Origin of the sequence: Pseudomonas sp. MM211 (genome assembly GCF_020386635.1) — a bacterium.
Taxonomy (GTDB): Bacteria; Pseudomonadota; Gammaproteobacteria; order Pseudomonadales; family Pseudomonadaceae; genus Aquipseudomonas.
In genome coordinates this window covers 2695998-2753668 of record NZ_CP081942.1, presented here as the reverse complement: position 1 = coordinate 2753668, position 57671 = coordinate 2695998, and the positions used below count along the sequence as shown (strand labels likewise).

Here is a 57671-nt window from a genome sequence, read left to right as displayed (position 1 = left end):
AGTCGGCGGATCTCGGCACCTGGGACTGGCACATCCCCAGCAATACCATGTTCGCCTCGGCACGGGCGGCGACCTTGCACGGCCTGCCGGCCGAACCGTTCCATGGGGCCTTCCTGGATTTTTTCGCCCATGTCCCCCTGCTTGAGCGTCAGACCATGCGCCAGGCCTACAGGGACTTGCTGCCGAACAGCGGGCAGGATTATCAGGTGACCTATCGCACCGTAGACCCGGACGGGCAGACGCATTATCTGGAGAGCACCGCCAAGCTGCATTGGGACGCCCAGGGCCAGCCCATGCGCATGACCGGCATCCTCATCGACATCAGCGAACGCACCCTGCGCGAGCAACGCCTACAGGCCTCCGAGCACAAATTCGCCACGGTATTCCAGGCCAGCCCGGATCCCATCTGCGTAACGACACTGCCGGAAGGTCGCATTCTGGAGATCAACCCAGCCTTTACCCAAGCATTCGGGTGGCTCTCCGCAGAAATCACCGGGCGCAACATTTTCAAGCTCAAGCCCTGGCAAGCATTGCCCAAGACGTCAGGCCTGCGACAGAAAATCATCAACGGCACGGATCTCACCGACGAGCGCATCGACCTGATCGACCCACAGGGTCGCACCATGACCTGCGTGGTGTCGTGCCGGCGCCTGGAGCTCAGCGGGCAACCCTGCGTACTGAGCAAATTTCGCGACATCACCGAGCAGCAGCGCGCCGAGGCAGCGCTCAAGGCCAGCCAGGAGAAGTTCTCCAAGGCCTTTCACTCCAGCCCGGACGCCATCACCATCACCACCCGTGACAGCGGACGCTATATCGAGGTTAATGACGGTTTCACCCGCCTGACGGGCTACAGCGCAGACGAGGTGATTGGCCAGACGTCTGCGCAAGTGAACATCTGGGCGGACGCCGAACAACGTCGACGCATGCTCGATACGCTGCGCAGTGAAGGGCATATCCAGCGCATGGAAATGCGCGCCCGGGATCGCGACGGCAACGTTGTGGAAGTGGAGGTATCGGTCGAGCAGATCGAACTGGATGGGCAGCCCTGCCTGCTGGTCACCGCTCGCGACATCGGCGAACTCAAGGCTGCCCAGGCGCAGATCCAGCACCTGGCCTACCACGACTCGCTGACCAACCTGCCCAATCGTGCCCTGCTGATGGATCGCCTGACCCAGCAGATCGCCCTGCTGCAACGCCACAGACTACGTGGCGCCCTGCTGTTTCTCGACCTCGATCACTTCAAGCACATCAACGACTCGCTCGGCCACCCGGTTGGCGATGCGGTACTCAAGCTGATCACCGCACGCCTGGAAGCCAGCGTGCGCGAGGAAGACACCGTGGCGCGCCTCGGCGGTGACGAATTCGTGGTACTGCTGACAGGTATCGAAGGCAAGCTCAATCAGGTCATCAGCCATGCCCGTAGCGCTGCCGACAAACTGCGCCAACTGCTGAGCGAACCGATGCTGGTTGACGGCCACCGCCTGCAAGTCACCCCAAGCATCGGCATCGCACTGATCCCGGATCATGGTCAGACCCCAGCCGACCTGCTCAAGCGCGCAGACATCGCCCTGTATCGCGCCAAGGACTCCGGCCGCAATGCCATCCAGCTGTTCCACAGCACCATGCAGCACGCCGCCAGCGAGCGCTTGCGCCTCGAGAACGAGCTGCGCATGGCCCTGGCCCGCGGTGAATTCGAGCTCTATTTCCAACCCCAGGTGGACGCGCGAAAAGACCAGATCATTGGTGCCGAAGCACTGCTGCGCTGGGCGCATCCGACGCTTGGGGAGCAATCACCGGCACTGTTCATCCATGTGCTGGAAGAAAGCGGGCTGATTCTCGAGGTCGGCGCCTGGGTAATGCTCGAGGCCTGCCACGTCTGCGCCCAGTTGCTGGAAGAGCAGATCATCGACGAGAACTTCAGCCTCTGCGTGAACATCAGCACCCGGCAGTTCCGCCAGAACGACTTCGTCGAACGGGTCGAGCATTGCCTGCGCAAGAACAAGCTGCCGCTGGGCATGCTCAAGCTGGAGATCACCGAGGGCATCGTCATTCAGGACATCGACGACACCATCGCCAAGATGAATCGCCTGCGCAAACTGGGCGTAAGCTTCGCCATGGATGATTTCGGCACTGGCTACTCGTCACTCACCTACCTCAAGCGCCTGCCGGTGGACGTGCTGAAGATCGACCAATCGTTCGTGCGCGACGCCACCAGCAACCCCAGCGACGCAGAAATTATCCGTGCCGTGGTGGCGCTTGGCCTGAGCCTGGGCCTGGAGGTCATCGCCGAGGGTGTGGAGCAACAAAGCCAGCTGGACTTTCTGCAAAGCCAGGGCTGCCACTGCTACCAGGGTTACCTGTTCAGCCGGCCGCAGCCACTGAGCGAGTTCCGCGCCCTGCTGGCTCACAGCATGCTGCGCCCGCATTTCGACTGAACTAGAAAAGGCGCCACATGGGCGCCTTTTCTTTCATTGCTGCCGAGCCGACAGATCAGCTTTCCAGCGCTGGGCGCACGGCCCCGATCGGGATGCGCTTGGCTTTGGCCTCCTCCGGAACCAGGCGCTCCAACTCGATATTGAGCAGGCCGTTGACCAAATTGGCGCCTTTGACTTCGATATGGTCAGCCAAGCGGAACGACAGCTTGAAGGAACGCTGGGCAATGCCCTGGTACAGGTAGGTGACGTTCTCACCATTACCCGCGCGCTTGCCCCCGGTTACGGTCAGCACACCGCGCTCGACCTGCAGATCCAGATCTTCATCCTGGAAACCGGCCGCTGCGATGACGATACGGTACTGGTCATCAGCATGCTTTTCGACGTTGTAGGGCGGGTAGCTGCTACCCGTCTCGTTGCGCATCGCCGACTCGAACAGGTCGTTGAAACGGTCGAAGCCAATGGACTGACGAAACAGCGGGGTCATGGAAAATGCGGTGCTCATGTTGAATCTCCTGATTGTTCAGCGAGTGATAAGGTGCGAGACCCGACTTCGGCATCCCGCAGTACTGAAAATGTGGATGGCCGGAAAAATTTCAAGGGCTGAAAAACGGAGTTTTTCGATGAGCAAGGTGATCCTGATTACCGGCGCCAGCCGAGGCATTGGCGCGGCAACCGCTCGGTTGGCCGTGCAGCACGGCTATACGGTGGCGATCAACTATCGCCAACAGGCCAGCGCGGCCGAGGCGCTGGTCGCCGAAATTGCCAGTACTGGCGGCAGAGCCCTGGCGCTACAGGCAGACGTGGCGGATGAAGCGCAGGTGAAACGACTCTTCGCCGAGATCGATGAGCGCCTGGGGCGTCTCGACGTGCTGGTCAACAATGCCGGCATCCTGGAGCAGCAGATGCGCCTGGAAGCGATGAGCCTGGAACGCTGGCAACGGGTCTTCGCCACCAACGTGTTCGGCAGTTTTCTGTGCAACCGCGAGGCGGTGAAGCGCATGTCCACGCGCCAGGGCAGTCGCGGCGGCGCCATCGTCAATGTTTCATCGATCGCCGCCCGCCTGGGCGCCCCGGAGGAATATGTCGATTACGCGGCCGCCAAAGGCGCCGTCGACAGCATGACGATTGGCCTGGCCAAGGAGCTTGCCGCCGATGGCATCCGTGTCAACGCGGTACGTCCCGGCGTGATCGACACCGAGATCCACGCCAGTGGCGGCGAGCCGGAACGTGTCGCCCGCGTTGCCAGGAGCATTCCCCTGGCGCGCGGCGGGCTTGCAGAAGAAGTGGCCGAGGCCATCCTGTGGCTGGCCAGTGAACAGGCCTCCTATACCACCGGCTCTCTGCTCGACGTCAGCGGCGGCCGTTGAACAGCCTGACTAAATCGCCTGGCGCTCCGGCTCGCGCAGCGCAAAGGCGACGCCGAGCAGCGCATCGATGTGCTCGCAGCTGGTTTCACGGCGCAACTGGGCGAACAGCTCCACGGCTTGCGGATAGCTGCGCGTGAGCATGGCCAGCCACTGCTTCAGCCGCCCCGGCGCGTAGCGTGGCGACATCTTGCGCCGCGCTTGCAGCCAGAAGTCGGCCAACAGCGGCTGCAACTCCTCCCAGGTCATCACCCCAGCGTCCTGCCCTGCTCGAGCGGCAGCGATCTGCCGCGCCAGGTCGGGCCGCGCCACCACACCGCGACCAAGCATGATGTCTTCGACGCCGCTCACCTCGCGGCAGCGCCGCCAGTCTTCCAGCGACCAGATATCACCGTTGGCATAAACCGGAACCGCTACCGCCTCCTGGACGCGCGCCACCCACTCCCAGTGGGCCGGAGGCTTATAACCCTCGACCTTGGTACGCGCATGCACGACGATCTGCGACGCGCCGCCTTCGGCGAGTGCCTGGGCACAATCGACGGCCCAGTCCTTGTGATCAAAACCCAAGCGCATCTTGGCCGTGACGGGAATGGCGGCCGGCACGCTGCGGCGTACTTCGCAAAGGATCGCGTGCAGCAGCTCCGGCTCCTTGAGCAGCACCGCCCCGCCCCGCGATTTGTTCACAGTCTTGGCCGGGCAGCCGAAGTTGAGGTCGATCACCGGCGCGCCGAGCTTGCAGGCGTAGGCGGCGTTGTCGCCGAGGCATTGCGGATCGGAGCCAAGCAACTGCACGCGCAGCGGAGTGCCCGCAGCAGTCCTGGCACCCTTGAACAGCTCGGGAGCCAGCTTGCGGTAGGCAGACTTCGGGAGCACGCGGTCATTGACGCGGATGAATTCAGTCACACACCAGTCGATGCCGCCCACCTGAGTCAGCACATCGCGAAGGATTTCATCGACCAATCCTTCCATGGGCGCCAGGGCGATCTGCATAGTGATTCTCTCGAAAAATGACTGAAGCCTGGCAAGCAGAGGCTGTCCGTGACGCCCCGTAAAAACGGCGCGTAGTGTAACGGTGCCCGACCAAGCAGCACAGCCACCGGCGAGCTGAACGTACGCCTGTCGCGCGCAGTCCATTGCAGTACCGATGTATCGCCTGGAGCGACCATGAGCCGACTTCTGCTGACCGGCAGCCTGCTTGCACTGCTATTGCCCGCTGCGCCTGCCGCCTTTGCTGCAACCCCAATCTTCGAGGGCGCGCCGCTTGATCCGGCAACCAGCGCCAAACTTATCGTCAGCCGCGACCGTAACGCCCCCAATGCCTGCGATTTGCAATTGCGCGTGGACGAGCAACTGCTGGTGCCAATACCGGCAGGCGAAAGCGTGACCCTGGATGTACCTAGCGGCGAGCGCAGCATCGTGCTCACGCCTTCGCGGGAGGGCTTCTGCGCAGAGATCGACCTGGTCAGCAGTCAATCAATCCTCCTGCAGCCTGGCGAAGTGCGCCGCTACCAGGCGATCTATGAAGAGCAGAAGCTGTTTCTGGCGCCGCAGCAGTAGCACCTAGAGCGGTAGCAACGCCTTGCCGTAGCCTTCGATGAACTCGGCAGGCATGCGTTTTGGCCTGCCAGTGGACAGTTCGATACAGACGAAAGTGGTTTTTGCGCGTAGCAGCGTAGCGCCGTCGTGCGGGCGAACCAGCTGAAAGCAGCGATCCATCTTCAAGCGTTGGTCGGACTCGACGATCCAGGTGCCTATCAGCAACTCCTGCCCCTCATAGGCAGCGCTCAGGTAATCGATCTCGTGGCGCACTACCGCCATGGCGCGATCGAGGCGTCGGTACTCGACCAGATCCAGCCCGAGCGACTGCGAGTGGCGCCAGGCGCAACGCTCCAGCCAGGTCACATAGACGGCATTGTTGGCGTGCCCGAGACCGTCGATGTCCTCACTGCCGACCAGCAGCTCTAGGGTGAAGGGGTTGGGGCGATCCCAGTTCACGAGCAACGCACCTTGTTGCAGGCCCGTTCGCGCGCCAGTCGTTCCACGGCATCCATTGTCAGTTTCATGCAACGCTCCTCTATCGACCAGACCCTATTCAGATCCAGACATTAGGGGCTTTGCTTGCCACCACGCAAGCCGCATCGAGTGTCATGCCTCTGATCGCCACGGTTTTTCGAACGCACAAAAACAAAAGGGCCACTTCGTGAGAAGTGACCCTTAAAAATCCCGCAGAGCGGGCAAACTGGCGTCCCCTAGGGGACTCGAACCCCTGTTACCGCCGTGAAAGGGCGGTGTCCTAGGCCACTAGACGAAGGGGACGAAACCTTCGAAGAACAAGGCCAGCACTAGGCTGGCCTGTCGTGGATTGGTGGAGCTAGACGGGATCGAACCGTCGACCTCTTGCATGCCATGCAAGCGCTCTCCCAGCTGAGCTATAGCCCCAGAACCTTTCGGTCTGGCTGCAATGCCGAGGCACTGCAGCTGGAAATAATGGCGTCCCCTAGGGGACTCGAACCCCTGTTACCGCCGTGAAAGGGCGGTGTCCTAGGCCACTAGACGAAGGGGACGCAAAGCCCTTCTTTACAACCAACCTGCTCATAAGAAAGAACCGGTTGTGGCTATCGAGATTGGTGGAGCTAGACGGGATCGAACCGTCGACCTCTTGCATGCCATGCAAGCGCTCTCCCAGCTGAGCTATAGCCCCATCTCGAGGACGGGGCGCATGTTAAGTGCGCCCCTGCACCCTGTCAACAAAATTCTAGCCGGTGGTGCGTTTTTTTTCGCTGACATAACAAACACTTACCGAACAACCCAGGCGCCTCCAAGACAGAGGCGACCGGCGGCCAGGCATTAGGCGATGCTTGCCAGGAGTTTTTCCCATTCTTTGTTCTCTTTCTTCGACACACCACCGAGTAGCTCGATGGCCTGACGGAGACGGAAACGAGTGAGATCCGGGCCAAGAATTTCCATGGCGTCGAGCACCGACACCGAACTGGCCTGTCCGGTCACGGCAGCGAACATCAGCGGCATGGCATCGCGCAGTTTCAGTTCCAGGTGCTCGACCACTGCCTGAATGCAGCCAGTGATGCGCTCCTTCTCCCACTGACGCAGCGCTTCGAGCTTCCACAGGATCAGTTGCATGAGCTGGCGCACCTGATCGTCAGAGAGCTTCTTGTGAGCGAACAGCGCCTTGTCCGGCTGCACGCCGCCGGCGAAGAAGAAGCCCGCCAGCGGGGCGATCTGACTGAAGGTTTCTACCCTGCCCTGCACATGCGGGGCGATCTGCATCAGGTAGTCGCTGTTGAAGGCCCACTTCTGCGCGCCAGCAGCGAACTCTTCGACGCTCAGCTCACGCATCCACTGGCCATTGAGCCAGGACAGCTTCTCCAGATCGAAGATCGGCCCACCCAGGGAAACACGCTGCACGTCGAAGTTGGCAATCATCTCGTCCAGGGTGAATTTTTCGCGCTCGTCGGGCATCGACCAGCCCATACGCCCCAGGTAATTGAGCATCGCCTGCGGCAGGAAACCCATGCGTTCGTAGAAGGTGATCGAGGTCGGGTTCTTGCGCTTGGAGAGCTTGCTCTTGTCCGGATTACGCAGCAGGGGCATGTAGCACAGCTGCGGTTTTTCCCAGCCAAAATACTCGTACAGCAGGATCAGCTTGGGCGCCGACGGCAGCCACTCTTCGCCGCGCAGCACATGGGTGATCTTCATCAGGTGGTCGTCGACCACGTTGGCGAGGAAGTAGGTCGGCAGGCCATCGGTCTTCATCAATACCTGCATGTCCATGCGATCCCATGGGATCTCGACGTCGCCACGCAGCATGTCCGGCACCACGCAGATGCCCTCGCTCGGCACCTTCATGCGGATCACATGGGGCTCACCGGCCGCCAGGCGACGCTGCACCTCCTCTTGGGACAGCAGCAGGCCACGGCCATCGTAGCGCGGCGTCTCGCCACGGGCGGTCTGCTCGGCACGCATCTGGTCGAGTTCTTCCGGGGTGCAGAAGCAGTAGAAGGCATGGCCTTTCTCGACCAGCTCCAACGCGTACTTGCGGTAGATCTCACCGCGCTCGCTCTGCCGATATGGGCCATAAGGGCCGCCAACGTCCGGACCTTCGTTCCACTCGATGCCCAACCAGCGCAGGGCGTCATAGATCTGCTGTTCCGACTCGCGGGTCGAACGCACCTGATCGGTATCCTCGATGCGCAGGATGAACTCGCCACCGTGCTGCTTGGCAAAGCACAGATTGAACAGGGCGATGTAGGCGGTGCCAACATGGGGATCGCCAGTAGGCGACGGTGCGATACGAGTACGGACGGTGGTCATGGAAAATCCCGATACAAAGGGGCGAAAACCACCATCAGGCAGAACCAGAGAGGCTTTCGCGGAAAGTGCGAATAGTAGCAGGGCCAACAGGGTCGGCTCCAGCAAACGCAACGGTCAGACCGCAGTCTCGATACGGCTAAAGCTGCGCCGTCTTACTGCTCAGGCAACACGCGCTGCAGATACCGGCTTAACGCCAACACTGCTTCCTCGGCACTGGCACTACAGCCCGCCCAGGAACAGGCGATCATCAGGTTGCGCGGCAAGCCGAAATCCTCGATCAAGAAACCCTGCGCATCGTGCCCCTGATCGTTGCCTGGCAGCCAGTCACGCATGGCGCCCTGCGGCTGGAAATAGGCCCAGACCGGCTTGCCCAGCGCCACCGCGGCGCCAATTTCGAAGGCGGTGCCCGAGTCAGGTTCGAAGCCCCTGAACAGGTTCAGGTTGGCCAGTACGGCGTCCGCCTCACGGATCATCGCCAGGTTCAGCCGACATATCTGCATCGCACAGTCGGCAGGCGAGAGCCCGGGCGCCACTTCATTATCGAACGGATAAAGGCCTTCCAGCCCCTGCTCGCGGCACAGTGCTTTCAGGTACTCGCCGCGCTCGACGGCGTCGGTTCTGAATACATCGAATCCGGCCAGATAGATCCGCGGCGCGCGACTCGTGCTCATAACGCCAATAACCGTTCACGCATCTTCTGGATTTCGTCGCGCATTTGCGCGGCGGCCTCGAACTCCAGATCACGCGCCAGTTGATACATCTTCTCTTCCAGCTGACGAATACGCTTGGTGATTTCCGAGGGCGAACGCAGCTCGGCTTCGTAACGGGCGCTCTCCTCGGCAGCCTTGGCCATGCCCTTGCGCTTTTTGCTGCGGGCACCGGGCACTACCGCACCTTCGAGAATGTCCTTAACGTCCTTGAATACCCCCTTGGGCACGATGCCATTCGCTTCGTTGAAGGCAATCTGCTTATCCCGGCGACGCTCGGTCTCGCCGATGGCGCGCTCCATGGAGCCGGTCATGCGATCCGCATAGAGGATGGCGCGACCATTGAGGTTACGGGCGGCACGACCGATGGTCTGAATCAACGAACGCTCGGAACGCAGGAAACCCTCCTTATCCGCATCGAGGATCGCCACCAGCGACACCTCGGGCATATCCAGGCCTTCGCGCAGCAGGTTGATGCCCACCAGCACGTCAAAAGTACCAATGCGCAGATCACGAATGATCTCGACGCGCTCCACCGTGTCGATATCCGAGTGCAAATAACGCACCCGAACCCCGTGATCACCCAGGTAGTCGGTCAGATCTTCGGCCATGCGCTTGGTCAATGTGGTCACCAGTACGCGCTCTTCCAGGGCAACACGCTTGCCGATTTCGGACAACAGATCATCGACCTGGGTGCGTGCCGGACGCACCTCGATCTGCGGATCGACCAGCCCCGTAGGCCGCACCACCTGCTCAATCACTCGCCCCGCATGGTCGGCCTCGTAAGGGCCTGGGGTCGCAGAAACGAAGATGGTCTGCGGGCTGGCCGCTTCCCACTCCTCAAAACGCATCGGCCGGTTATCCAACGCGGAAGGCAGGCGGAAGCCGTACTCGACCAAGGTTTCCTTACGCGAGCGGTCGCCTTTGTACATGGCGCCGACCTGCGGCACGCTGACGTGGGATTCGTCGATCACCAGCAGGGCTTCGGCAGGCAAATAGTCATAGAGCGTCGGTGGCGGCGCGCCCGAATCGCGTCCGGAGAGATAGCGGGAGTAGTTTTCAATGCCGTTGCAGTAACCCAGCTCGAGGATCATCTCCAGATCGAAGCGGGTGCGCTGTTCGAGGCGCTGGGCTTCTACCAGTTTGTTGGCGCCGCGCAGGTAGTCCAGACGCTCCTTGAGCTCGACCTTGATATTCTCCATCGCCTCGAGCAGCGTGTCGCGGGGCGTCACGTAGTGGCTCTTGGGGTAGAAGGTGAAACGCGGCAGACGGCTGATCACCTCGCCGGTCAGCGGATCGAAGGCGCTAATGTTCTCGACCTCGTCATCGAACAGCTCGATGCGGATAGCCTCGAGGTCGGATTCGGCCGGAAAGACGTCAATCACATCGCCACGCACCCGAAAGGTCGCACGGGCGAAATCCATGTCGTTGCGCGTGTATTGCAACTCTGCCAGGCGGCGCAGCAGCGCACGCTGATCCATCTTGTCGCCGCGGTCGAGGTGCAGCACCATTTTCAGGTACTCCTCGGGGCTGCCCAGGCCGTAGATCGAGGAGACGGTGCAGACCACGATGACGTCCTTGCGCTCGATCAGCGCCTTGGTCGCCGACAGACGCATCTGCTCGATGTGGTCGTTGATCGACGCATCCTTCTCGATGAAGGTGTCCGACGACGGCACATAGGCCTCGGGCTGGTAGTAGTCGTAGTAGGAGACGAAGTACTCCACCGCGTTGTTCGGGAAGAACGACTTGAACTCGCCATACAGCTGTGCCGCCAGGGTCTTGTTCGGCGCCAGCACCAGCGTAGGTCGCTGCACCTTGGCGATCACGTTGGCGATGCTGAAGGTCTTGCCGGAGCCCGTCACGCCGAGCAGCGTCTGGTGCGACAGGCCTGCCTCCAGGCCCTCGATCATCTGCCGGATCGCCTCGGGCTGATCGCCGGCTGGCTGGAAACGGGTGACCAGTTGGAACTCGGACATAAATACCTCAAAAGGCTGTGACGCCGCGAAAGAGCTGGCGTCATACCTGGTGTACGCTGTCGCGACACAGAATATGGGCCGCTATACTAACGGCCCGCTTGCGCAACCCCTAGTCTCAGTTGCCGGGGTTGCTAAGAACGTGTTCACGATCTAGCGAGCTAGAGCCATGCAAGGCAAAAACAGGCGAGGAAGCGGAGTTTACTGGTGTAAATGAGCATTCCGAGCCTGTTTTTAACGCCGCAGGGCCGACGCACAGCAGATCATGAACAGGTTCTAAGAACGTAAATCCGTTTCTAAACCCACCCTCACTACAGAGCTGCCGCCCTCATGAGTCTGTTCTCCGCCGTCGAAATGGCTCCGCGCGATCCTATCCTGGGCCTCAACGAAGCATTCAACGCCGATACACGCACTGACAAGGTCAACCTTGGCGTGGGTGTCTACACCAACGAAGAAGGTCGCATTCCCCTGCTGCGTGCCGTGATCGAAGCGGAAACCGCCTTGACCGCCGCCCACGCGCCCCGTGGCTACCTGCCGATCGAAGGCATCGCTGCCTACGACAAGGCCGTGCAGACGCTGCTGCTGGGCCGCGACTCGCCGCTGATCCAGCAAGGCCGCGTGATCACCACCCAGGCCATCGGCGGCACCGGCGCTCTGAAAACCGGCGCTGATTTTCTCAAGCGCCTGCTGCCTGACGCGACCGTCGCCATCAGCGACCCGAGCTGGGAAAACCACCGCGCGCTGTTCGAAACCGCTGGTTTCCCGGTACGCAATTACCGTTACTACGACGCCTTCAGCAATGGCGTCAACCGTGGCGGCCTGCTCGAAGACCTGAAGAACCTGCCGGCCCGCTCCATCGTCGTCCTGCACGCCTGCTGCCACAACCCTACCGGCGTCGACCTGACGCCTGAAGACTGGCAAGCCGTGCTGGAAATCGTGCGCGAGCGCGAACATGTGCCCTTCCTCGATATCGCCTACCAGGGTTTCGGCGACGGTATTGAAGAAGACGCCGCCGCGGTGCGTTTGTTCGCCCAATCTGGCCTGACCTTCTTCGTCTCCAGCTCGTTCTCCAAATCCTTCTCGCTGTATGGCGAGCGTGTCGGCGCCCTGACCATCGTCACCGTCGACCAGGAAGAGACCGGCCGCGTGCTGTCGCAGGTCAAACGCGTAATTCGCACCAACTACTCCAACCCGCCGACCCATGGCGCCAGCGTAGTCGCTGCCGTACTCAACAGCCCTGAGCTGCGCGTGATGTGGGAAACCGAACTGGGTGAAATGCGCGATCGCATCCGCACCATGCGCCTGGCCATGGTCGAACAACTGGCAGCCCTGAACGCCAAGCGTGACTTCGGCTTCGTCGCCGAACAGCGCGGCATGTTCTCCTACTCCGGGCTGACCACCGAGCAGGTCGAACGCCTGCGCAGTGAGTTCGGCATCTACGCCGTGGGTACCGGCCGCATCTGCGTGGCCGCACTGAACACTCGCAATCTGCCAGTCGTCACCAAGGCTATCGCCGAAGTGCTTTGAGTGGATGCAGGGGAAGCCGGCAGATGCTTGACTTCCCCTTCGTAATCAGTAGGATACGCGTCGCTGTTCCGCGATAGCTCAGTTGGTAGAGCAAATGACTGTTAATCATTGGGTCCTGGTTCGAGTCCAGGTCGTGGAGCCAAATTCAAGAAACCCGGTCGATAGGCCGGGTTTTTTATTGCCTGCGGACTCTCACCAGGGACTGCGTCCCAGGTTATTCGCTACGCTCCCCCTTCGGGGCCGCGCTAAAGCGCGTTCAGCTGCGCTGTCGAGTCCAGGTCGTGGAGCCAAACTCAAGAAACCCGGTCGATAGGCCAGGTTTTTTATTGCCTGCGGACTCTCACCAGGGACTGCGTCCCAGGTTATTCGCTGCGCTCACCCCTTCGGGGCCGCGCAGAAGCGCGTTCAGCTGCGCTGTCGCGTCCAGGTCGTGGAGCCAAATTCGAAAGCCTCGGTGAAAACCGGAGCTTTTTGTACCCGCTGGATTTCTCGATAACGGACTTCCAGGCATGCACAAACGTAGGGTGGGTTAGCGCCGCCGGCCCTGGTCATCTCAAGCACTACACTCTCGGCGCGGCGCGTAACCCACCAAGCGATAGCCGCCGTAGAGTCCAAGCTGGATCAAGGCAGGCTTTCAGAACGCCTTCTGGGTATCACCTTGTTCAGACCGCGTAACAGTGGCGCTTTACTCGCACTTAGCTTGCGTAAAGATAAGCTTCGACATCCATCCCGGCATCGCGCATCTGCGCCAGCTTGTAGCGCAAAGTACGAGGGCTGATGCCCAGCCTCTCGGCGGCCTCCTTGCGACGGCCTCGCTCGGCGCGCAAGGTGTCGATGATCACCTGGTACTCGCGGCGCCGCAGATCTTCTCCCAACGCACCATCCATCATTGCGGGTTCCGATAGCGGCACTGCAGCCATAGCAGACACCACAGCCAGTGGCTGCGCTGCTTGAGCCATCGGGGCAAAGCCAATCGGCGCAGTCAGACAAAGATCATGAGGCTCGATAACCCCATTCTGCTGGAGGATGACCGCACGCTGGATGGCATTGTCCAGCTCACGCACGTTGCCCGGCCAGGCATGGCTCGTTAGACAGGCGACCGCTTGAGCGGAAAGGCGTAGCGGTGCGAGGTTCATCTTGCGTACGTATTTGTTCAGCAGACGTTCGGCCAGCGGCAGGATATCCGCCGGGCGCTCACGCAGGGGGCGCCAGGCCAGCGGGAAGACAGATAACCGATAGAATAGATCCTCACGAAAGCGCCCTGCCGCAACCTCCGCCGCCAAATCACGGTTGCTGGTCGCCAGCACTCGAATATCCAGGCTAATCGGTTTACGCGCCCCGACCCGTTCGACCTCACGCTCCTGCAGCACACGCAATAGCTTGGCCTGCAGAGCGAGGGGCATTTCGGAAATCTCGTCGAGCAGAATGGTGCCGCCTTCGGCCATCTCGAACTTGCCTGGCGCACTGGCTACGGCACCGGTGAATGCGCCTTTCTCATGCCCAAATAGCGTGGCCTCTAGCATGTTGTCCGGAATCGCCGCGCAGTTGATGGCAACGAACGGCCCAGTTGATCGCGGGGACTGCTGATGGAGGTAACGTGCCAGCACCTCTTTGCCGGTACCCGACTCGCCGGTGATCAGCACAGTGGAATCGCTGCGAGCCACCCGCGCAGCTAACTCCAATAACTGCAGGCTGGCCGGTTCTCGAGCGACTGGCCCGTCCTGCTCAAGCCCGCCAGCAAGGCCCAGGGCATGCCGTGCGACCAGTGCCAGCAGTACCTTGGGCTCGAACGGTTTGACCAGGTAATCGGCGGCGCCGCGGCGCATGGCTTCGACCGCACGCTCCACGGCGCCAAAAGCAGTCATTAACAACACCGGCAATTGTGGCTGCCGCTGGCGAATCACCAACAGCAGTTGGTGGCCATCCATACCCGGCATGTTCACATCACTGATCACCAGTCCAAATGGCTCCTCGGCAATGGCTGTCAGCGCGGCTTCAGCACAGTCGACCGCACGATAGTCATGACCGCCCAACTCCAGGGTGTCCGCCAGGGCTTCGCGCAGGGCACGGTCATCTTCAACTAACAGGATTTTGGCAGCCATGGATCATTCCTGAATCAAGAGTGGTGGTGCGCTGATCAGCGGCAGAGTCAATCGTGCGCAGGTACCACGTCCCGGTCGCGAACGAAGCTGCAGCTCTCCCTGGTGTGCACGGGCAACCGCCTTGACCACCGCCAACCCAAGGCCGGTTCCGGTTGTTTTGGTCGTGAAAAAGGGCTCCCCCAGACGCGCCAAGGTCGCGGCATCGATGCCTGGACCGTTGTCGCTGATGGACAAGCGCAAGGCATCACCACGAACATAGGCATGAACCTTCAGACGCCCTCCCCGACCGGCTGCCTGAATGGCATTCTCGACCAGGTTAAGCAGCGTACCGACCAGAGTGTCGCGGTTACACAGCAGCTCGCCATCACGAGCATCACACTGCCAACGCACCTCTACCCCCTGCACCAACGACTCTCCAGAGCGCCTGAATGCATCGAAGAGCTGGCTGGGGGAAAGTCGATCCGACAGCGGCAGGTCGCCACGGGCAAACACCAGCATGTCGCGCACCTGGTGCTCCAACTCATGCAAACGCTCTTTCAACCGGCCGGCAAATCGTTGCTGCTGCTCTACAGGTAATACCTGCTCAGTCAGGTGACTGGCATACAGGAGCGCAGCGGATAACGGAGTGCGCACCTGATGCGCCAAGGAGGCGACCATGCGCCCCAAGGCACTCAAGCGCTCATGGCGGGAGAGCTGATCCTGCAGACGACGGGTTTCTGTCAGGTCGGTAAGAAGCACCAATTGCCCTGGCTCACCTTGCAGCGAGCGCGTGGAAATCGATAGCCGACGGCCGTCCGTTAGCGAAATCTCGTGACCGTCGTCCTGGCGCGGCGCAAAGCGCTGCGCAATTACTTCGCGCCACAACCGGCCAAGCAGCGGCTCACCAAGCATATCGCGAGCAACCGGATTGGCCTCACGCACGACACCCTGCCCATCGATCACCACCACACCACCCGGCAGCAGATCCAACAAACTCTGCAGGCGGTGAGCAAGACGCTCCTTCTCATTCAGTTCCTGCACGCGCTGCTCGCTGACGTGGGCCAGTTGGCCAGTCAGTTCATTGACGCGGTTTTCCAGGAGATCGTAAGAGCTACCGAGCCGGCTCGACATCTGCTCGAACAACGCCAGCGACTGCTCAAGATCCACACGCTCCGCCTGTGCGGGCGCCATAGACTCTATCTGGGCATGTAGATGCGGGCTTGGTTTCATTGCACTCTCTCGCGTGGCGAGCCGTCATAGGACAGTCATTTGCCAAGGAGATAGCAATACTCATGCCTGAAAATAAAAGTCTTTATTTTCAGAAAGATAGGGATTTTTTTAGGTCATCAGCGTCAATTGAATGACTGCCGGGCTGTGCAATCTTGCAATACCGGAAACGTTGTCGGTGGGCTGCAGCAGATCGCCGCGCCCCACCCTCTCAAGTCGGCCAGTGGCTTACTCGTCCCCTGCCTCGTCCTCGCGCCGGCTCATACCGTACTTGCGCATCTTCTCGACCAGGGTGGTGCGACGAATACGCAGCCGCTCGGCAGCACGCGCCACGATCCCGCCTGCGTCATCCAGCGCCTGCTGGATAAGCCCCTGTTCCAGGTTGCCAAGATAGTCCTTCAGATCCAGACCTTCGGCCGGCAACATGGCCGGCGAGCCCATGCCCGACGAAGCGGATGTCAGCACTGCGCGCTCATCCAGCTCCTCGCGCAAGCTAGCGGCCAATTGCTCGTCCTCATCGTCCACATGACGAAATTTCTTTGGCAGTTCGCCAGCGCCGATCACCCCGTAGGGATGCATGATCGCCATGCGCTCGACCAGGTTCGCCAACTCACGAACGTTACCGGCCCAGTCATGTCGACAGAGCGACATGATCGCAGCCGAATTGAAGCGGATGGAGCCACGCTTCTCGTGCTCCATCCGCGAGATAAGCTCGTTCATCAGCAACGGAATATCTTCGATACGCTCGCGCAGCGGCGCCATCTCGATGGGGAACACATTGAGGCGGTAATACAGATCCTCACGGAAGCTACCACCCTCGATCATGTTCTCAAGATTCTTGTGCGTGGCCGCAATGATGCGCACATCGGCGTTCTGGGTCTTGTTGCTACCCACCCGCTCGAACGTGCGCTCCTGCAGCACACGCAGCAGCTTGACCTGCATCGGCAGCGGCATGTCGCCGATCTCATCAAGAAACAGCGTACCGCCATTGGCCAGTTCGAAGCGCCCTGCACGCGTAGTTATCGCACCAGTAAACGCGCCCTTTTCATGGCCAAACAGTTCGCTTTCCAGCAACTCAGCAGGAATCGCACCACAGTTCACCGGTACGAAGGGCGCTTCACGGCGTTTGGAGTGGTAATGCAAGTTGCGAGCGACCACTTCCTTACCCGTGCCTGACTCGCCGAGGATCAACACGCTGGCCTCAGTATCGGCGACCTGCTGCATCATCTGCCGCACATGCTGGATGGCTCGGCTGGTTCCCACCAGACTGCGAAACAGATTTGGCTCACGCTGCCGACCGCGCTCGCGGGCTTGGTCGTACATTTCGCGGTACACCTGGGCACGGTGTAGAGAATCGAGCAGCTTGTTATAGCTGGGCGGCATCTCCAGCGTCGCGAGCACACGGCGGCGAAACTCCTCCGGCCAGTCACCGATGGCATGTTCATCAATCATCAGTACAGGCAGAAATTCGTCCCAGGCAGCCAGCTCCCTGAGCAGATCCAGCGCCCCGCCCTTGAGCCGAACCTCGCCGAGCAGCACGCTAAGAACGCCTCTGCTGGACTCGACCTGATCCACTACGCCACGCCAGTCGCTGCTGCCGAAAGCCAGATGATCCTCACCCAGAAAATTAAGAATCACCGATAAATCACGGCGGCGCTCGAGGTTGTCGTCAATCAGCAGAAGTTTGGTTTCACGCCACATAGTTGATCTGGCCCAGAAAGAAAAAGCCAACTAACGCCTTTTAGCGCCAGCATTTAGCCAGCAGTAAAGTCAATTATTGGCGCTTAGTCAATTTAATGACGTGTTTTTTTGTCAAGCAGGGGTCAAACGAGGAATACCGGGGCATGCCCAAGAGAACCTATGGGCAGGAGGGTAACATTTTACTGAGATTAACGGACAAGGCGGCGCGCCGCCTCAGCCCACTACTCGACACGGCACTTCAGCCAAAAAGCTGATATACCTTGGCACCTTGCTGCGACTGATTCAGCTGAATCAGCTCACCGGCCAGTCGCTGGCGCTCGGCTTGGCAAGCACTCACCAGATCCCTGTACAGATCCAAGAGCTCCTGCATGCGGGCACGCAAAGCGCCGTCATCGTTCGCCGCGTCGACCATAGCGTCTTCGACAGCCTGACGGCACTGCAGATCCAGCTCGCCAATGGCAGCCCAATCTTCAGTCGACAATGCCTGACGCATTGCGGTACCGGTGCTCTGCAGGCGCTGAACAGATGTATTCATGGAGATGCTCCTTTCACGCATGCCGATCACTGAGCAATTGCGTCCCAGCCGGTTTTCACATTACGCAGCAAGCCGGCAACTTCATCGAGCGGCTCGACAGTGTTCTTCAGATTAGCCTCAAGCAGACGACGGGTCATGTAGTCGTACAGGTTATCCAGATTCTCGGCCAGTTCGCCACCCTGCTCCAGGTTCAAGCCGGCACGCAGACCACCGATGATGCCGATGGCCTTGCCGATCAGCTCGCCCTTCATTGCGAACTGCTCACGCTCCATTGCACCGCGGGCCTGAGCCAGACGAGTGAGGCCACCTTCCATCAGCATCTGAATCAGACGATGCGGGCTAGCATCAACAGCCTGAGCCTGAGTGTTGACGTTTTGATACTGACGCATAGCGGCCATGGCGTTCATGCTGAATGTACTCCAGTGTACAGCGGGAATACTCAATGTATCGGCATGGTGGGCGTGAGCTTTAGCGGGGATTAATCATAAATAGATGGGGCTGAAACAGCATGGCGCGAATACCCCACATAAGCTCCGCAACTCGCATAGAGCACGAGGCAGCTGAAGAGAATATTGAGCTTCAGCGTGCCGATTAGGCCGGATAACTCCAGACCTCAATGCGTCACTGAAGTCAGCCTGCAGGCTGCTCGACATCCGGGTCTATCGCTTCCCACGCATCACGAATCTGCGTCAACAATTCCTGAACTTCTTCCAGCCGACGAGGCGTATCGTCCAACGCTACTCCTACAAGCCGACGGTTCATGTAGTCGTACAGATTATCCAGATTCTGCGCCAGCTCACCACCGAGCTCCTTATCCAGGCTCGACTGCAATACGGAGATGATGGATAAGGTGCCGCTCACGGCTTCACCACGAAGACCTGGGTTATCCTGCTGCTGAGCCAGCAAAGCCAAGGAAATTCGCTCTATGGCACCGTCGAGCAGCAGGCGAACAGCTTGATAGGGTGTGACTTCCTGACTGGTTTTGACACTTTTGTAGGTATCAATGGGAGTGCTCATTTTTATTTACTCTTCTGAACCACACCGGGCAGGTTGGAAAGCGTGCTTTGCAGCTGACTACTGGTGCCATTCAACTGGCCGATAAGAGATTCCATGGCATTGAACTGCGCAAGCAGCCGCGTTTGCATCTTTTCGACACGGAGATTGAGGTTCTCGGTTTGCTTTTTGATGTCGGTCCGCGTGGACTCGAGCGCTTGCATGCGCTGCGAAAGAATACCGCCCGTCTGGCTGTACGCAGCCACTTGGCCGTCCAAACGCTTCGCCAACCCTGTATCACCGACAAAGAACGAGCCTACAGCATCAAAATTGTCTTTCAGTGCAGCATCGAGCTTGGCGTCCTCGATTTTCAGAGTGCCGTCCTTTTGAGTGGTGATGCCCAGGTCCGCAAGTACCTTTACACCATCGCCACCAACGGGATTTACCAATTCGTTGCGTATTCCGCCAAGCAAATTTCGGACAGTCGAATCGCCAACCAAACCGCCTACTAACGGGGTTCCGTCCTCACCGACCTTAGTGACTCTGGTCAGATCATTACTGGTATTGATCAGCTTGTTGTAGGCATCAACGAACTTCTTGATGCCTGCTTTGACGCCCGCATTGTCCTCACCAACTTTGAGAGTAAGTGGCTTACCCTCTTCCGTTTTCGCAAGCAACTCGAAACTGACGTCCGCAATAGCACCCTTGATCGAGTTGGTTGGGCTGGTAAGCGCAAGACCGTCGATGGAGAACTTGGCATTGGCCGCCTGGACGATAAATCCGGCAGCGGAGTCATCACCCGTGGCGAGCTTATTACGACCATCGACACTGAGACCAGCAAGATCACCACTGCCGGAAACCATAACGTCCTTACCATCGCCCGTCTCGTTACCGCTAAAAACCAGACGAGACTTACCGCTGGCAGGATCGTTGATCGTGCTGACGGTAACGCCCTTGCCCTTCAGCGCGGTATTGAGCTGGTCGCGAATGCTGGCAAGGTCGGATCCTGCAGTGATCTTTACATCGATAGCGGTGCCGCTTTCACCAAGCTTGACGCTCAGGACCTCGTCGCTATCTCCGCTCTTGAACGTACCGTCGAGGGCTTTCGTCGCTACCTTGCTGGCCGAAGCGAGATTATCAACTGTCACCTGGTAATTTCCGGCTGATGCGGTTTTACCGGCGGTGGCCGTCAGCGCACTGGTGTTGGATGACGTGGCAGTGCGTTTCTCGAACAGCGTCGCGCTGTTGAGATCCTTGAGCGCGGTCTGGAACTCACCGAGCGCACTGTTCAGCTGCCCCAAGCCAGAAAGCTTGGTGGTAGTCGAAGTCGAGAGGCGGGCAAGCTGCGCCTCCTTGGGTGCCTTCTCGGCGTTGACCATCGCTGTAACCAAATCAGAGATGGGCAGCCCTGAGTTGATGCCCGTCGAAACTCCACCAATAGCCATAATCTACTCCGTCACGATATTGACGTTCATGCGTGAAAGTTCATTCAGTCCTCTCCAGCATTCAAAAACCGAGCCATGTCAGGCCTCAGCCTTGAACAGCAGACTGCGCACCTCTTCCAGACTTTCTGCCAGTCGTAATGCCTCTTCAGAAGGCAATTGGCGAATGACATCACCTGAAGCACGATCGGTCACCTTGACCACAACCCGACCACTCGAGTCATCGACGCTGAAGTTCAGGTCACGCCGAATGTTCTGCACAAAACTCTGGATGGACGTGACAGCGTTATCCACCTGTTCGTATATCTGCCCCGTATTCTCAGCAGGAGCCTGGCCCTGGCGTGCAGTAGGCAGGTCATTACCCGCTTCAGAAGAGGCCGCCGCTCCGGCATAAGCCATAGGCACAGAGGTACCTGTTGGCTTGGCCAGCACCGGCGACAAACTATTTATTGCGATGTCCATTTCTTTTACCTCGCAAGGCAAAACGGGGAGAAGCGCTATGCACTTCCCCCCGGAGTTTAAAGCAGCCTAGCCGATTTGGCTTACTGCAGGAGGCTGAGCACCGCCTGCGGCAGCTGGTTGGCCTGAGACAGGATCGCAGTACCGGCCTGTTGCAGGATCTGGTTCTTGGTCAGGTTCGCAGTTTCTGCCGCGAAGTCCGTATCCTGAATCCGACCACGTGCAGCCGAAACGTTCTCTGCGATGTTCTGCAGGTTACCGATGGTGTTCTCGAAGCGGTTCTGCACAGCACCGAGGTCGGCACGCTGCTTGTCGATCGCCTGGATCGCTTGGTCGATGACGATTACCGACTCCTGAGCGCCCTGTACAGTGCTGACGTCGATGTTGGTCATTTCTGTTTCGGTGACACCGGTGGCCGCAGTGTATGCAGGGTTGGTTGTAACCCCAGCGACAGTGCCACTTACACTCAGTGCCGACAGCGCGTTGGCAGTGCCATCGCTATTCTGACCAGAAACCAGTGTGGTAGCACCAGTGTCATCCACAAAGGCACCTACGCCGATGTTCGCATCGTTGATGGCAGTTGCAACCGACTGGCTCACTTCCACAGCAGTCGCACCGCTAGCTACAGCAACATCTACCGAGAAATCAGTACCATTGACAGTACCGGAAACGGTGATGGTACCCGAAGCGCTGGCGGTGCCAGCAGCAGCAGCCAGACTACCTTCGTAGTACTTGCCCTTCAGCGACGCAGTGCTCATCTCGTCGATCTTCACGCTGATGGTTTCGTTAGCTGCGCTACCTACCTGGAAGGTGGTGGTGCCGAAGTTACCATCCAGCAGTTTCTTGCCACCGAAGGTGGTGGTGTTGGAGATACGGTTCAGCTCTTTCTTGAGCTCGGTCACTTCCGAGTTCAGTGCCTTACGCTCGCCTTCGCTGTTCGAGCCGTTGGCCGACTGCAGGGACAGGTCACGCATACGCTGCAGAATGGTGGTCGACTGCTGCAGTGCGCCTTCAGCGGTCTGCGCCATGGAGATGCCGTCGTTGGAGTTCTTCACTGCCACGTTCAGGCCGTTGACCTGGCTGGTCAGACGGTTGGCAATCTGCAGGCCAGCCGCATCGTCCTTGGCACTGTTGATGCGCGAACCAGTCGACAGGCGCTGCAGCGAGGTGTTGAGCGCGTTGGACGAAGTATTCAGGTTGCGCTGAGTGTTCAACGACGCAATGTTGGTGTTTACGGTCAAAGCCATGATGTTTGTCCTCCATCGGACACTAACGTGTTTGCCTGGGCTTGCGACTCTGGCCTGCAATGCTCAGGCAACATTGAGTTCGCTTTCATACTCTTTATCGACCTGAATCTGCGAAGCTTTAGGAGAGAAGTTGAATTTTTTTGCGACTCCCTTGACAAGCCTGGTGCCATGACTCTTCAACCTCTTCCCAAGCAGCGTATCGGCGCTTGCTTGTAATTCTTGAGCCCGACAATAAAACCGCGTCAGACCACCGACGCCTCAGTCAGGCAACCAAGCTCGCTGCCATGCAATCAGGTTGTCCCCTTCGAGCATCCAGTCGCGCATGACCTGCTGCTGCAAGGCGTCGCCTGCGCGAGCCGTCGCGTCCAGATCAGCGACATGCATCCTGATTGCGTCTACCCAATCCCGATAACGGTTCTTCACCCTGGTCACTGGCAGATCTCCCTCGTAACTCGGCACATCACTGCAGACCACGGGAAAACCACAGGCTCCGAACTCCAGCAAACGAAGATTGCTCTTGCACTCGTTGAACAAATTTTCTTCCAGAGGAGCCACTGCCAGATCCAAATTAAGTGCTGCCAATGCCTGTGGGTAGCTATTGATGTCTACGCCGCGGTGAATTTCTTTGACGAAGGGCCGTATTTTCTCAGGACACATGCCCATGAATACCCAGTCGACTTCGTCCGCCAGAGCACTGACCACATCGGCGATCATCTCCAGATCTCCGGTGTGACTGATGCTGCCCGCCCAGCCCACTCTTGGCTTAGTGGACACCCGACGCTGCGCGTGAAGGCCTTTCCACCAAGCTACTGGAAGACAGTTCGCCATAACCCGAATGTCGTCGTGCAACCCTCTGCAGGCATCCGCCAGCGGCTGAGTCGACACGACGAAACGATCAACATATGAAAGACCACGACGCATGGATCTGAGAATGTCCCGGGGCATATGTGCACGGTGAATGCTCTTCATCGGTAGATTGGGCAGATAGTCATCGAGCTCGTAGACCTTCAAGGCACGAGACAGCGCCTGCATACGCCGCATTGCATCAATACGGTCGTCACCTATCTGGCGCTGCAAAACAATAACGTCAGGCTCGTAGCGCTCCAGATCAGCAACGTGCATCAGCCCCGAAGATATCGCCCCGTCGACGAGGCCAGCCTGTTGTAGGGCCATGAATGGCTGCATGACGCGGTAGTGCCCTGAGCCGGAGCTATCGGCGGGATGTGCAAGCACAGTCGCCAACGGTTTCCACGATGACAGTGGCCGCCACGACAACGCCGTATCGGCCAGCTTGAAGCCACCCGGCTGAGAGAGGGAAAAGTTAGGATTGTAGGCTGGGTCTCGCGCCAGTATCGGCAACCATTTGGCGTACATATCGTCATGTTCTGCCGCAGTGCCACGGGAGCTGTCGGCACGATCAAGCATCAGTTGCGAAAATGGTGTCCAGACGGTCAGATAACCTGCCTGACGCGCCTTCAGGCATAGATCGGCGCCAGCGAATCGGAACGGTATCTCACTCTCGCTCAGCCCACCCAAAGTGAAAAACAGCGCTTTTTCGACCAGCAGGCAATCATGTCCCACAGCGCTGCTGTTCTGGGCGACCTGAAGACGCTGCATGTAGCCAGGCGCATCCATGGGCTCACCGGTATACGGCCTGCCGACCGGCCCTTCCAGACCGAGGATAAGGCTGGCCTGAAAGATCTTCCCATCTGCCGAAAGCAGCTTGGCACCGACGCAGCCCACCTCAGGACGTTGACCATGGTTGAGCAGTTCATCCAGCCAGTCATCACTGATTGCGGCTGCATCAGCCGAAAGAAGCAATAGGTAATCCCCATGGGCTTGTTGGGCAGCCTGATTGATGAGGGACTGAGGCGCCTGCTGCCCGCCACCTGCAGGCAGCACGCGGATGCGTGCCTCTCCAAGTGAAGCCAGTGCGGCGAGCCATGCACTGACCTGCTCATCTTGAAAATGACTCTGGATCAACAGCAACTCGTAATTCGCGTAGCGGGTATTCTCAAGAATGCTCTCTACACAGCGCTGCAGGGGCTCTAGGCGCTCGCCAGCAACGATGAGCAGGGAAACAAGCGGTGTTTGCCCATGCCCATAATCAATCTGATAACGACCCGGCTTGGCGGAGCCGATAACTGCATTTTGGTACCCACGCTGCTGCAGATGCAGGCTAATAGCCCGCTGCTCAGCATCGCTGTCGACAAGGGCAGGTGCGTCGGTGATCAGTAAAGGCTCAGCCACATGGCCCAATCCATCCAAGCCACCCTCGCTGATCAGCCTGAGGATCAGCTCAAACTCCGGAGCTTTTTCAAAGGCGGGGTCGAACCCACCGGCCGCTACGACAACATCTCTGCGGAACAGCCAGTGCTTGGCCATCCCGGCAGGGAAACTCAACAGATAATCGAGGTTGAATGCCGGCCGAAACGCGGCAGCAAGCTGCCCCTCCTGGCGGAACATCTCATCGCAGTAGATTGCGCGACAATCAGGAGCGGTCAGCAACTCCAGCCCGGCCATCATCAGGCCTGATTGCGTCAGCTCATCTCCCGCACGCATGAGGAGACACCAATCGAAGGCTGAATCGTTCATAAGCGCATTGAGTGACGCGACATAGCCCTCGGCAGGTAAGGTGATCACTTGGCAAGGCGTAGCGCCCTGTGCAACGTCACTTAGCGGGGTAAGTACGAAAGCCTGCAGCTTCTCATAGTTGAAACGAGCTCGCTCCAAAGACGCCAGAGTCAACACCAGCGCAGCATGGTCGCCCTGATTATCCAGTATCACGACGCCAAACCGGGGGGCCGCCGCTCCGCCCTCAAGCCGCCCTGCGATGTGCTTTCTCTGCACCGGCGTAAGGCTACGTTTGTCCAGCCAGGCCTGCATGCTCGGCGAGGAGCGCCCGTACTCTACGGTAATTCCAAAACGCTGCAGAACCCGTGCCCTGCCTGCGATAACGGCACTGTTACCGCCATCACCATGGCGCCGATACATTTCCAAGTACAACGCGGCGAAATTCTTCTGCTCCCTGCCAAGCATGTGATCAGTGCCGGTGTTCGGCGCATCGCGCAGACGCACCTGCGCAGTGATCAGAGGAACATGCACAAATGTATAACGCGCTGCCAGGCGTAGCAGCATGTCCCAGTCTTCGAATGCGCTAAGCCCCGTATCAAACTCGCCCACGGCCGCCAACATGCTACGCGGATGCGCCCAGGTATTGACGGGAATGTAATTCTGAGAGAACAGGTGATCCCTGTCGTAACTGGAATGACGGAACGGGCTCTGCTTTCCAAGCTCGACACGCTGGCCGCTTTCCACTCGCTCATTGACGTACTCGGCAGCGCTGTAAACCACGCACTGAGGGTTCTTCTCGAGCGCCTCGAACATGATGGCGAGATGATCAGGCAGGTAGATGTCATCATCATCGAGATAACAGACGTATCGACCACAAGCCAGCCTCAAACCGGCGTTACGGGCGGCCGATAGCCCTCCATTGGTACCAAGGCGCACATAGGTGATGGGGAATTGATAACCTTGCAGCAAGTGCTCGACCGGTTCGCCATGATCGTTGACCAAGATCACCTCGAAATCGGTCATTGACTGCTGACCAAGGCTGGCCAGGGCATAGGTCAACAGCTCAGGACGATTGTAAGTCGTCAGAACGACACTGAACTGAGGTGCAACCGACTCGGCACGCAAGCTAAGCAGGTACGGTTCGCACTTAGCCTGCACGCCCTCGAACTCTTCGACTATCTCCGAACGATCAGCCACCGCCTCGATGACCTGCCGACAAACAGCATGAGCCTCTTCGAAACGGGCTGCTTGGATGTAGGGATGCACCAAGGCGCGTGCTTTGGCTGCAAGTGCATCCTGTGCCAATGGCACCGTAGTAGCCTTCAGATTCTCATGCTCAAGAAGCAAGGAATAGATTTTCAGCAACTCGGTCAGATTTCGTTCGACCGTATCGGCCCAGGTGACACCACCTGCATGGGTACGATAGGCGGAAATTGGACGGTCAATGAAATGGATCTTACCCGCGTCGGCGGCCAGAATATTGATGACGTAGTCACCGTACTTGACCGTGCTGCACCATGCCGGATAAGTGCGCAAGAATTCAGCGCGATAGAAAGCAGTACATGCCGGTATCAGGTTTTCCTGAAGCATTTCGGCTATGCCGAGCCCTGTTTTGCATCGTGCCGCTGCCGGTAGCTGGCCCAGCACCTTTCCATCGGCGCTCACGATCCGGGCGCGGCCGTAGCACAGGGAGAAATTCTCATGCGCCTCGAGCCAATCGGCCTGTTCTTGTAATCGGTCATGTGTGAGCATGTAGTCATCGCCCTCGAGCCGCGCAAGGTACTTGCCCCTGCACTGAGCGATGGCAAAGCGGCCATTGGCTTGCATGCCGATGTTCTGCGCATGACGAAAGTATCGAATGACCTCAGGATGCGCGTCCGCAAGCTCCTGACACACCTGATCGGTGCCATCGCTGGAAGCGTCATCGGCAATGACCAGTTCGATGGGAAAATCGACCCGCTGGGCGAGCACGCTTTCGATGGCCTCGCGAATATAGCCAACGTGGTTGTATGTCAGCATGAAAACGCTGACGAGAGGGGACTGTTCACGCGTGGTCATTGCAGGCCTCTGGAATGTTTGGGTGCATGTGGTGGATCAACTCCGGGCCTCGGCCCAACGGCCCATCCGGCACTGAATATCACCCATGATTTCGTTCTGGAAAAATAGGCCGTCGCCGACGCCCACTCCGAAGATTGGCGTGGTTTCGGGAAGAGCGCCCTGTAGAAAGGAGTTCAATTCATGCAAGGCATTCAGGTTCGCCATCGTTGGGCGGGGAAGTCCCATCGACAGGAGTTCCACCCGAGCAAAACGGACGGTGTTGTTTCTCAAGAAACCGATCGCATGCAGCTGATCGACGAGATGTTGCGGCAACCGCTCATCATCGATTCCCCTATCTCCCAGTACTTCGATGCTCAAGCGGCGATCCTCCAGATCACCACTGAAGGCACGGTAGTTTGTGGTCCGGTAAAAATCGAGGCCCGGATCGAGTCCGTAGAAATAACTCAGGTCGCTAGTGGTCGCATCCATCAGTTCTATGTTGACGATACGATGGGCCAGAGGCCGCTCGAAGCCGAAGCGGGCAATGTCGATTCCCAATATGCGGGCGGCACCAACGACTCCGGTAGCGAAAAACAATTTATCCGCGAACAAGGCATGCTCGTTGCCTTCTGCGTCTCGCCATTGCACGTGACGGTTCAGCGGATCACACCGGGTAATCTGCACGTCCTCTAGTATGTTCACGCCACGCTGTTCCAAATGAACGCGAATCGCCTCTATGAAGGAGCGGGTACCCTGGCCCCGCGCGTAGTACCGCCGTTTTTCATTAGCATGGCTGCTCGGCATGCGGCGCTGATCAGGCACCGCAAGAAGTGCACGAAAGCCGGCATCGTCCAACCGCTGCACCCACGCACCCTGCTCCATCGCAACAAGCCGGGTAAGCCCGGGTAACAGCATGGCAAAACCGGCCAGCTCATCGGCGGAGCAGCCGTACATGTTGGCAAGAACTGGGGCAAGAACCTGATCGGTGTAGCGTTTTCCGAAACGCTTGTAGCCGGCTTCGACCAAGCTGCCGCGTCTCGGAATCGAGTCAATCGAGCAAAAGCCAGTGGCAAGGTGATCGAGTACCGAATCCAGAATAGGTACATGATCAGGTTGCGAACGAATATCGGGATAGTGCGAGTGTTCCTGAAGCGCACCGCCGAACACTGAGCCGGCCAGATCACCAACGCCCGGCGGGAAGTGCAGTAACTGCTGCGGTTGCAGAACTCCAAGCAAGAACTCATCGACCTCGGGCCATTCGCTCTCGCGAAACAGATGCGTCCCCTGATCGAAGTACAGCGACTCCTCAGGGTAGTCGGTACCCGCCAGCAAGCCGCCGATGCGTTTGTTACGTTCAAGGATCGTAATCGTCTTTCCAGGTTCGAGCTCGAGCAACCGCTTTGCTATAAGCAGACCGGCCAGCCCCCCACCTATGATCACGAAACTCATTTGCATATCCCCAGCATGCTGCGTTCTCAAAACTCGCCGATACAGAGCAGTCGTTCACTCTGTTCAAGCAGACGATGTCCACTTAGACGCAAATAGGCATTGAGCAGAGCAGGCGTCGTTAGCCCGAGATTGATCAGGGTATCTTCATGCTTCTTCTTAGCCTTGCCGACTGGGATTACCGTCACTCTGGGACAGACGGCACGCATTATCTCGGAGATTTCCTCGACGTCGAAAAAGCGGATATTGAACAATGGATCAGAAACTGCCGTTCGCTCGAAATAGCCCCTGAACTGCTCGTTGTGCGCGTTGTGTACGGTCGCAATCATGCGGCCCTTCGAAATACGCGCCTGCTCAGTCGCCAGCGCCTTGATTTCAGCATCGGCGAACAATCCCCAAAAGCCGTTGTGATACGTCAGATCAAACTGGCCATCCGGGAACTCGAAGGCGAATGCATCCATCTTGTGTATCGCGCCAGCCAGATCAGGAAAGCGAACCTTGGCCAGATCTACCGATTCAGCGGAGAAGTCGGCTCCCTCACAGCAAACGCCCATTCGATTGAGCGCGGCCATATCACGGAAGCTTCCAGCCGCGATTTCCAAGAGGCGTACCTCACGGCGGCGCCTCAATGCCCGGATGTAATGAGCGTGGCGCAAATCAGCCTGATATTTGTCGAAAATCTTGGTCCAGGTGCTGTCCCAATCGTGCTCACTGACCAGCTTGCGCGGTGTTTCGTCGGTCACGTCACTCTCCCAATACCAGGACGGTTTCGTTATACGAGCGGGATATGATCGCTTCTGTATAGCTCACTGGCCCATCAATGCACTGCCCATTGAAACAGCGCAGATGGTTGATCGCCACGTCGTAACCCGCAAGCCTGGAGAACTCCACGCCTGCCGAAAAACGTGGATTGATGTCCATCAGCAAATAACCATCCATCTGCTCAATGAACTCCATATTCAAGCAACCATGCAGGGAAATGCTTTGCGCGATATGAGAGGCGATCGTCATAAGCCGCGGATCGGCATGCAAGGCAACGCTCAGACCAGCCCCATTGCTGGTACGCAAAAGCTCCTTGCGGCAAATAACCGAGGACTTACCGGATAGCGCATCTCTCACGACATCCACCACATGAATGGAGCCTCGGTGAAACGGCTGCAGAATGTGATCGCGAAAACTGTCTTTTTTCAGCGCGTACTCAAGATCGACTCGATCTTCGATACGCATCACACCTTCGCTGCTCCGGCCGCGACGCGGCTTAGCCAGCCAAGGAAAGGGACTGCGCAGGCTTGGCCACTGCGTAATTGCATGGCTCTCGATTCCGGTAATCAGCGGGTCGTGTTCGAAGTGCTGGAACAACGCAAGCTTGTCGCGGCATAACTCGATGCAGGCGTTATCGGGCAAACACACGAGTACCGACAGATCGTCAAACAGAGAGCGATGAGCACATATTACGTCGACCTCGGGATCTGTCAGAGCTAACAGGTGAGTAACCCCATGGCGCACACATATGTCCGCAAGCGCCTGGATATAGCGTTCGACCTCATGGGCACGGGGAACCTGATAGCAGATATCGACCTGATTGGCACAGGGCAACCAGCTACCTGGATGAATGTCGCAACCAACCACTGTGGTTGCAGGCAGACTGTTCAGCGAGCCAATGACCGAGCTCGCCGACATGGAGCCGATTGCGGTGACCAGCACATTCATAGGTACCACCACTGCCGAGCCCGCATGGCGACAACGCGCTTCAACGCGCACGTTTCACTAAGCTGATGATTCGATCCTGGGTGTCCTCATCCAGCCCCGGATAAATAGGCAGACAGAGAATTCGCTGGGCTATGTCGCTGGCATTTGGAAGCCGAGCGGGATTGGCACTATCCAGACCGCGATACATGGGAAAATTACTGATCAGCGGGTAGAAGTAACGCCTCGCGAGAATTCCTTGGCCCTGCAGCAGCTCATAGAGCGCATCGCGACTGATGGGATAATCCGCGTTAATGAATACCGGGCAATAGGCATGATTCCACTGCACATCCTGCGCAATGTCCATCATGCCGATACCAGGCGTATTCGAGAACGCCTGCCTGTATCGCTCATAGAGCGTGGCACGCACCGCTAAGGCATGATCGATATGCTGCAGTTGCAGCAAACCGAAGGCAGCCTCGACTTCGTTCATTTTTCCATTGATGCCAGGCGCAACGACCGTGGTTTCATTAGCGAAACCAAAGTTCTTCAAATAATCGATACGCTGCTTGATGCGGGCATCGGGGCAAATGATCGCGCCGCCCTCGAAGGTATTGAATACCTTCGTGGCATGAAAACTCAGGATCGAAAGATCGCCCTGCTGCAGGACACTGGCGCCCCCCTGCCTGACTGCAAATGCATGAGCGGCATCGTAGATGACCTTCAACCCGTAGGTGTCGGCGATGCTGGCAATGCGATCCATATTGCAGGGCAACCCATAGCAATGGACGGGAAGAATCGCAGTGGTCGCCGGGGTAATGGCCTCTTCAATCCGATCCGGGTCAAGGTTGCAGGTATGCGGGTCGACATCGACAAAAACCGGCTTCAGGCCATTCCAGAGCAGGGAGTGGGCGGTAGCAACGAACGAGTACGGGGTAGTGATGACCTCACCGGTGACTCGCAGAGCCTGCAACGCAGTGACCAATGCAAGGGTCCCGTTGGCGAACAGACTCAGGTGCTTGACACCCAGATAAGCGGCCAGCTCCTCTTCGAGCTGTTGATGGAAGGGCCCGCCATTGGTAAGACGACGGGTTTCCCAGATGCTCTGCAAGTATGGAATGAACTCTTCCAGCGGTGGCAGCAGCGGGCTTGTTACCGGAATTGAAGTAGCCATACCAGAATCTCTTTCAGGTGCGTTGAGCCGACGCTAAAATCGCGCGCACTGGACGCGAAAACGCCTACCCAACGTATCAGGCCTGGCATAAGCAAATCGTCCGTTTTTTGGCGCTCGCCTAAGCATAAGCAAAAGTTCAGCCAGGTACGATCAACTCGATTCAAAGACCTATCTAAGCCCTTTGAGAGGCAAGACCTGCCATCAAAGCTTGTTGAAAAGATTCAAGCTACTCACTTTCACATAGCTCTGCTGCGCAGCCTCGAGAATCAGCGTCTGGAATGACAGACGCGAGAGCGCTTCGGGATAGTCCAGTTCGCGCAGTTCAGCCTGTACCGACTTATTGATCAGGCCAACGTCTTCGTTATCGGTGAGGGTGTTCTCGACAACATTCAGGCGTGCGCCGATTTCGCCACGCGTGCCGTCGACCGTGGTGCTGGCATGCGAGAGGTTGGTAATCGCCTGCGCCACGGCGTCACGAGCAAGCCGACTGCCCTCCTCGGTCGCAGGTGCATCTTCAAGAGATTTTCGCAGGCTGCCTATGGTATCGAGCAAGCCTTGTTTCTGGCGGTTAGGGTCGGAGGTGACGGTTACTGTGTCGCCGCTAGCAGGCGCACCGTCGAAGTTGACCACTACGCCACGAAACACCAGCTTGTCAGTCGAACCTGGCTCTTCATCCATGGTTCCGGTACCTAGTGCCGGCGTAGTGGTTCCGGCTGCGAAGATCTCATAATTATTGGCACTGGGGTTGCCAAAAACAATATCGATTCCACCGTCAGGAAAGGCAGGCGTGCCGCTGAATGCCACTTCATCCTGCACCAAAGGCGTCGAAGCACGCAGGGTCGAGCCTGGCTGCGCAGTAATGGCCGCATCCAGACGACCGGCATTGGTGACATTCTGGAACACCTTCTTGCCGTTATCGCTGATCGCGACGCTCAGGGAACTGGCGATTTCCAGTTTTCGCTGCCCCTCATCGCCCTGATAGGAATAAGTGCCGTCAGCGTTACGAGTGAAAGGCTCAGCCTTGCCCTGGAACCCGGAGAAAAGATACTCACCGCGAGCGTTCTTGGTGTTCATCAGGCCCAGCAGCTCGTCTTCCCGCTCGCGGAGCTCAGCAGCGATGGACTTGCGCTCCTCAACACCCAACGAGCCGTTACCTGCACGCACGGCAAGCTCTTGAACACGTTGTATGACCGTGTTTACCGAGTTGAGGGTGGCTTCTTCCTGGTTCAGGCTGTTCTTCGCTGCCGTCAGGTTGGAGTTGTACTGGGTCAGCACGTTCTGCTGCTGCTCGAGCTGCAGCAGGCGCACCGAAGCGACCGGGTCATCCGCGGGCGTGAGGATGCGGTTGCCGGTGCTGATCTGTTCCTGAGTGCGTATGGCATTGGCGTAGTTGCGCTGCAGGCCTTGCACGCCGTTGTTGAACGCCTGAAGAGTGGAAATGCGCATAGCAGCCTCGTTTTCTCTAGCGGTGACTGGCGTTTACCAGAACCGCACCCTCTTGGGGATTTGTTCACCATCTGGCCATTGCTGGATGGTTGAAACGGATCATCTGTAATTCAGTGCTTGGTCGCGTTGGCCGCTGGTGGGCTGAAGCCCACCCTACTTCCACGCTTACCTGAATGCCCCGATCAGGGTATCGAACAAAGAGCGCGCAACTTGAATCACCTGGGCCGACGCGTTGTAGTACTGCTCGAACTTGATCAGGTTGGCCGCCTCTTCATCCAGGTTGACCGCTGACAGCGAGTCACGGTTGTCCTGCGCCTGCTTGAGGATAGCAGTGGTTGCCTCGCTGTCCTGCCGGGCCTGAGCGGTGAGCGTGCCGACGCGCTCGATCAGATCACCGTAACTGTCTGTGAAACTGGAGCCGGTGGCAATGCCCGTTACGGTGGGATCGACGCCGACCACCTGCTTGTTTTGTAGGCCAACCAGAGCCAAGGCGTTACGGTTGTCCGAGACACCATTCTGGTTGAAGGCGATATCGAAACGGTCACCGTTTTCCGGGCGGCCGCTGACGCTCATGTTGACGCTGGTGCCATCGGCCAGGGTCAGTTGATAGTTGTTCTGCTGGCCCGGCTCGAAGAGCGGGGTCGGCGCCGGAGTGATCGGCTGCCCCTTGTTATCGACGCGGGTCAGCGTCGCACCCGCCGGCAAACCGTTGAAACCACCCGCAGCCGAATCGTAAGTCAGCGTCAGCGGAGGGAATGCAGCTTGCAAAGCTGCCGGGTTGATATTGCTACCTGTGGATTGCAGCGTCGGCTGACTGATCACACCGTTGCCGCGGTTCTGCAGATTGGCCTCGGCGCGAATCGGCGCAGCGAACGCCAACTGATCAGCCTGATCCAGCACGGTAGAAATGGTCGAGGCACCAATGCGTGTCGGCTGCAACACGAACGAATCACCGGCGGCCGGTGCGGGCGTGCCGACAACGATCTGGAAACCCTGGCTGCGCCCGGCGCTATCCTGAAAGCTCAGGGTACCGGGTGGGTTCTGCGTCACGGTCATCGACTGGTTGTCGCTCAAGCGCCGTGCCGTGTAATTGCTACCGTCGAACTCCAGCCGATAGTCGCTGGTGGTCAACAACGAACTGTTGCTGATGTTCAGGATCGGTGAGGCATTGCTGCTGTTGTTGGCAGACGGCAACACCCGCAAGCGGGCCAGTGACTCTTCATTGAAATCGCCAAACAGCTTGGTGCCGACCTGTCCTTTCAGATCCAGGCCTTGCCCCAATTGGCTGTTGACCTGATCACTCACCGCCAACGCCAGACGCCCCAGTGAATTGAAGGTGGTATCCAGCACCTCCTCGCGATAACGCAAGATACCGCCCAGCTCCCCGCCAGTAACCTGCGTGGTGATGGTCTGCCGCGCGGCACCGACGATGAACTGTATCTCGGAGCGATTCGGATCGTTGGTGCCGGGTACCACTTCCAGGCGGGCAGCACTGTTGCCGATTACCAGCGGCTGACCAGAGCCGATGAAGACGTTCTGCGTGCCATCGTTCTGCGCCACGACATTGACGCCGATAAAGGTCGACAGCTGGCGTACGGCCTCTTCACGGGCATCGAGCAGGTCATTGGGCTGACTGCCATTGGATTGCGCGATCGCGATGGATTCGTTGAGGCTGGCGATGGAGCCGGAAAGCCGATTGATCTGCTCGGTGACCGCGCCCATCTGTTTGTTGGCGAAACTGTTCTGTTCGCTCAAACGGTCGTAAACCGTATTGAAGCGCCTGCTCAACCCCTCGGCCTCCGACAGCACCAGCTGCCGCGCAGGCACATTGGAAGGGTCTTCGGCTGCGGTCTGCAGGGCCGAGAAGAACTTCTGCAATGATGGGGTGACACCCGTGGTGGTACCGGCCAACAGCGAATCCAACTGATCGATCTGGCTCTTGTAGGCCGCCACATCACTGCTCAACGAGGTACTGCTGCGCAGTGAGGTGGTCAGGAACTCGCTGTAGCTGCGACGGATGTCGACCAGCGAAGTGCCGGAGCCGATATAGCCCGCCCCGCTGAACTGCGGAGTACGCGTGGCCTGAATGGTGTCCTGACGAGAGAACCCCGGCGTGTTGATATTGGTGATGTTGTGGCCGGTGACCGCCAGCGAGGTCTTGTTCGCCGACAGGCCCGACAGGCCAATGCTCAGTAAGTCAGCCATGCTTCATCATCCCTTGTTCGAGGGCGCGCCGTTGGCGGCGATCATCTGGTAGGTCGACAGTTTGCGAGCGATCTGCGACACCTTCTTGGCGTACTGCGGATCGGTGGCATAGCCGGCTTTCTGCAGCTCACGGGCGAACTGCTCGGGGTTGGCGGTCGAACTCAGGGCCTTTTCATAACGGCCGTTGTTCTGTAGGAAGCTCACGTAGTCTTCGAAGCTGTGGGCATAGGATTCGTAGGCGCGAAACGATGCGGCTTCCTTCACCGGCTTGCCGTTCTGGTATTCGGTGGTCATCACCCGCGCGGAATCGCCGTCCCAGCTGTTGTGGGTCTTGATACCGAACAGGTTGTGGCTGCTGCTGCCATCGCCTTGCTTGATGATCGATTTACCCCAGCCGGTTTCCAATGCTGCCTGGGCGACCAGATAGCGAGGGTCGACGCCCAGCTTGGCCGCAGCCTTCTCGGCCATCGGCAGCATGGTTTCCATGAATTCCTTGGACGACTTGAACGTCGTGCGACTGGCAATTGCCTCACTGCCATTGATGTCCAGACGACGTTCAGCAGGCGCTGCGTAGGCTTTGGCGGGTAGCCAGTCACCCTTGGCCAGCGGCTTGCCGACCGCATCGCCTGCTGGGGTGCCAGCAGCGGTAGCAGCCGTGACCGCCTCAGCGCCCGGTACGATACCGGCCTGGATCCGCTGTGCCAGTTTGCCCGGCAGTGACAGGCGGCGCTGGTTGAGCAGCGCCATGTCGTTGCGCTCACCGTCAGCCGAGCCCTGAGCCTTTTCGACCTGAATCGGCGCAGCGGCCTCTTCAGTGCGAGCCAGCGGTTTGCTCGGCGCAGCGGGCACCGGTGCGTCGACCTGGGCGAACGGATTGGGCCGATCGCTGACGTTGCGCATCTTCGACATCTGCCGCGCCATCACGTCGGCCAGGCCGATACCGTTCTTGTTGCCGGCCATGGTCACGGACAGCTGCTGGTCGTACATGTCCTGGTAGGTCTTGGCCTCGTTGCTGTTCATGAAGTTGCCTTCACCGAACACTTCGTTGGCCGAGCGCATGGTCTTGAGCATTTCATTGAGGAACAGCGACTCGAACTCCTTCGCGACCTTGCGAATGTTCTCCTCATTGTCGCCGCCAACCTTGAATTGGTTGAGGCGATTGAGATCGGTATAGGCGCCGCTATCGAGGGTGGTGGTGCCGGCGGCCGCGAGTCGAGTATCCATGTCCCGTTCCTTTTAAATCACGATCAGGTCGGCCTGCAGAGCGCCAGCTTGCTTAAGCGCCTCCAGGATGGCCATCAGATCGGAAGGTGCAGCGCCCACCTGGTTCACCGCACGCACGATCTCGTCGAGAGTGGTGCCCGGGCCGAACTTGAACATCGGTTTCATTTCTTCGTCGGCACCGACACGCGAACGCGGCACTACCGCGGTCTCGCCGCCGGACAGCGCACCCGGCTGGCTGACGATCGGGTCTTCGGTGATGGTTACCGTCAGGCTGCCGTGGGTCACGGCAGCAGGCTGCACGCGCACGTTCTGGCCGATCACGATGGTGCCGGTACGCGAGTTGATGATCACCTTGGCCACCGCCTGACCGACGTCCACCTCGAGGTTCTCGAGGATCGACAGATAGTCGACGCGCTGGCTCGGATCGAGCGGCGCGCTGACGCGAATCGAGCCACCGTCGAGCGCCTGAGCCACACCTGGGCCGAGCAGCTCGTTGATGTGGTCGACGATGTTCTTGGCGGTGGTGAAGTCTGGACGGTTGAGGTTCAGGGTCAGCGTGTTGCCCTGATCGAAGCCACTCGGTACCGGCCGCTCGACCGTGGCACCACCTGGGATGCGGCCGGCAGACGGAACGTTGACAGTGATGCGCGAACCATCGGCGCCACTGGCATCGAAGCCGCCCACCACCAGGTTGCCCTGAGCGATTGCGTAGGTGTTGCCGTCGATCCCCTTGAGCGGCGTCATCAGCAGGCTGCCGCCGCGCAGGCTCTTGGCATTACCGATGGAGGAAATGGTGATGTCGATGGTCTGCCCCGGCTTGGCGAACGGGGGAAGGTCAGCGTGGATCGACACCGCGGCGACGTTTTTCAACTGCACGTTGCCGCCTTCCGGCACCTTGATACCGAACTGCGCCATCATGTTATTGAAGGTCTGCACGGTGAACGGCGTCTGGGTGGTCTGGTCACCGCTGCCATTGAGGCCCACGACCAGGCCGTAACCGATCAACTGGTTACTACGCACGCCCTGAATACTGGCCAGATCCTTGAGCCGCTCGGCTTGAGCGGCCGAGGCCAGCAGCAGAGCTGCAACGGTGATGATCCATTTGCGCATGATCATGAACCTCAGAACGGCCACAGTGGGCTGACGAAAAAGCGATCCAGCCAACCTGGCTGACTGGCATCGGCGAACGCGCCAGTACCGGAATAGGTGATGCGTGCATCGGCAATACGGGTCGAAGCCACGGTGTTGTCACGGGCGACGTCGTCGGAGCGAACCAGCCCGGCGATGCGCACCAGCTCGTCACCGGTATTAAGGGTCATCCACTTCTCGCCGCGCACCACCAGCAAACCGTTGGGCAGCACTTCGGCGACGGTCACGGTGATCGAGCCGGTCAGGCTGTTGCTCTGCCCGGCCTGGCCGGAGCCGCTGGTGTCACGCTGGGCGCCGTACTGAGCGCTGAGCCCCAGGTTCTCGGCCTTCAACGGGTTGAGGCTGGAGCTGGGGTTGTCGATCGATACGCCACCGCCGAACAACGACGTCAGACCGATGTTGGCGTTGCTGTCCTTGGACATCTGCGAGCTAGCGTTCTTGCTGGCCTGCATACGCTCGCTGAGGCTGATGGTGATGACATCGCCCACGCGGAAGGCCTTACGGTCGCCGTACAGGTTGTTCTCGAACCCCGACTGGAAGATCGAGCCATTGTTCTGCGCGGCCGGCAGCGGTGTACGCGGCAGCACAGGTGCGTAGTACGGATCGTTGGGCTTGGCGGCAGGCGCCATGCAGCCACTCAGCACTACGCTGCCGAGAATCGAGAACACACACACCAAGCGGTTCATAACCACTACCTCACAGCGTTCAGGCGTATCAGGGGGCGGGCTGGTGCCCTACCCCGGGGTCTTAAAGGTTCTGCGTGATGAAGGACAGCATCTGGTCAGCGGTGGAGATGACCTTGGAGTTCATCTCGTAGGCGCGCTGGGTGGTGATCATGTTGACCATCTCCTCGACCACGCTGACGTTGGAGTTCTCCAGGGTGTTCTGCAGGGTCGTGCCCAAGCCATTGAGGCCGGGCGTTCCCACCAGAGGTGCACCACTGGAGGCGGTTTCCAGGAACAGGTTGTTACCGATCGCCTCCAGACCCGCCGGGTTGATGAAGTCGGTGATCTGAATGTTGCCGACGATCTGCGGCTGCGGGTTGCCGGTGGTGGTCACCGAAGCGGTACCGTCTTCACCGACGGTGAAGGTACGCACTTCCGGTGGCAGCACGATGGCTGGCTCCAGCGCAAAGCCCTGGGAGGTCACGACCTGGCCATCCGAGTTCAGGTGAAAGCTGCCGTCACGGGTGTAGGACACCGTGCCGTCAGGCATCAATACCTGGAAGAAGCCGCGGCCGTTGATCGCCATGTCCATCGGCTGCTCGGTAGTCTGCAGGCTGCCAGCGGTAAAAATCTTCTGGGTGCCGTTGATGCGCACACCGGTACCGAGCTGCAGGCCGGACGGCAGTTGGCTGTCCTGGCTGGACTGGCCGCCGGGCTGGCGACGAACCTGGTACAGCAGATCCTCGAACTCCGCGCGATCACGCTTGAAGCCGGTGGTGGAGACGTTGGCCAGGTTGTTGGAAATGGTCGTCAGGTTCATGTCCTGAGCGGATAGGCCGGTCTTGGCGACCCAAAGTGCAGGAAGCATGGCGTTTCTCCTCGAGCGCCGGATTCATGGCGCCGCGCGTATGGTTATCAGGTCATTTGCAAGACACGCGCCATGGCGGTGTCATTGTCTTCTGCGGTACGCATCATTTTCACCGACAGCTCGAACTGCCGGGACAGCGCCAGGATCGAGGTCATTTCCTCGACCGCATTGACGTTGCTGGACTCCAGAAAGCCCGAGGTAATCTGCACGGTGGCGTCCATTTCCGGCGGCTGCGGGCCGTTGAAACGGATCATCCCGTCGCTGCCCTTCTGCATCTGCTTGAGATCGGGGTTCACCAGGCGCAAGCGATCGACTTCAGCCAGCACGTTGGGAGCCTCCCCGAGTGCGCGAATGCTGATGGTGCCGTCCTGGCCGATCTCGATCTTCTGCTCAGGCGGCACGGCGATCGGCCCGGCGTTGCCCATTACCGGCATGCCATTGCCGGTACGCAGCATGCCCATGGCATCGACGTTCAGGCTTGCGGTACGCACGTAGGCTTCAGTGCCATCAGGTGCCTGCACGGCCAGCCAGCCCTTGCCACCAATCGCGACATCCAGGTCACGGCCGGTTTCCTGCAGGGAGCCCGGAGTGAAATCGGTGCCTGGCCGCTCGCTCATGGCGAATACGCGCGACGGCTGGGTCTCGCCAAAAATCGGCATCGCGCGGGCTTGCTCGAAATCACGGCGAAAACCGCTCGTGGAGATGTTCGCCAGATTGTTGGCGTGGGCACGCTGGGCCAACGTATTGTTGTGGGCACCAGTCATGGAGACGTACAGCATCTTGTCCATGTTTCCTCCGAGGTGGGGCAACTCGCCCGCGACTCTGACAAGAGCTTAAAAGCAATTCACGTGCCACTCTCAGTAAAAATACGCAAGCACATGATTTTAATGGTTTTATATAAAAAAACAGGCTCCCGAAGGAGCCTGTAATTTGTCGCTTGGCGAATTGTTGCCGCTAACGGCAACGACTCCCTGACGCATGCATCAACGCAGGTTGATGATCGTCTGCGTGATGGCGCTCTCGGTCTCGATGGTTTTGGCGTTGGCCTGGTAGTTACGCTGGGCAACGATCAGGTTGACCAGTTGCTCTGACAACTCGACGTTGGAGTCTTCCAGCGCACCAGACTGCAAAGTACCCAGCGTGCCGCTCTTCGGCGTACCAATGACCGGCTCGCCAGATGCCGACGACTGAACCCAGGCGGTTTTGCCGACCGGTGTAAGCCCCTGCATATTGGCGAAGTTAGCCAGCACTAGCTGCCCTTGAACTTTAGTTTGGCCATTGGTATAGCGAGCGAAAAGAACACCGGTCTCGTCAATTTCCAGGCCCGCCAACTCGCCTGTGCTGTAGCCGTCCTGCACGACCTTGGCAACCGAGAACGTGCTGTTGTACTGCGAAGAACCGCGGAAATCGAACTTCACCGCCGCACTGGCTTCAGAGCCGTTGGCGGCCCAGGTGGTGCCTTCGGCATTGGTGGGTGCCGCCGGAATCCAGCCGTTCATGCTGATGGTGCCGTCGGGGTTCAGCGACAACCCTGCGCTCAGGCCAGTCGCATCGATAGTCTGCAGTTTACCGGCAGCGTCGAAGCTCACGGCAGCCGAAAGCGGCTGAGTGTTGGTCGGATCCAGCGGGTTACGGCCGTCGACCAGAATCTTCATGTCCCAGCTATTGGCACCGGTCTTCACAAAGTACTGGGTAAAGGAGTGAGCATTGCCCTGAGCATCATAAATATTCACCGACGTCGATCGGTTGTAACTGGTCGGATCCGCCGGGTTGAAAGAGGCGTTGGCCGCAGTGGAGCCCGCAGTAGCGCCCGCTGCATTCGCGGCCGCAAGCTCTGCTGGAGTGGCTGCCGCAGTCGCAGCCGCGATCTCAGCAGGAGTCGGGTTGGGGTTACCCGGCAACAGTGAACCATTGAAGGCCGTTTGGTAGGCTCCGTCATAGGCACTCTGCCGCAGCACTGGAACGGTTTCAGTCGAGTTCAGGTTGAACGGCTGAGTAATAGTACCCGTCGCCCGCGGCGCCTGGCTGGACGTTTCCACCCTCAGGTTGCTGATGATGCCGTTCTGAAGGTTGCCGTTGGCGTCTACCCCATAACCCTGCAGGTTATGCCCGAAGTTGTTGACGATGAAGCCTTCGCGGTCGGTACCGAAGTAACCGGCACGGGTATAGCTGATATCACCGTTGTTACTGGTACGGAAGAAACCGCTGCCATTGATGGCCAGATCCAGCGAGTTCTGCGTGTAGTTGATGTTGCCTTGGCTGAACAGCTGCGATACATCGCTGAGCAGCACCCCACTACCGATGGGGTTGGATCCGCTGCTGAGCATCGACGAGGCATACAGGTCGGCGAACTCGGCACGCGACTGCTTGAAGCCAGCGGTACCGGCGTTGGCAATGTTGTTACCCGTCACGTTGAGGTCACTGGTCGCAGCGCGCAGGCCACTAAGACCGATATTGAACGACATGAAAAATCTCCTTGCCGAAAGCCCGGCAGTTACAGCCTGTTAATTACTGACCAATGACCTGCACCTGCGACAGCGGCACATTGCCAATACCCGCAAGATTGAGCATCAATTCGTTGCCACCCAGGGTGACGCTGTCGACGTTGGCCGGCAGCAAGGTGTAGAGCCCCTTGGTTTCATTGCCATAGGTCGCCTGTGCTTCGAACCTGTAAGTGCCCGGCTTCATCACATTGCCGCTGGAGTCCTTGCCGTCCCAGATGAAGCTCACGTTGCCAGCCTGCTGCTCACCCAGATTGATACGACTGACCACCGAACCGGCACTGTCATACACGTTGACGTACACGTTGCTGCTACTGGTTGGCAGCACCGCACTGGCCTTGAAGCTTTCACTGGTATCGACCACCGCCTTGTCCACCGGCACGATCACCTTGCGACCGACCAGCGAAGAAGCCTGCAGGGCCTGGGAGGACTGATAGCCGGACAAAATGGTCTCCATGCTCGAGTTGAGCTTCTCGACCCCTTCCACAGTACTGAATTGCGCCAACTGCGCGATGAACTCGCCGTTGCCCTGAGGCTCTAGTGGGTTCTGGTTATTCAGCTGCGCCACCAGCAGGTTGAGGAACTGATCCTTGCCCAGCTCCTTGTTCTGTGTGGTGGAATCCTGCTTGACCTGATACTTGTCCAGTACCGAACTGGAGCTGACGCCATCAACAGTGCTCATTTCTCACTCCCGGCTCACTGACCCAAGGTCAGAACGCGCTGCATCATCTGTTTGGCGGTATTCATCATTTCCACGTTGGTCTGGAAGGCGCGACTGGCAGAAATCATGTCCGCCATCTCCTCGACCACGTTGACGTTGGGGTAATACACATAGCCGGCTTCGTCGGCGGCCGGGTGGTTAGGCTCGTAGCGTGGCATCAGACTGCTCTGATCCTCGACGATACCAAGCACCTGAACACCAGCACCCGACTGATCCTGATCAGCGAACAGCGAGCCGTTTTCACCGCCCTGCGCCTGCTGAAACACGGTAGCGAACACCGGGTGACGCGCCCGATAGGTCTGATCGATGCTCGATGAGACCGATTCGGCGTTGGCGATGTTGCTGGAAATGGTATTCAGGCGAGTGCTCTGGGCACTCATGCCGGTTCCGGCGATGTTGAAAACGCTGGTAAGTGACATATCGGGCTCCTTTATTCACCACGCAGGGCGCTGACGAGCCCTTTGAATTTACTGTTTAGCAGCGTGAAGCTGGCCTGGAAGGCAACCGAGTTCTCGGCATAATTGGCTTGTTCGAGCTGAGCATCGACGGTGTTCTGATCGATCGAAGGCGCAGTCGGTGTTCGATAGGCCAGCGCCGCATCGCCCATTGGCACGCCTTCTGCTGCGATATGGCGGCTATTCGTGGTTTTCAGCCCCGAATTACCGCTGCCGCCACTCTTGGCTGCCTGCTGGGCCAGCACGGAGGCGAAGTCCAGATCCCTGGCCTTGTAGTTGGGGGTATCGGCGTTAGCCATATTGTTGGCCAACACCTCTGCACGCTGGGCGCGGAAGCCCAATGCCTTCTCATGAATGCCAAGTGCGCTATCGAAGCTGATGCTCATCTCAGGAACCTTTGCCGTGGCGGCGAGCCTGTTTGCGTACAAACCTCACAGCAAAGCACGTGCCAATTTATTTTTTATCTTATAAATCAGCCTGATACGCCAAAAACAAAAGAAACAAGAGATCCAAGCGGCAAAGCTTTTCCGCCGATTGGCAAGGTGGCAGCGGCAATCCGACGGAGATTTGCCGCTTTTCTGACGCGCAAGTGACAGAACACTGTCAGGCGTAATGGGAAAGGCAGAATAGAAAACGGGAGGCCAAGGCCTCCCGTTTTCTATTCGCGAGTCGGATCACTTAGCTTTGTAAATGATCCCGGGGCTGCACTGCACCATCTGGTATTTCTCCGGCAAGCCGTTGAGGGCTTCAGAAGCGCCGAGGAACAGATAGCCGCCTGGCTTGAGCATGGCGTGAATGCGCGTGAGGATGTCCTTCTTCACCTCGGCGGAGAAGTAGATGAGTACGTTGCGGCAGAACACGATGTCGAACTTGCCGAGGCTCGCATAGCTGTCCAGCAAGTTCAGCGGGCGGAACTCGACGCGGCTCTTGATCGCGGGCTTGACCACCCAGCGCCCAGGCCCTTTGGGATCGAAATAACGCTGCAGACGCTCCTGAGCGAGCCCGCGGCCCATGGCCAAGCTATCGTACTCGCCCGATTTACAGTTATTGAGCATGGTCGGTGACAGATCGGTAGCCACGATCTGCACACCAGTCTTGAGCTGGCCGATATTGCTGCGCTCGAACTCATCGATGCTCATCGACAGCGAATACGGCTCCTGCCCCGACGAACAGGCCGCCGACCAGATACGCAGCCGCTGCCCCGGATAGGCCTTGGTGAGCTCGGGCAGCACACGATTTTTGAGCACTTCGAACGGGTAGGCATCACGAAACCACAGGGTTTCATTGGTGGTCATGGCGTCGACTACCTGCTCGCGCAACCCACTGCGTGGCTGAGTCTGCATGCGCTGCACCAACTCACCCAGCGTCTTGATGCCGTTGGTCTCCATCAGCTTGTTCAGCCGACTGGAAACCAGGTACTGCTTATTGCTACCCAGTACGATGCCACAGGCTTTTTCCAGAAAGATCCGGAACTGTTCGAAATCCAAATTACCTGAAGACACTCGCGAAGCCTCGCCCATCTATGAAAGTCGAATACGGCAAGCGCGCCAATGCACGCCTACCGACTTTACCGCCAGCACCCGGCCAAAAACACCAGGCAACTCATACCTTATGCCGAGTGATCGCTCGACTTGATGCGTTCGACCACACGAGAAGCCAAATCATCCGGACGAAATTTCGCCAAGAAATCGTTGGCACCTACTTTTTTCACCATCGCTTGGTTGAATACTCCCGATAGCGAAGTATGCAGGAGAATGTGCAGCTTCTGCATGCGCGGATCCGTGCGAATCGCCGCGGTGAGCGTATAGCCATCCATCTCAGGCATCTCAATGTCGGAGATGATCATCAATAGCTCCTGCTCCGGCGACTTGCCCTCATCCACCATCGCGCGTAGGAAATCCAGTGCCTGACGCCCGTCATTCAATGCCGTTACCTCGACGCCGACCGTCTGCAGACAACGCATCACCTGTTTACGCGCGACCGAAGAGTCATCGACGATCAGCACATGCTGACTGACGGCCTTGGTCTGGGTCTCAACGTCCACCACGCCAACGGAGATAACCTCGGAGGTCGGCGCTACTTCGGCGAGAATTTTCTCTACGTCGATGATTTCGACCAGCTTGTCATCCAGACGCGTTACTGCCGTCAGATAGTGATCGCGCCCTGCCCCCTTGGGCGGCGGGTGAATTTCTTCCCAGTTCATGTTGACGATGCGCTCCACAGAGCGCACCAAGAAACCCTGCACCTTGGTGTTGTACTCGGTGATGATGACGAAGCTGCTCTGCAGATCACCACCCAAAGGCCGCTTGCCTGTCGCCATTGACAGATCAAGAATCGGAATAGTGCCGCCGCGGATGCTCGCCACACCACGAACCACCGGGCTCGACTTGGGCATGATGGTGAGTTTCGGGCATTGCAACACCTCCTTCACCTTGAAGACGTTGATCCCGTACAGCTGTGGGCCATCGAGACGAAACAGCAGCAGTTCTAGGCGATTCTGCCCAACCAGCTGAGTACGCTGGTTGACCGAATCCATCACACCGGCCATGTACGGGCTCCCATGATTCCAGTAACACATCAGATTTAGTTAGCGTAGCAGGCGGCACGCACCTTGCTTCCAACCAGGCATGAATGCACAAACGACAATTATTCGACGCTCGATAACCAAGAGCCTTCGTTGCTTGGCAGTTTTACCTGCTTTACTGGCACTCGGCTATAGCACGCTGACAACTGCCTCAGTCACTCTGCCCGATCAGCTTATCGGCGAGACTCAGCGCTTTCTTGAGCAAGCCGTTGAGGACTATTTGCAGCGCAGCAATATCCAGGCTCGCCACGAGATTCAGATCAACCGCTTGGATCCACGCCTGCGACTACCGTTATGTGATCAATCGCTGACGACGACCCTGGAAACACCAGTTGAGCCAGTAGGCAGAGTGACCATGCGCGTACGTTGCGATGGAGCAGCACCTTGGACGGTATTCGTTCCCGGCCAGGTGCGCCTCTACCGTGAGGTGGTTACCCTGGTGCGGCCAGTCAAACGCGAAGGCGTGCTAAGCGAAGCCGATATAATGCTGGCGGAGCGAGATGTAGGCTTGCTCAACCAGGGCTACATGACCGATGTTGAACAAGCGATCGGCAGAAAAGCCACCCGCGCGATGCTGCCAGACCAGGTATTGGCCCCCATACACATCCGTCAGGCAGAGGTAATCCGGCGCGGCGACCAGGTGGTGATCAGCGCACGCAGCGGCGGCATCAATGTGCGCATGCCCGGCGAGGCGCTTTCAGACGGAGCCGTGGGTAAGCAGATCAGTGTGCGCAACCAGCGCTCGCAGCGGGTGGTTCGCGCCCGAGTGTTAGGCCCGGGGCAGGTTGAAGTCTCCATGTAGGCATGACTTGCATTTATTTCTACAGGCATTGTCGAACGGATTGGCTGACTGGAGAATGAGGGTGTTTTAGACTGTGCAAGCGACGCAATTTTTTTGCCTAAAGTTTTCCTGGGCATAGCCGACAAACTAGGCAAGCGTCCAAACTCTGTCAGAGGTTTTGCATCATGGTCATCGATTTCAACCGACTCAACAGCACCACGCCAGCCAGCACAACACGTGCCGGTAGCGCCCAGGGCGGCAAGAACGAAGCCATCGACAACAAGGCCGGTGGTAACGAAGCCGCCGCCCAGAAAGCGGCTGTCAGCGCCAAGAGCGGTGAATCCGTTCAGCTGAGCAGTGAAGCACAGCAATTACAGAAAACCGTCGACAAGCTGCGCGACCAGCCTGCCGTCGATACCGACCGGGTAGCCAAGCTCAAGCAAGCCATTACTGACGGCACTTACCAGGTCGATAGCCAGCGCGTCGCGAGCAAACTGCTCAATTTCGAGTCCCAGCGCTAGTCTTCGGGCTTGTACTGGGGTGTTGGACGCCTAGAAACCGTTCGCCGTTTTGCTGGCTTGTTGGCCGGCAGACCTTGAACAGTTTCTTCCCCAGAGAGCCCGCTTATGAACGCTACGCCCCTGCTCGACCTATTCAATGAAAGTATCGGCCACGCCGAGCAATTGCTTGAGCTGATCGAAGCCGAATTCCAGGCCCTGAGCGAGCATGATTTGCCGCGCCTGCAGCAGATACTGGCAGACAAGCAGCCCTTGCTGGCCAGCCTTGATCAGCATGGCAAGCATCGCACCCAGATACTCCTCGGCTTCAACCTGAGCGCTGATCGCGCCGGCTTGCTGGCGCTCGCCGAGCGTTCGGATCAGGGTGATGCTCTAGTGACCGCTAGCGATAAACTGAGTAGCCTGCTGGAGAGCTGCCAGAGCGCCAACCTGCGCAATGGCCGGATCATCCGATCAAGCCAGAAATCAACGGAAAACATGCTCGGCATTTTGCGCGGCAACGAAACGCCTTCGCTCTATGACAGCAGCGGTGGCACCGCTAAAATCGGCAGCAAGCGCCCACTCAGCCAGGCCTGACATAACAACAAGATGCGCAATGATGCCGAAACGGCATTATCATTGACGCAGCAGTACCATGCCCCGGAGATCACTGGTTCGTGTCCAACCCCTTCGCCCAGGACGATGGCCCGCAACCTCCGAAAGTGCTCAAAGCACCGATGGAAATTGTTGCCAACCTACGCCTTCTGCAACACCACCATGACCCCCTGATCATCATGTTCAAGGAGCGCAATCAGCGCTTCCAAAGCTTTGTGATAGAGGTAGACCGCGATCAGAATCTGCTAATTCTCGACGAGATGATCCCCAGTGATGGCGAGCGCTACCTGCAGAACGGCGAAGCTTTCCGCGTCGAATCTCTGCATGACGGGGTACTGATCGCCTGGGATTGCCCAGCCGGCATGCAGGTAAGTGAGTATCAGGGAGAGCGCTGCTACAGCGGCGAAATTCCCCAGATGGTGCTTTATCATCAGCGTCGCAACGCGTTCAGAGCAGCGCTCAAGCAGTCAGACCAGGTCAAGGTGGAACTCGACGGAGCCAAGCTGCGTACTCCACTGGAAGGACTGATGCTCGATATTTCCGCTTCGGGCTGCAAGGTTCGCCTCCCCGGCAACGCCAGCGAAAAGCTGCAGCCGGGCCAAGTCTATGAAGGCTTCTGCGCCCAGCTTCCGATAGGCAGACTGGAAGCCTCCGTAGAGCTGCGTCATGCTCGTTATGACGAGAAGCTTGATCTCACCTTCGTCGGCCTGCATTTCGCCAACTTAAGCGGGCTGCAACAGCGACTGGTGGAGCGCTTCGTCTATCAGTTACAACGCGAAGCGCGCCGCTTCGAGAGCGACACCTTTCTATGAATCGCCTCTAGGGCCTGATGACGTTTCAGCTGCTCGGGTTGCACTGAAACATCAACAATTCCCGGACTGATCAGGCTTGCGTCGGTGCCGTAGGCTTATCTGCAGAATCGGCGTCAGTCTGCACATCAGGATCGATCACAACGGGCTCAAGCATCTGATCCTGAACAACCTGCTCATCGACACGTGGATCCAGCGCAGCCACCAGTGGTGAAGCGGTCATGTTCACGGGCATCGCCACGTGCTGCAGCGGCGCATCATCGACCTGATGGAGATGCGTGACGATGTTCGAGCGCACTCTCCAGACCAGGAACAGGCCGCAGACGCAGAAGAAGGCGTACAACATGTTGGCGCCGAAAAAACGCATCAACACACCGACCAGCAGCGGCCCGATACAAGCACCGACACCAAATGTCACAAGCAGCATCGCCGTCAACGACACACGCCGATCCGCCTCGACATGGTCATTGGCGAACGCTACAGCCAGGGGGTAAAGACTGAACTGCAGCATGCTGACAACAAAACCAACTGAAATCAGCAGCAACAACGGCGCTTCATGAAGGATAGCCAGCGGCGCCGCCACAACCACCATCACGCCTGACATGCCACGCATCAACTTGACCCTGTCGAAACGATCCGACAGCCACCCCAGAGGAGCCTGAACAATCAGGCCGGCAAGAATGCAGGCCCCCATAAATATGCCGACCTGCTCCGTCGCCAGCCCCATGTCAGCCGCATAGAGCGGTGCCAAACCATAAAAAGAGCCAATCATCAGGCCGGCTACGCCAATGGCCGTCAGCGATAAGGGAACACGCTGAAAGAAGAAGCGCATTTCCAGTGGCGCTGGGTGCAAGGGTGAGGGGTGCATACGTCGGGTAAGCGCCACGGGAACCAGGCACAGCGCAAAGGCCAAGGCGACCAGCATCAATAGCTCGAGGCCCAATGTCGGGTGTACGACCAGAACCAGCTGGCCAAGCACCAGCCCAAGGTAAGAGGCCGCCATGTAGCCTGCGAACACCAACCCACGCTGCTTGGTATCGGCCTGCTCATTGAGCCAGCTTTCGATGACCATGTACTGGCACATCATCCCCAGGCCTACCAGTACACGCAGCACTAGCCAGGCTGGCAGCCAGTCGAGTAAACCGTGCCCCAGCACCGCCGCAGTGACTACGCCAGCACAGGCCACATAGGCGCGAATGTGGCCGACACGAGCAATCAGCCGGTGACCAATCTTGCCGCCCAGCACCAACCCGAAGTAATTGGCAGCCATCAACGCGCCCGCCCAAACGCCCTCGCCGGATTCGGCCAGACGCAGTGCCAGGTAGGTACTCAACAGGCCGGAGCCCAGCAGCATTAAAACGGTGGCGATATACAGAGAACTGAAGGACTTCCAGATCATGCGCATTGGACTGCGACGACTCCTTGTAACTTGAAGCCACCAAGGGGCAGCTCAATCTAAATCAAACAAACACCCAATGGGCAAACAGCCTTCACGGCTCGGCCTGTGATGGCAGTGCCCTATTGATAATGCGCAGTGCACAACAGTTCATTATTCCGCAGCAATACGTAGCCTATGCGAGAAGGCCCATTTGAAGGCTCAAGCAGATGTATTGCCTTCCAGCATTGCCAGGCGCGCCTCAAGCTCATTGATCCGCGCCTCAAGCGCCTCCAGGCGATCCGAAGAAGATCCATCGGACGAGCGCTCTCCCTGCCTTGAACGCTCTTGTAGCTGCACCTGCAACTCCGCCGGATCACCCAACAGATGGGCATGGCGATCTTCGCGCTGCCCAGGCTGACGACCGACCAGGCTCACCAGCTCGCGCCCAATCAAACGCTCCAAGTGGTGCTGCACCTGCTCAGCGTCGTCGAAGTTATGTAGGCGATTGCTTCGTGTAAGCAGCTCACTGATCGTCTGCGGCCCGCGCAGCAACAGCAAACCAATCAGCGTCACTTGCGGCGCAACCAACTCCAGTGCCTTGTCGGCACGTTGTTCCCAGCGATCAGCACGACTCCCCATAACCAGCCGTGCCAAGCCTCGCTCTTCCAGGCTTCGCAAGCCCTGCCCGATAGCACCCTGGGTAAGATTCATCAACGGCTCGCGGCTGGTCTTCTGATTGCAAGCCAGCACCAGAGAATTCAATGTCAGCGGGTAAGCTTCCGGGGTCGTCGCCTGCTTCTCGATCAGGCTCCCTAAAATGCGCGCCTCGACGGCAGTCAACGGCTCTACGCCGGGCACATCGTTTGGCTGATCGGACATATTGCTTACCTGGCTGAGGGAAATGCCCACTAGCGTAGCCTGCCGACAGGCAAGATGACATGCTCAGCGCATAATACTGAAAGGCGCAAATCCATGATTTGCCTGCGCACTATCTGTCAGGCGCGAGGAAACCCATCAGAAGAAATGAGAAGGATTTTCATTGACTAAAAATCGAGAATGATTATTATCTACATCGTCAGCTGCGAAGCTGGCTTGATAAGCTGAATGCATCCACACGGAAGCTCCAGTTTATCTCCTCATCAGGCTAATCACGGTTATTGACCCGGCTTTTTGCCGGGTCTTTTTTTGATTTTTATCAGGCTAACGCAAACTTGTGTGGCTGAGCCGCGATGGAAACATCTCCATCCTCAGCGCTGGATCATGGCGTCCCCTGCTGGAATCGAACCAGCATCTAGCCCTTAGGAGGGGCTTATTCTATCCGTTGAACTAAGGAGACCCGTTGGATCCGGCGCTCATTACAGCAGCCGGCCGGCATGTTAACCATCACGACGGGATTTGTCATGCCGTTGCCAACGGGCTTTTGATCAAGCTGCCGGTTCGAACACCCTGACCACCGCAATCTCCTCTGCCTTCATCCTTATCTGCAATTGCCGCTCCTGCTCACGCACGCTTAGCACGGCCTTTTCCTTTACATGCCCATATCCCCGGATCTGCTCTGGAAGTTCGGCGATGGCCAACGCAGTCTGGTAGTTGGAGGCGGTGAGGCCTTTAAGCAGCATTCCTACACTGCGCTCGTAATCACCAATAAGGGAACGCTCCATTCGCCGTTCTTCGCTATGAGCGAACGGATCCACCCAGGTGCCACGCAAGAACCGCAGCGACGACAGCACCTTGAATGCCTTTAGCATCCAGGGCCCGAAGCTGCGCTTGCGAGGCTCGCCGGTTACCTTGTCGGTGTGACTGAGCCAGGAAGGCGCCAGATGAAACTGCAGCCGGAAATCACCCTCGAACTGCGCCCGCAATGCCTCGCTGAAAGCGCTGTCGCTATACAGACGCGCCACCTCGTATTCGTCCTTGTAGGCCAGAAGTTTGAAGTAGTAACGCGCCACGGCCTGGCTCAGGCGACGCTGAGGGTCGTTGTCACGTTCGCTGACACGCATCACCAACTGCCGATAACGCTCGGCATAGGTGGCATTCTGATAGGCGGTGAGACGTGTGACCCGATCCTCAAGGATTGCTTCCAGCGTCTCGCAGCGTGGTACCTCTGCGATCGCAGGCCGCACCAAGCGCTCGACCGCTGCCGCATCATGGGCGGCGCGCCGCCCCCATAGAAATGCCTGCTGGTTGAATGCGACCGCCACATTGTTCAGCTCGATGGCCTTGTCGATGGCTTGAGAGCTGACCGGCACCAGCCCTTTCTGGTAGGCATAACCCAGCATGAACAGGTTGGTGGCGATGCTATCGCCTAGTAGCCGAGTTGCCAGATGAGTGGCATCGACGAACCAGGTCTTGTCCGCTCCCACGGCATCGCTCAGCGTCTGGCGCATGGCCTGCCCCGGCACCTGAGCATCGGGGTTTCGGGTGAACTCAGCAGTGGCCGCCTCATGGCTGTTGATGACCGCGTGGGACACCTGCTCGTTGAGCTTGGCGAGAGCATCCTCGCCGGCCGCCACCACCAGGTCACAGCCGATCAGCAGGTCTGCCTCGCCGGCGGCGATACGCACCGCATAGATATCGTCCTGATGGGCGGCGATGCGCACATGGGTATTCACCGGGCCGAACTTCTGCGCCAGGCCTGCCTGGTCGAGCACCGTGCAGCCCTTACCTTCCAGGTGCGCCGCCATGCCCAGCAATGCTCCCACGGTGGTCACCCCGCTGCCGCCGACACCGGGCAGCAGAATGCTCCAGGGCCGTTGCAACGACGGCAGGCGCGGCTCCGGCAGCGCCACGAACAAGGCGCCCGCCCCGACCGCCTGCGGTTGGCGCAGTTGCCCGCCGTGCACCGTCACGAAACTGGGGCAGAAGCCGTCCAGGCAACTGAAATCCTTGTTGCAGGCGTTCTGATCGATCTCCCGCTTACGCCCCAGTTCAGTCTCCAGCGGCAGCACCGACAGGCAGTTGGATTTCACGCTGCAGTCGCCACAGCCCTCACACACCGCAGAGTTGATAAAGGCGCGCCGCGCAGGATCGACCAGTTTGCCGCGCTTGCGCCGGCGGCGCTTTTCGGTCGCGCAGGTCTGGTCGTAGATAATCACCGAAACGCCCTTGCACTCACGCATTTCACGCTGCACGGCATCCAGTTCACGACGGTGATGAAAGGTAGTGATCGAGGCGAAGGTCGAGCGGCTCGGGTACTTCTCAGGCTCATCGCTGACCACCGCGATGCGTTTAACACCCTCGGCGAATACCTGTTGGCTCAGTTGATCGACGCGCAGCTCGCCATCCACCGGCTGACCACCCGTCATGGCAACCGCATCGTTGTAGAGAATCTTGTAGGTGATGTTGACGCCTGCCGCGACAGCAGCACGCACGGCCAGATGCCCAGAATGGAAGTAGGTGCCGTCACCCAGATTCTGGAACACGTGCGGGGTATCGGTGAATGGCGCCTGGCCGATCCAGGTCACCCCTTCGCCGCCCATCTGGGTGAAGGTCTCAGTACTGCGATCCATCCACTGGGTCATGTAGTGGCAACCGATGCCACCCATGGCGCGACTGCCATCAGGCACCTTGGTGGAGCTGTTGTGCGGGCAACCCGAGCAGAAATGCGGGGTACGCACGGTGCTGTAGCTGCGCGCCGCCAGGGCCTTTTCCTTGGCATCGAGAAAGCCGAGGCGCGCCTCGATCACATCACTGGTGTAGATGGGAGACAGTCGCCGAGCGATGACCCGGGCGATCATCGCCGGCGTCAGCTCACCCAGGTTGGGCAACAGCGACTGGCCCTGCTCGTCGAACTCACCCACCACCCTCGGGCGCTTGCCGACAGGCCAGTTATAGAGCTGGCCGGTCAGTTGATCCTCGATGATGCTGCGCTTTTCCTCGACGACCAGAATTTCATCCAGCCCTTCAGCAAAATCATGCACGGAAACTGGCTCCAGCGGCCAACTCATGCCGACCTTTAGCACGCGCAAGCCGATCTGCGCACAGAGTGAGTCATCAAGCCCGAGATCCTCCAGAGCCTGCCGCACATCGAGATAGGACTTGCCCGTGGTGATAATGCCCAACCGTGGATTGGGCGAGTCGAGCATGATCTTGTTCAGGCCGTTGGCACGCGCAAACGCTCGAGCCGCATAGATCTTGTAAACGTTGAGGCGTTTTTCCTGAGCCAGGGGAGGATCTGGCCAGCGGATGTGTACGCCATCTTCGGGCAGTTCGAAATCGTTGGGCAGGCTGATCTGCACGCGCTGCGGATCGACATCCACCACGGCCGAAGAGTCGACGTTTTCAGCAATGGTTTTCAGCGCCACCCAGCAGCCGCTGTAGCGCGAAAGCTCCCAGCCGATGATGCCGTAATCGAGGATTTCCTGAACATTGGCGGGGTTGAGCACCGGGATCGAAGCGGCAATGAAGGCATGCTCGCTCTGGTGTGCGATGGTTGACGACTTGCAGCCATGGTCGTCACCGGCCAGTAGCAACACACCGCCATGGGGCGAAACGCCCGCCGAGTTGCCGTGCTTGAACACATCGCCACTGCGGTCGACACCCGGACCTTTGCCATACCACATGGCGAAAACTCCATCGTAGCGGGCGCCAGGAAACAAGTTGGTCTGCTGGCTACCCCAGACCGCAGTAGCACCGAGCTCTTCGTTGACGCCGGGCTGAAAGTGAATGGCGTTCTGCTGCAGAAACTCGCGAGCCTCCCAGAGGCTCTTGTCCAGCCCACCCAGCGGCGATCCGCGATAACCGGAAATGAAGCAGGCTGTATTCAGGCCTGCAGCGGAATCACGCTGCTTCTGCAACATGGGCAGGCGAGTGAGCGCCTGGGTGCCGGTCAGGTACAGATGACCCGTGGCGAGACGGTACTTGTCGTCCAGGCGGATTTCGGCCAAAGACATAGGGCGGCGCTCCTGTTGTTTTTATAGCGACCTTTTCAAGTGGCAACGGTAGGTGCCACTTGTCCACATCCATCAGGATCACTGTATGGATGGCTGCCTTAAGCATAGACCGGAGCTCAGCGATTTTTTCTTTCTCATTTGCGCCGCCAATGCCAATACTGAGCATGAACGTTCCAATAAAAACGACTAAACGGAAACGAACATGCACGAGCCATTGAGCGCCATCGACCGCCGCATCCTGCGCCTGATGCAACGCAATGCCGACCTGAGCGCCGCCGAGATAGCCAAGAAAGTGGAGCTGTCCCAGTCACCTTGCTGGCGACGCATCAACCGCCTGCAGGAAGAAGGCTTCATCGAACGAAAAGTCGCACTGCTCAGCCATAAACGACTCGGCTTCAACATCACCGTTTTCGTCAGCATCAAATTATCAGCCCACGGGCGCAGCAATCTCGACGAATTCGAGCAAGCGATCATTGGCTATCCGGAGGTTCTGGAGTGCTACACCATGGCCGGTAGCTCTGACTATCTGCTCAAGGTGGTGGCGCGGGATATCGCCAGTTACGAGCGATTTCTGCGCGACCAGCTCCTGCAGCGCCCCCACGTTCAGGAGGCGCACTCAGGCATCGCAATGAGCGAAGTGAAGCGCACCACGGAGCTGCCTCTGGACTGACGGCGGGTGACATTCATGCATTTTGCAATGCGGCAGTTGAGCGACCTTGCAACATGCACGGCAACAAGCTGCAAATAGTTACTCAAGCCATTGATTTATAAGTATTTTTTTATTTAAAAAGATTGGCACGGGAACTGCTCTTTTACTCGCATAGAATCCGAATGCGAGAACCCCACTATGAACAGCTTCATCGCCCTGGCCACCGCCATCGCTCTGACCCTGCTAGCAGGCGCCGCATTCGCCAATTTTCAAAATAACCAGCAGCAGGCCACAGCCATGCACCTGGTGCAGCAGATGCGCGCCACACCCGTGCAATTCCAACATGCGACTAAGGTCGAGCCTGGCCAGTTCGAAGCCAAGCCACTGACCAACAGCGAGTGGCAACCCCGTCCGCAACAGCGTTTTACCTTCTGAGTGCCGGGCCATGTGGAGCGTATTTTTCCCAGGTTTCGTATTGCTGTTGGCCACCATCGCCTGCGTAGCAATCTGGCTGATCGACGGGCTGTCCGATCGCATTCCGCCGCAGACTTCCAGAGATGATCAGAATGGCCCCCATGACCCATTTTTCTGAGTGCCAAGCGCAGAGCGCGAGGAGAGCATGATGTCCAAACCAGCCCTGTTATTCCTGCTGATGGCAGTGGTATCGGCAAGCCTGCTGTGGATGACTCCTGGCCAGGCTGAATGGCTGACTGCAGCCGCACGGATCGCGCTGCCGATAAGCGTGGTATCACTGGCGGTCGCCTTGCTGATAGGCAAGCGGGTCAAGTTCGATCCTGTTCTACGCTAGCTCGGCACATGCGCTTTGGCGATAGCCAACAGGGTGCGGCAATAAAAAGCGCCCTAGCTAGCAGGCTTATCAGGCGTTTTGGTCAGCACCAAATGCAGCAATCTGATAACCGTGTCTTCAATAGATCCGGAGTTATCGAGCCGAATTACGTCGTGCTCAGCCCAACCCTCCGGACCAGCAACAAACTTCCCGTTACGCGCTAATCTGGCATCGATCTCATCAGGCGCTTCGCGACCACGATGCAGCAACCGTGAGCGCAACACATCTGGCTCGACCTCTAGCAGTATGGGCAACAGTCCAGGGTAAAGCTGCCGAGCCTCCTCCAGATACCCCCGAGAACCGTTGATCAGTACCTGATACCCCGCCGCCAACCACATATCGACTTCCTTGGGGATGCCGTAGGCTAGGCTATTAGCTTGCCAGCTCATCGCGAAAGCACCGGCTAGCAGGCGCTTTTCGAACTCATCGAAAGAGACGGAGATAGCATCCTCTCCCACAGCCTCCGCAGAGCGGGTGATTACACGTTTAGCAACTCTGCATCCAAGAGTATCCAAACGCTTACGTGCAGCATCAATCAGGCTGTCTTTGCCCGAACCAGAAGGCCCCATGAGATAGACCAGCCTACCCGCCATTTAGAAAACCTCTTTTGGCCTTTTCCAGCCAGGTGATTTAGTACCATAGCGACGCAGTTCACTACGCAAATCAAACGGAGCGATATCATTCGCTTACCGGACTCGACACGCGCTGGATACTACCTGTACTGCGTTCATGTAGCGCTACACCCATGCCACACGGGTGATAATAATCGCGCGGCACACCCGGCCTCGAAACTGCCTGGGCTGGCAGCACAAACTCGAATGCAGGACGTAGTGATTCTCGTGGCAAACGGCCGATAAATGCGACTTTCCACGCATTCGAGACTAATTTCGATAACTGGTGCTGGCATAAAGCCTTTATTCAGGCCAGAATACGACACGTAATTGGCGTCAATTATCTGATGCCCGCATGGTACGATCACCAGACAAAATTCCGACCGAGTTGAACGGCTAGCGTTAAAGATGGTCGAAATGCTGACAATCCCGTAGCTATATGCCACTACAGCTTCGTTTCCCTGAACTAATTGGTTGATGTATGCGCCCTATGAAACAGGCTATTTACTCCAGCCGTACGGCTGACAAGTTCGTCGTTCGGTTGCCCGACGGCATGCGCGAGCGCATTGCTGATGTCGCACGCCAACACCACCGCAGCATGAACTCCGAGATCATTGCGCGCCTGGAGCAGAGCATGCTTCAGGAAGGCGCCCTGGACGACGAACTCGGCGTGCGCCTGGACAGCCCCGAGCTGTCTCTGCACGAACGGGAACTACTGCAGCGCTTCCGTCAGCTGTCCCGCCGTCAGCAGAATGCGCTCGTCGCGCTGATCGCGCACGATGCAGAGATGGCTGCCGGCAACGACGACTAACTGCACGAAAACAAAAAACCGGCTTTAAGCCGGTTTTTTGTTGCCTGCGAAAAGCTAAACCTCACTACAGGAGGAATAGCGAAGCCATGCCCAGGAAAATGAAAAAACCACCACTATCGGTGACGGCCGTGATCATCACACTGGCACCCATCGCTGGGTCACGCCCCAAGCGCATCAATGTCATAGGAATCAGCACACCCATCAGAGCCGCCAAAAGCAGATTGAGAGTCATCGCTGCAGTCATGACCAAACCCAACGACCAGCTGTCATATAAGCCGTACGCCACGACACCAATCACCCCGCCCCAAACCAGGCCGTTGATCAACGCAACACTCAGCTCCTTGCGAATCAACCGCGAAGTATTGCCATTGCCGGTACTGACCTGATCGAGCGCCATCGCGCGCACGATCATGGTGATGGTCTGATTGCCCGAATTACCGCCGATACCTGCAACGATCGGCATCAAGGCAGCCAACGCCACCAACTTCTCGATAGAACCCTCGAACAGGCCAATAACTCGCGACGCCATGAAGGCCGTAACCAAATTGACTGCCAGCCAGGCCCAGCGGTTACGCAGCGACTTCCAGACGGAAGCGAAGATATCCTCCTCTTCGCGCAGACCCGCCATGTTGAGGACTTCGCTTTCGCTTTCCTCACGGATCAGATCGACCATTTCATCGATGGTCAGACGACCAATGAGCTTGCCGTTCTTGTCGACTACCGGCGCAGAAATCAAGTCATAACGCTCGAAAGCCTGAGCGGCGTCGTAGGCATCTTCATCAGGATGAAAACTGACCGGGTCATTAGCCATGACATCGGCAACCTGCTTCTCCGGGTCGTTTACCAGCAGGCGCTTGATCGATAGCACACCCTTGAGCACACCGTCGTAATCGACCACGAACAACTTGTCGGTATGCCCCGGCAGCTCCTTGAGGCGGCGCAGATAACGCAGCACCACCTCCAGACTGACGTCTTCACGGATGGTGACCATCTCGAAGTCCATGAGCGCACCGACCTGCTCCTCCT

At 58.4% G+C, this 57671-nt stretch carries 50 protein-coding genes and 6 tRNA genes (2 of these 56 cut by a window edge); 13 read left to right on the top strand and 43 right to left on the bottom strand.

Features of this window, described 5'->3' with window-relative positions; all coding sequences use genetic code 11:
- Window positions 1–2435, top strand: the 3' portion of a protein-coding gene (locus K5Q02_RS12630; protein WP_225830965.1) for an EAL domain-containing protein. 493 nt of this gene lie to the left of the window's left edge; 2435 of the gene's 2928 nt are visible here — the last part of the coding sequence; its start codon lies beyond the left edge, outside the window; its stop codon occupies window positions 2433–2435.
- 55 nt (window positions 2436–2490) lie between these two features.
- Here K5Q02_RS12630 and K5Q02_RS12625 read toward each other — a convergent pair whose 3' ends face one another.
- Window positions 2491–2937, bottom strand: a complete 447-nt coding sequence (locus K5Q02_RS12625) for an Hsp20 family protein (RefSeq protein ID WP_225830963.1) — start codon at window positions 2935–2937, stop codon at window positions 2491–2493.
- A 118-nt stretch (window positions 2938–3055) separates the two neighbouring features.
- Here K5Q02_RS12625 and K5Q02_RS12620 point away from each other — a divergent pair, with 118 nt between their 5' ends.
- Window positions 3056–3802, top strand: a complete 747-nt coding sequence (locus tag K5Q02_RS12620) for an SDR family oxidoreductase (RefSeq protein WP_225830961.1) — start codon at window positions 3056–3058, stop codon at window positions 3800–3802.
- Between the two features lie 9 nt (window positions 3803–3811).
- Here K5Q02_RS12620 and K5Q02_RS12615 read toward each other — a convergent pair whose 3' ends face one another.
- Window positions 3812–4789, bottom strand: a complete 978-nt coding sequence (locus tag K5Q02_RS12615) for a tRNA dihydrouridine synthase (protein ID WP_225830959.1) — start codon at window positions 4787–4789, stop codon at window positions 3812–3814.
- Window positions 4790–4963: 174 nt separating this feature from the next.
- Between K5Q02_RS12615 and K5Q02_RS12610 the strand changes: the two genes are divergently transcribed.
- Window positions 4964–5356 carry a hypothetical protein gene (locus tag K5Q02_RS12610; RefSeq protein ID WP_225830957.1) on the top strand — a complete coding sequence of 131 codons (393 nt, stop codon included), beginning with the start codon at window positions 4964–4966 and terminating at the stop codon, window positions 5354–5356.
- A 3-nt stretch (window positions 5357–5359) separates the two neighbouring features.
- Here the strand turns inward: K5Q02_RS12610 and K5Q02_RS12605 are convergent, their stop codons facing one another.
- The 8 genes from K5Q02_RS12605 to uvrB all read right to left on the bottom strand — a co-directional run bounded on the left by K5Q02_RS12605 (window position 5360) and on the right by uvrB (window position 10811).
- Complete coding sequence (locus K5Q02_RS12605; RefSeq protein ID WP_225830955.1) at window positions 5360–5794, bottom strand: acyl-CoA thioesterase; 435 nt, start codon at window positions 5792–5794, stop codon at window positions 5360–5362.
- 245 nt (window positions 5795–6039) lie between these two features.
- Window positions 6040–6115 (bottom strand) — tRNA-Glu (locus K5Q02_RS12600).
- A gap of 47 nt (window positions 6116–6162) precedes the next feature.
- A tRNA-Ala gene (locus K5Q02_RS12595) sits at window positions 6163–6238 on the bottom strand.
- Between the two features lie 49 nt (window positions 6239–6287).
- Window positions 6288–6363: transfer RNA gene (locus K5Q02_RS12590), tRNA-Glu, on the bottom strand.
- A 61-nt stretch (window positions 6364–6424) separates the two neighbouring features.
- Window positions 6425–6500, bottom strand: a tRNA-Ala gene (locus tag K5Q02_RS12585).
- A 146-nt stretch (window positions 6501–6646) separates the two neighbouring features.
- Entirely contained in the window at window positions 6647–8128 is a 1482-nt protein-coding gene (gltX, locus tag K5Q02_RS12580; RefSeq protein WP_225830953.1) for a glutamate--tRNA ligase, read from the bottom strand.
- 152 nt (window positions 8129–8280) lie between these two features.
- Entirely contained in the window at window positions 8281–8799 is a 519-nt protein-coding gene (locus tag K5Q02_RS12575; RefSeq protein WP_225830950.1) for a nucleoside 2-deoxyribosyltransferase, read from the bottom strand.
- The gene (uvrB, locus tag K5Q02_RS12570; protein WP_225830948.1) at window positions 8796–10811 is read right to left on the bottom strand and encodes an excinuclease ABC subunit UvrB; all 2016 of its coding nucleotides are present in this window, start codon (window positions 10809–10811) and stop codon (window positions 8796–8798) included. The genes K5Q02_RS12575 and uvrB overlap by 4 nt, the downstream gene beginning before the upstream one ends.
- 327 nt (window positions 10812–11138) lie before the next feature.
- On the opposite strand from uvrB, the gene K5Q02_RS12565 reads away from it, so the two are divergent.
- On the top strand, window positions 11139–12335 hold the full coding sequence (locus K5Q02_RS12565) for an amino acid aminotransferase (protein ID WP_225830946.1): 1197 nt from the start codon (window positions 11139–11141) through the stop codon (window positions 12333–12335).
- A gap of 67 nt (window positions 12336–12402) precedes the next feature.
- Window positions 12403–12477, top strand: a tRNA-Asn gene (locus tag K5Q02_RS12560).
- Window positions 12478–13030: 553 nt separating this feature from the next.
- On the opposite strand, the gene K5Q02_RS12555 is transcribed toward K5Q02_RS12560, so the two are convergent.
- The 27 genes from K5Q02_RS12555 to K5Q02_RS12425 all read right to left on the bottom strand — a co-directional run bounded on the left by K5Q02_RS12555 (window position 13031) and on the right by K5Q02_RS12425 (window position 44719).
- The gene (locus K5Q02_RS12555) at window positions 13031–14437 is read right to left on the bottom strand and encodes a sigma-54-dependent transcriptional regulator (protein ID WP_225830945.1); all 1407 of its coding nucleotides are present in this window, start codon (window positions 14435–14437) and stop codon (window positions 13031–13033) included.
- A gap of 3 nt (window positions 14438–14440) precedes the next feature.
- On the bottom strand, window positions 14441–15646 hold the full coding sequence (locus tag K5Q02_RS12550; protein ID WP_442963923.1) for a sensor histidine kinase: 1206 nt from the start codon (window positions 15644–15646) through the stop codon (window positions 14441–14443).
- Window positions 15647–15871: 225 nt separating this feature from the next.
- Entirely contained in the window at window positions 15872–17344 is a 1473-nt protein-coding gene (locus K5Q02_RS12545; protein ID WP_225830941.1) for a sigma-54 dependent transcriptional regulator, read from the bottom strand.
- Window positions 17345–17582: 238 nt separating this feature from the next.
- Window positions 17583–17879, bottom strand: coding sequence for a flagellar protein FliT (locus K5Q02_RS12540; RefSeq protein ID WP_225830939.1), 297 nt, complete (start codon window positions 17877–17879; stop codon window positions 17583–17585).
- Window positions 17880–17905: 26 nt separating this feature from the next.
- The gene (gene fliS / locus K5Q02_RS12535) at window positions 17906–18286 is read right to left on the bottom strand and encodes a flagellar export chaperone FliS (RefSeq protein ID WP_225830938.1); all 381 of its coding nucleotides are present in this window, start codon (window positions 18284–18286) and stop codon (window positions 17906–17908) included.
- A 223-nt stretch (window positions 18287–18509) separates the two neighbouring features.
- Window positions 18510–18896: a flagellar export chaperone FliS gene (fliS, locus tag K5Q02_RS12530; RefSeq protein WP_225830936.1), complete on the bottom strand. Its 387-nt coding sequence runs from the start codon at window positions 18894–18896 to the stop codon at window positions 18510–18512.
- A gap of 2 nt (window positions 18897–18898) precedes the next feature.
- Window positions 18899–20317, bottom strand: a complete 1419-nt coding sequence (gene fliD / locus K5Q02_RS12525; protein WP_225830933.1) for a flagellar filament capping protein FliD — start codon at window positions 20315–20317, stop codon at window positions 18899–18901.
- Between the two features lie 78 nt (window positions 20318–20395).
- Window positions 20396–20776 carry a flagellar protein FlaG gene (locus K5Q02_RS12520; RefSeq protein ID WP_225830931.1) on the bottom strand — a complete coding sequence of 127 codons (381 nt, stop codon included), beginning with the start codon at window positions 20774–20776 and terminating at the stop codon, window positions 20396–20398.
- A gap of 80 nt (window positions 20777–20856) precedes the next feature.
- Window positions 20857–22020 (bottom strand): flagellin, encoded by a 1164-nt coding sequence (locus K5Q02_RS12515; RefSeq protein WP_225830929.1) that lies wholly within the window; start codon window positions 22018–22020, stop codon window positions 20857–20859.
- Window positions 22021–22278: 258 nt separating this feature from the next.
- Window positions 22279–26652 carry a glycosyltransferase gene (locus K5Q02_RS12510; RefSeq protein ID WP_225830926.1) on the bottom strand — a complete coding sequence of 1458 codons (4374 nt, stop codon included), beginning with the start codon at window positions 26650–26652 and terminating at the stop codon, window positions 22279–22281.
- A 36-nt stretch (window positions 26653–26688) separates the two neighbouring features.
- A complete protein-coding gene (locus K5Q02_RS12505; protein WP_225830924.1) occupies window positions 26689–28080 on the bottom strand; it encodes an NAD(P)-binding protein in 1392 nt (463 codons plus the stop codon).
- Between the two features lie 26 nt (window positions 28081–28106).
- Window positions 28107–28820 carry a class I SAM-dependent methyltransferase gene (locus K5Q02_RS12500; protein ID WP_225830922.1) on the bottom strand — a complete coding sequence of 238 codons (714 nt, stop codon included), beginning with the start codon at window positions 28818–28820 and terminating at the stop codon, window positions 28107–28109.
- 1 nt (window position 28821) lies between these two features.
- Window positions 28822–29787, bottom strand: coding sequence for an ATP-grasp domain-containing protein (locus K5Q02_RS12495; protein WP_225830920.1), 966 nt, complete (start codon window positions 29785–29787; stop codon window positions 28822–28824).
- 40 nt (window positions 29788–29827) lie between these two features.
- Window positions 29828–30937, bottom strand: a complete 1110-nt coding sequence (locus tag K5Q02_RS12490; protein WP_225830917.1) for a DegT/DnrJ/EryC1/StrS family aminotransferase — start codon at window positions 30935–30937, stop codon at window positions 29828–29830.
- Window positions 30938–31138: 201 nt separating this feature from the next.
- Window positions 31139–32383 (bottom strand): flagellar hook-associated protein FlgL, encoded by a 1245-nt coding sequence (gene flgL, locus K5Q02_RS12485; RefSeq protein ID WP_225830915.1) that lies wholly within the window; start codon window positions 32381–32383, stop codon window positions 31139–31141.
- A 165-nt stretch (window positions 32384–32548) separates the two neighbouring features.
- Complete coding sequence (flgK, locus tag K5Q02_RS12480; RefSeq protein ID WP_225830912.1) at window positions 32549–34588, bottom strand: flagellar hook-associated protein FlgK; 2040 nt, start codon at window positions 34586–34588, stop codon at window positions 32549–32551.
- A gap of 6 nt (window positions 34589–34594) precedes the next feature.
- The gene (flgJ, locus tag K5Q02_RS12475) at window positions 34595–35812 is read right to left on the bottom strand and encodes a flagellar assembly peptidoglycan hydrolase FlgJ (RefSeq protein WP_225830910.1); all 1218 of its coding nucleotides are present in this window, start codon (window positions 35810–35812) and stop codon (window positions 34595–34597) included.
- A gap of 12 nt (window positions 35813–35824) precedes the next feature.
- A complete protein-coding gene (locus K5Q02_RS12470) occupies window positions 35825–36928 on the bottom strand; it encodes a flagellar basal body P-ring protein FlgI (RefSeq protein ID WP_329959528.1) in 1104 nt (367 codons plus the stop codon).
- Window positions 36929–36933: 5 nt separating this feature from the next.
- Complete coding sequence (flgH, locus tag K5Q02_RS12465) at window positions 36934–37647, bottom strand: flagellar basal body L-ring protein FlgH (protein WP_070881840.1); 714 nt, start codon at window positions 37645–37647, stop codon at window positions 36934–36936.
- Between the two features lie 61 nt (window positions 37648–37708).
- Window positions 37709–38494, bottom strand: coding sequence for a flagellar basal-body rod protein FlgG (gene flgG / locus K5Q02_RS12460; protein WP_225830906.1), 786 nt, complete (start codon window positions 38492–38494; stop codon window positions 37709–37711).
- Between the two features lie 47 nt (window positions 38495–38541).
- Window positions 38542–39282, bottom strand: coding sequence for a flagellar basal body rod protein FlgF (locus tag K5Q02_RS12455; RefSeq protein ID WP_225830904.1), 741 nt, complete (start codon window positions 39280–39282; stop codon window positions 38542–38544).
- Window positions 39283–39477: 195 nt separating this feature from the next.
- Window positions 39478–40959 (bottom strand): flagellar hook protein FlgE, encoded by a 1482-nt coding sequence (locus tag K5Q02_RS12450; RefSeq protein ID WP_225830902.1) that lies wholly within the window; start codon window positions 40957–40959, stop codon window positions 39478–39480.
- A gap of 43 nt (window positions 40960–41002) precedes the next feature.
- Window positions 41003–41677 carry a flagellar hook assembly protein FlgD gene (flgD, locus tag K5Q02_RS12445; RefSeq protein WP_225830901.1) on the bottom strand — a complete coding sequence of 225 codons (675 nt, stop codon included), beginning with the start codon at window positions 41675–41677 and terminating at the stop codon, window positions 41003–41005.
- A gap of 14 nt (window positions 41678–41691) precedes the next feature.
- Window positions 41692–42135, bottom strand: a complete 444-nt coding sequence (gene flgC / locus K5Q02_RS12440; protein WP_225830899.1) for a flagellar basal body rod protein FlgC — start codon at window positions 42133–42135, stop codon at window positions 41692–41694.
- An 11-nt stretch (window positions 42136–42146) separates the two neighbouring features.
- The gene (flgB, locus tag K5Q02_RS12435) at window positions 42147–42557 is read right to left on the bottom strand and encodes a flagellar basal body rod protein FlgB (protein WP_225830897.1); all 411 of its coding nucleotides are present in this window, start codon (window positions 42555–42557) and stop codon (window positions 42147–42149) included.
- A 288-nt stretch (window positions 42558–42845) separates the two neighbouring features.
- A complete protein-coding gene (gene cheR / locus K5Q02_RS12430) occupies window positions 42846–43673 on the bottom strand; it encodes a protein-glutamate O-methyltransferase CheR (protein WP_225830895.1) in 828 nt (275 codons plus the stop codon).
- A 107-nt stretch (window positions 43674–43780) separates the two neighbouring features.
- A complete protein-coding gene (locus K5Q02_RS12425; RefSeq protein WP_225830894.1) occupies window positions 43781–44719 on the bottom strand; it encodes a chemotaxis protein CheV in 939 nt (312 codons plus the stop codon).
- A 79-nt stretch (window positions 44720–44798) separates the two neighbouring features.
- On the opposite strand from K5Q02_RS12425, the gene flgA reads away from it, so the two are divergent.
- From flgA to K5Q02_RS12405, 4 genes are all read left to right on the top strand, one after another.
- Window positions 44799–45557, top strand: coding sequence for a flagellar basal body P-ring formation chaperone FlgA (gene flgA, locus K5Q02_RS12420; protein WP_225830892.1), 759 nt, complete (start codon window positions 44799–44801; stop codon window positions 45555–45557).
- Window positions 45558–45721: 164 nt separating this feature from the next.
- Window positions 45722–46057 (top strand): flagellar biosynthesis anti-sigma factor FlgM, encoded by a 336-nt coding sequence (flgM, locus tag K5Q02_RS12415; protein ID WP_225830890.1) that lies wholly within the window; start codon window positions 45722–45724, stop codon window positions 46055–46057.
- Window positions 46058–46162: 105 nt separating this feature from the next.
- Entirely contained in the window at window positions 46163–46630 is a 468-nt protein-coding gene (locus tag K5Q02_RS12410) for a flagella synthesis protein FlgN (RefSeq protein ID WP_225830888.1), read from the top strand.
- Window positions 46631–46770: 140 nt separating this feature from the next.
- Window positions 46771–47460 (top strand): flagellar brake protein, encoded by a 690-nt coding sequence (locus K5Q02_RS12405; RefSeq protein ID WP_225839677.1) that lies wholly within the window; start codon window positions 46771–46773, stop codon window positions 47458–47460.
- A gap of 70 nt (window positions 47461–47530) precedes the next feature.
- On the opposite strand, the gene K5Q02_RS12400 is transcribed toward K5Q02_RS12405, so the two are convergent.
- The 4 genes from K5Q02_RS12400 to K5Q02_RS12385 all read right to left on the bottom strand — a co-directional run bounded on the left by K5Q02_RS12400 (window position 47531) and on the right by K5Q02_RS12385 (window position 53727).
- A complete protein-coding gene (locus tag K5Q02_RS12400; RefSeq protein ID WP_225830886.1) occupies window positions 47531–48862 on the bottom strand; it encodes an MFS transporter in 1332 nt (443 codons plus the stop codon).
- A 192-nt stretch (window positions 48863–49054) separates the two neighbouring features.
- Complete coding sequence (locus K5Q02_RS12395) at window positions 49055–49714, bottom strand: YceH family protein (RefSeq protein WP_225839675.1); 660 nt, start codon at window positions 49712–49714, stop codon at window positions 49055–49057.
- Window positions 49715–50096: 382 nt separating this feature from the next.
- Window positions 50097–50171: transfer RNA gene (locus K5Q02_RS12390), tRNA-Arg, on the bottom strand.
- A gap of 88 nt (window positions 50172–50259) precedes the next feature.
- Window positions 50260–53727 carry an indolepyruvate ferredoxin oxidoreductase family protein gene (locus K5Q02_RS12385; RefSeq protein WP_225830884.1) on the bottom strand — a complete coding sequence of 1156 codons (3468 nt, stop codon included), beginning with the start codon at window positions 53725–53727 and terminating at the stop codon, window positions 50260–50262.
- Window positions 53728–53929: 202 nt separating this feature from the next.
- On the opposite strand from K5Q02_RS12385, the gene K5Q02_RS12380 reads away from it, so the two are divergent.
- From K5Q02_RS12380 to K5Q02_RS12370, 3 genes are all read left to right on the top strand, one after another.
- On the top strand, window positions 53930–54397 hold the full coding sequence (locus K5Q02_RS12380; protein ID WP_225830883.1) for an Lrp/AsnC family transcriptional regulator: 468 nt from the start codon (window positions 53930–53932) through the stop codon (window positions 54395–54397).
- 177 nt (window positions 54398–54574) lie between these two features.
- Entirely contained in the window at window positions 54575–54811 is a 237-nt protein-coding gene (locus K5Q02_RS12375) for a hypothetical protein (RefSeq protein ID WP_225830881.1), read from the top strand.
- A gap of 187 nt (window positions 54812–54998) precedes the next feature.
- Window positions 54999–55184, top strand: a complete 186-nt coding sequence (locus tag K5Q02_RS12370; protein ID WP_225830879.1) for a PA3371 family protein — start codon at window positions 54999–55001, stop codon at window positions 55182–55184.
- A 53-nt stretch (window positions 55185–55237) separates the two neighbouring features.
- On the opposite strand, the gene phnN is transcribed toward K5Q02_RS12370, so the two are convergent.
- Window positions 55238–55816: a phosphonate metabolism protein/1,5-bisphosphokinase (PRPP-forming) PhnN gene (gene phnN, locus K5Q02_RS12365; protein ID WP_225830877.1), complete on the bottom strand. Its 579-nt coding sequence runs from the start codon at window positions 55814–55816 to the stop codon at window positions 55238–55240.
- Between the two features lie 499 nt (window positions 55817–56315).
- On the opposite strand from phnN, the gene K5Q02_RS12360 reads away from it, so the two are divergent.
- Window positions 56316–56645 carry an Arc family DNA-binding protein gene (locus K5Q02_RS12360; RefSeq protein ID WP_027906133.1) on the top strand — a complete coding sequence of 110 codons (330 nt, stop codon included), beginning with the start codon at window positions 56316–56318 and terminating at the stop codon, window positions 56643–56645.
- Between the two features lie 64 nt (window positions 56646–56709).
- Here K5Q02_RS12360 and mgtE read toward each other — a convergent pair whose 3' ends face one another.
- A protein-coding gene (gene mgtE, locus K5Q02_RS12355) for a magnesium transporter (RefSeq protein WP_225830876.1) crosses the window boundary here: on the bottom strand, window positions 56710–57671 show its 3' portion. It continues 487 nt past the right edge of the window; the window shows 962 of its 1449 coding nt (coding positions 488–1449); its start codon lies beyond the right edge, outside the window — the gene reads right to left on this strand; its stop codon occupies window positions 56710–56712.

Excerpts from the sequence above, each read along its gene's own strand:
- gltX (WP_225830953.1), bottom strand. The coding sequence starts at position 8,128 with ATGACCACCGTCCGTACTCGTATCGCACCGTCGCCTACTGGCGATCCC.
- flgM (WP_225830890.1), top strand. The coding sequence starts at position 45,722 with ATGGTCATCGATTTCAACCGACTCAACAGCACCACGCCAGCCAGCACA.
- K5Q02_RS12425 (WP_225830894.1), bottom strand. The coding sequence starts at position 44,719 with ATGGCCGGTGTGATGGATTCGGTCAACCAGCGTACTCAGCTGGTTGGG.
- K5Q02_RS12510 (WP_225830926.1), bottom strand. The coding sequence starts at position 26,652 with ATGACCACGCGTGAACAGTCCCCTCTCGTCAGCGTTTTCATGCTGACA.
- K5Q02_RS12615 (WP_225830959.1), bottom strand. The coding sequence starts at position 4,789 with ATGCAGATCGCCCTGGCGCCCATGGAAGGATTGGTCGATGAAATCCTT.
- K5Q02_RS12575 (WP_225830950.1), bottom strand. The coding sequence starts at position 8,799 with ATGAGCACGAGTCGCGCGCCGCGGATCTATCTGGCCGGATTCGATGTA.
- K5Q02_RS12375 (WP_225830881.1), top strand. The coding sequence starts at position 54,575 with ATGAACAGCTTCATCGCCCTGGCCACCGCCATCGCTCTGACCCTGCTA.
- K5Q02_RS12515 (WP_225830929.1), bottom strand. The coding sequence starts at position 22,020 with ATGGCTTTGACCGTAAACACCAACATTGCGTCGTTGAACACTCAGCGC.
- K5Q02_RS12380 (WP_225830883.1), top strand. The coding sequence starts at position 53,930 with ATGCACGAGCCATTGAGCGCCATCGACCGCCGCATCCTGCGCCTGATG.
- K5Q02_RS12610 (WP_225830957.1), top strand. The coding sequence starts at position 4,964 with ATGAGCCGACTTCTGCTGACCGGCAGCCTGCTTGCACTGCTATTGCCC.
- K5Q02_RS12490 (WP_225830917.1), bottom strand. The coding sequence starts at position 30,937 with ATGGCTACTTCAATTCCGGTAACAAGCCCGCTGCTGCCACCGCTGGAA.
- fliS (WP_225830938.1), bottom strand. The coding sequence starts at position 18,286 with ATGAACGCCATGGCCGCTATGCGTCAGTATCAAAACGTCAACACTCAG.
- flgA (WP_225830892.1), top strand. The coding sequence starts at position 44,799 with ATGAATGCACAAACGACAATTATTCGACGCTCGATAACCAAGAGCCTT.
- K5Q02_RS12360 (WP_027906133.1), top strand. The coding sequence starts at position 56,316 with ATGCGCCCTATGAAACAGGCTATTTACTCCAGCCGTACGGCTGACAAG.
- K5Q02_RS12565 (WP_225830946.1), top strand. The coding sequence starts at position 11,139 with ATGAGTCTGTTCTCCGCCGTCGAAATGGCTCCGCGCGATCCTATCCTG.
- K5Q02_RS12505 (WP_225830924.1), bottom strand. The coding sequence starts at position 28,080 with ATGAGTTTCGTGATCATAGGTGGGGGGCTGGCCGGTCTGCTTATAGCA.
- K5Q02_RS12545 (WP_225830941.1), bottom strand. The coding sequence starts at position 17,344 with ATGTGGCGTGAAACCAAACTTCTGCTGATTGACGACAACCTCGAGCGC.
- K5Q02_RS12555 (WP_225830945.1), bottom strand. The coding sequence starts at position 14,437 with ATGGCTGCCAAAATCCTGTTAGTTGAAGATGACCGTGCCCTGCGCGAA.
- flgK (WP_225830912.1), bottom strand. The coding sequence starts at position 34,588 with ATGGCTGACTTACTGAGCATTGGCCTGTCGGGCCTGTCGGCGAACAAG.
- K5Q02_RS12470 (WP_329959528.1), bottom strand. The coding sequence starts at position 36,928 with ATGATCATGCGCAAATGGATCATCACCGTTGCAGCTCTGCTGCTGGCC.
- uvrB (WP_225830948.1), bottom strand. The coding sequence starts at position 10,811 with ATGTCCGAGTTCCAACTGGTCACCCGTTTCCAGCCAGCCGGCGATCAG.
- K5Q02_RS12455 (WP_225830904.1), bottom strand. The coding sequence starts at position 39,282 with ATGGACAAGATGCTGTACGTCTCCATGACTGGTGCCCACAACAATACG.
- flgC (WP_225830899.1), bottom strand. The coding sequence starts at position 42,135 with ATGTCACTTACCAGCGTTTTCAACATCGCCGGAACCGGCATGAGTGCC.
- K5Q02_RS12370 (WP_225830879.1), top strand. The coding sequence starts at position 54,999 with ATGTCCAAACCAGCCCTGTTATTCCTGCTGATGGCAGTGGTATCGGCA.
- K5Q02_RS12620 (WP_225830961.1), top strand. The coding sequence starts at position 3,056 with ATGAGCAAGGTGATCCTGATTACCGGCGCCAGCCGAGGCATTGGCGCG.
- K5Q02_RS12385 (WP_225830884.1), bottom strand. The coding sequence starts at position 53,727 with ATGTCTTTGGCCGAAATCCGCCTGGACGACAAGTACCGTCTCGCCACG.
- K5Q02_RS12400 (WP_225830886.1), bottom strand. The coding sequence starts at position 48,862 with ATGCGCATGATCTGGAAGTCCTTCAGTTCTCTGTATATCGCCACCGTT.
- K5Q02_RS12395 (WP_225839675.1), bottom strand. The coding sequence starts at position 49,714 with ATGTCCGATCAGCCAAACGATGTGCCCGGCGTAGAGCCGTTGACTGCC.
- flgL (WP_225830915.1), bottom strand. The coding sequence starts at position 32,383 with ATGCGCATTTCCACTCTTCAGGCGTTCAACAACGGCGTGCAAGGCCTG.
- flgD (WP_225830901.1), bottom strand. The coding sequence starts at position 41,677 with ATGAGCACTGTTGATGGCGTCAGCTCCAGTTCGGTACTGGACAAGTAT.
- flgG (WP_225830906.1), bottom strand. The coding sequence starts at position 38,494 with ATGCTTCCTGCACTTTGGGTCGCCAAGACCGGCCTATCCGCTCAGGAC.
- flgJ (WP_225830910.1), bottom strand. The coding sequence starts at position 35,812 with ATGGATACTCGACTCGCGGCCGCCGGCACCACCACCCTCGATAGCGGC.
- flgH (WP_070881840.1), bottom strand. The coding sequence starts at position 37,647 with ATGAACCGCTTGGTGTGTGTGTTCTCGATTCTCGGCAGCGTAGTGCTG.
- K5Q02_RS12625 (WP_225830963.1), bottom strand. The coding sequence starts at position 2,937 with ATGAGCACCGCATTTTCCATGACCCCGCTGTTTCGTCAGTCCATTGGC.
- K5Q02_RS12450 (WP_225830902.1), bottom strand. The coding sequence starts at position 40,959 with ATGTCGTTCAATATCGGTCTTAGTGGCCTGCGCGCTGCGACCAGTGAC.
- phnN (WP_225830877.1), bottom strand. The coding sequence starts at position 55,816 with ATGGCGGGTAGGCTGGTCTATCTCATGGGGCCTTCTGGTTCGGGCAAA.
- K5Q02_RS12540 (WP_225830939.1), bottom strand. The coding sequence starts at position 17,879 with ATGAATACATCTGTTCAGCGCCTGCAGAGCACCGGTACCGCAATGCGT.
- K5Q02_RS12405 (WP_225839677.1), top strand. The coding sequence starts at position 46,771 with ATGGAAATTGTTGCCAACCTACGCCTTCTGCAACACCACCATGACCCC.
- K5Q02_RS12520 (WP_225830931.1), bottom strand. The coding sequence starts at position 20,776 with ATGGACATCGCAATAAATAGTTTGTCGCCGGTGCTGGCCAAGCCAACA.
- K5Q02_RS12410 (WP_225830888.1), top strand. The coding sequence starts at position 46,163 with ATGAACGCTACGCCCCTGCTCGACCTATTCAATGAAAGTATCGGCCAC.
- K5Q02_RS12550 (WP_442963923.1), bottom strand. The coding sequence starts at position 15,646 with ATGAAACCAAGCCCGCATCTACATGCCCAGATAGAGTCTATGGCGCCC.
- flgB (WP_225830897.1), bottom strand. The coding sequence starts at position 42,557 with ATGAGCATCAGCTTCGATAGCGCACTTGGCATTCATGAGAAGGCATTG.
- fliS (WP_225830936.1), bottom strand. The coding sequence starts at position 18,896 with ATGAGCACTCCCATTGATACCTACAAAAGTGTCAAAACCAGTCAGGAA.
- K5Q02_RS12495 (WP_225830920.1), bottom strand. The coding sequence starts at position 29,787 with ATGAATGTGCTGGTCACCGCAATCGGCTCCATGTCGGCGAGCTCGGTC.
- fliD (WP_225830933.1), bottom strand. The coding sequence starts at position 20,317 with ATGGCTATTGGTGGAGTTTCGACGGGCATCAACTCAGGGCTGCCCATC.